The 46,796-nt window shown below is 69.5% G+C and carries 38 protein-coding genes, 1 tRNA gene and 1 pseudogene; 19 read left to right on the top strand and 21 right to left on the bottom strand.

Features of this window, described 5'->3' with window-relative positions:
• Positions 1-212 precede the first annotated feature (212 nt).
• From ASD47_RS17900 to ASD47_RS17890, 3 genes are all read right to left on the bottom strand, one after another.
• A complete protein-coding gene (locus ASD47_RS17900; protein ID WP_082564673.1) occupies positions 213-1,304 on the bottom strand; it encodes a PepSY domain-containing protein in 1,092 nt (363 codons plus the stop codon).
• Entirely contained in the window at positions 1,304-3,478 is a 2,175-nt protein-coding gene (locus ASD47_RS17895; protein WP_056759432.1) for a TonB-dependent receptor, read from the bottom strand. Before ASD47_RS17895 ends, ASD47_RS17900 begins: the two co-directional genes overlap by 1 nt.
• Positions 3,479-3,560: 82 nt before the next feature.
• A complete protein-coding gene (locus ASD47_RS17890; RefSeq protein ID WP_056759431.1) occupies positions 3,561-5,162 on the bottom strand; it encodes an ABC-F family ATP-binding cassette domain-containing protein in 1,602 nt (533 codons plus the stop codon).
• 216 nt (positions 5,163-5,378) lie between these two features.
• On the opposite strand from ASD47_RS17890, the gene ASD47_RS17885 reads away from it, so the two are divergent.
• Together ASD47_RS17885 and ASD47_RS17880 are read left to right on the top strand one after the other, a co-directional pair.
• Positions 5,379-5,849: a DUF1203 domain-containing protein gene (locus tag ASD47_RS17885; protein WP_056759429.1), complete on the top strand. Its 471-nt coding sequence runs from the start codon at positions 5,379-5,381 to the stop codon at positions 5,847-5,849.
• A gap of 110 nt (positions 5,850-5,959) precedes the next feature.
• On the top strand, positions 5,960-7,738 hold the full coding sequence (locus ASD47_RS17880; RefSeq protein ID WP_056759426.1) for an ATP-binding protein: 1,779 nt from the start codon (positions 5,960-5,962) through the stop codon (positions 7,736-7,738).
• A 142-nt stretch (positions 7,739-7,880) separates the two neighbouring features.
• Here the strand turns inward: ASD47_RS17880 and ASD47_RS17875 are convergent, their stop codons facing one another.
• Positions 7,881-8,060, bottom strand: a complete 180-nt coding sequence (locus ASD47_RS17875; RefSeq protein ID WP_056759424.1) for a hypothetical protein — start codon at positions 8,058-8,060, stop codon at positions 7,881-7,883.
• 165 nt (positions 8,061-8,225) lie between these two features.
• On the opposite strand from ASD47_RS17875, the gene ASD47_RS17870 reads away from it, so the two are divergent.
• Positions 8,226-8,951: a thioredoxin family protein gene (locus ASD47_RS17870; RefSeq protein WP_056759421.1), complete on the top strand. Its 726-nt coding sequence runs from the start codon at positions 8,226-8,228 to the stop codon at positions 8,949-8,951.
• 164 nt (positions 8,952-9,115) lie between these two features.
• Positions 9,116-12,025 carry an excinuclease ABC subunit UvrA gene (gene uvrA / locus ASD47_RS17865; protein ID WP_056759419.1) on the top strand — a complete coding sequence of 970 codons (2,910 nt, stop codon included), beginning with the start codon at positions 9,116-9,118 and terminating at the stop codon, positions 12,023-12,025.
• 43 nt (positions 12,026-12,068) lie between these two features.
• Here the strand turns inward: uvrA and ASD47_RS17860 are convergent, their stop codons facing one another.
• From ASD47_RS17860 to ASD47_RS17845, 4 genes are all read right to left on the bottom strand, one after another.
• On the bottom strand, positions 12,069-13,007 hold the full coding sequence (locus ASD47_RS17860; RefSeq protein ID WP_056759417.1) for a hypothetical protein: 939 nt from the start codon (positions 13,005-13,007) through the stop codon (positions 12,069-12,071).
• Positions 13,008-13,098: 91 nt separating this feature from the next.
• The gene (locus tag ASD47_RS17855; RefSeq protein WP_056759415.1) at positions 13,099-13,956 is read right to left on the bottom strand and encodes a hypothetical protein; all 858 of its coding nucleotides are present in this window, start codon (positions 13,954-13,956) and stop codon (positions 13,099-13,101) included.
• An 8-nt stretch (positions 13,957-13,964) separates the two neighbouring features.
• A complete protein-coding gene (locus tag ASD47_RS17850) occupies positions 13,965-14,840 on the bottom strand; it encodes a hypothetical protein (protein ID WP_056759413.1) in 876 nt (291 codons plus the stop codon).
• A gap of 12 nt (positions 14,841-14,852) precedes the next feature.
• Complete coding sequence (locus ASD47_RS17845; protein ID WP_056759436.1) at positions 14,853-15,773, bottom strand: hypothetical protein; 921 nt, start codon at positions 15,771-15,773, stop codon at positions 14,853-14,855.
• Between the two features lie 144 nt (positions 15,774-15,917).
• On the opposite strand from ASD47_RS17845, the gene ASD47_RS17840 reads away from it, so the two are divergent.
• A complete protein-coding gene (locus tag ASD47_RS17840; protein ID WP_056759411.1) occupies positions 15,918-16,532 on the top strand; it encodes a glutathione S-transferase family protein in 615 nt (204 codons plus the stop codon).
• Here ASD47_RS17840 and ASD47_RS17835 read toward each other — a convergent pair.
• From ASD47_RS17835 to ASD47_RS17825, 3 genes are all read right to left on the bottom strand, one after another.
• Positions 16,529-17,398 carry a hypothetical protein gene (locus tag ASD47_RS17835; protein WP_056759409.1) on the bottom strand — a complete coding sequence of 290 codons (870 nt, stop codon included), beginning with the start codon at positions 17,396-17,398 and terminating at the stop codon, positions 16,529-16,531. The genes ASD47_RS17840 and ASD47_RS17835 overlap by 4 nt on opposite strands.
• Positions 17,395-18,183, bottom strand: a complete 789-nt coding sequence (locus ASD47_RS17830) for a hypothetical protein (protein WP_056759407.1) — start codon at positions 18,181-18,183, stop codon at positions 17,395-17,397. The genes ASD47_RS17835 and ASD47_RS17830 overlap by 4 nt, the downstream gene beginning before the upstream one ends.
• 148 nt (positions 18,184-18,331) lie before the next feature.
• Positions 18,332-19,285: a hypothetical protein gene (locus tag ASD47_RS17825; protein WP_056759404.1), complete on the bottom strand. Its 954-nt coding sequence runs from the start codon at positions 19,283-19,285 to the stop codon at positions 18,332-18,334.
• A gap of 80 nt (positions 19,286-19,365) precedes the next feature.
• Between ASD47_RS17825 and trmFO the strand changes: the two genes are divergently transcribed.
• Positions 19,366-20,841 (top strand): methylenetetrahydrofolate--tRNA-(uracil(54)-C(5))-methyltransferase (FADH(2)-oxidizing) TrmFO, encoded by a 1,476-nt coding sequence (gene trmFO, locus ASD47_RS17820; protein WP_056759402.1) that lies wholly within the window; start codon positions 19,366-19,368, stop codon positions 20,839-20,841.
• A gap of 136 nt (positions 20,842-20,977) precedes the next feature.
• Entirely contained in the window at positions 20,978-22,069 is a 1,092-nt protein-coding gene (locus ASD47_RS17815) for a mechanosensitive ion channel family protein (protein WP_056759400.1), read from the top strand.
• Here the strand turns inward: ASD47_RS17815 and ASD47_RS17810 are convergent.
• Entirely contained in the window at positions 22,059-22,925 is an 867-nt protein-coding gene (locus ASD47_RS17810) for a DUF1206 domain-containing protein (protein ID WP_056759398.1), read from the bottom strand. The two genes, ASD47_RS17815 and ASD47_RS17810, sit on opposite strands and share 11 nt — an antisense overlap.
• A 280-nt stretch (positions 22,926-23,205) precedes the next feature.
• Here ASD47_RS17810 and ASD47_RS17805 point away from each other — a divergent pair, with 280 nt between their 5' ends.
• The 6 genes from ASD47_RS17805 (at position 23,206) to ASD47_RS17780 (ending at position 29,471) form a co-directional block, all read left to right on the top strand.
• Complete coding sequence (locus tag ASD47_RS17805; RefSeq protein WP_056759396.1) at positions 23,206-24,510, top strand: allantoate amidohydrolase; 1,305 nt, start codon at positions 23,206-23,208, stop codon at positions 24,508-24,510.
• A 31-nt stretch (positions 24,511-24,541) separates the two neighbouring features.
• Positions 24,542-25,837: an alanine--glyoxylate aminotransferase family protein gene (locus ASD47_RS17800; RefSeq protein WP_369800319.1), complete on the top strand. Its 1,296-nt coding sequence runs from the start codon at positions 24,542-24,544 to the stop codon at positions 25,835-25,837.
• Positions 25,838-25,970: 133 nt separating this feature from the next.
• Positions 25,971-26,885: an allantoinase PuuE gene (gene puuE, locus ASD47_RS17795; RefSeq protein ID WP_056759392.1), complete on the top strand. Its 915-nt coding sequence runs from the start codon at positions 25,971-25,973 to the stop codon at positions 26,883-26,885.
• A complete protein-coding gene (uraD, locus tag ASD47_RS17790; RefSeq protein ID WP_056759389.1) occupies positions 26,882-27,403 on the top strand; it encodes a 2-oxo-4-hydroxy-4-carboxy-5-ureidoimidazoline decarboxylase in 522 nt (173 codons plus the stop codon). The genes puuE and uraD overlap by 4 nt, the downstream gene beginning before the upstream one ends.
• A gap of 212 nt (positions 27,404-27,615) precedes the next feature.
• Positions 27,616-28,800 (top strand): urate hydroxylase PuuD, encoded by a 1,185-nt coding sequence (locus ASD47_RS17785; RefSeq protein WP_056759387.1) that lies wholly within the window; start codon positions 27,616-27,618, stop codon positions 28,798-28,800.
• Positions 28,797-29,471: a TetR/AcrR family transcriptional regulator gene (locus ASD47_RS17780; protein ID WP_156402305.1), complete on the top strand. Its 675-nt coding sequence runs from the start codon at positions 28,797-28,799 to the stop codon at positions 29,469-29,471. Before ASD47_RS17785 ends, ASD47_RS17780 begins: the two co-directional genes overlap by 4 nt.
• Before the next feature lie 149 nt (positions 29,472-29,620).
• On the opposite strand, the gene ASD47_RS17775 is transcribed toward ASD47_RS17780, so the two are convergent.
• Positions 29,621-30,568: an acetamidase/formamidase family protein gene (locus ASD47_RS17775; protein ID WP_056759384.1), complete on the bottom strand. Its 948-nt coding sequence runs from the start codon at positions 30,566-30,568 to the stop codon at positions 29,621-29,623.
• Between the two features lie 226 nt (positions 30,569-30,794).
• Between ASD47_RS17775 and ASD47_RS17770 the strand changes: the two genes are divergently transcribed.
• The 5 genes from ASD47_RS17770 (at position 30,795) to ASD47_RS17750 (ending at position 36,329) form a co-directional block, all read left to right on the top strand.
• On the top strand, positions 30,795-31,013 hold the full coding sequence (locus ASD47_RS17770) for an AtzG-like protein (protein WP_235525947.1): 219 nt from the start codon (positions 30,795-30,797) through the stop codon (positions 31,011-31,013).
• The gene (locus ASD47_RS17765) at positions 31,010-32,422 is read left to right on the top strand and encodes an AtzE family amidohydrolase (protein WP_056759381.1); all 1,413 of its coding nucleotides are present in this window, start codon (positions 31,010-31,012) and stop codon (positions 32,420-32,422) included. The genes ASD47_RS17770 and ASD47_RS17765 overlap by 4 nt, the downstream gene beginning before the upstream one ends.
• Positions 32,419-32,823: an oxalurate catabolism protein HpxZ gene (gene hpxZ, locus ASD47_RS17760; RefSeq protein ID WP_056759379.1), complete on the top strand. Its 405-nt coding sequence runs from the start codon at positions 32,419-32,421 to the stop codon at positions 32,821-32,823. The genes ASD47_RS17765 and hpxZ overlap by 4 nt, the downstream gene beginning before the upstream one ends.
• A gap of 215 nt (positions 32,824-33,038) precedes the next feature.
• Positions 33,039-35,219, top strand: a complete 2,181-nt coding sequence (locus tag ASD47_RS17755; RefSeq protein WP_056759377.1) for a TonB-dependent receptor — start codon at positions 33,039-33,041, stop codon at positions 35,217-35,219.
• 138 nt (positions 35,220-35,357) lie between these two features.
• A complete protein-coding gene (locus tag ASD47_RS17750) occupies positions 35,358-36,329 on the top strand; it encodes a nucleoside hydrolase (RefSeq protein WP_056759375.1) in 972 nt (323 codons plus the stop codon).
• A 146-nt stretch (positions 36,330-36,475) separates the two neighbouring features.
• Here ASD47_RS17750 and guaD read toward each other — a convergent pair whose 3' ends face one another.
• The 5 genes from guaD to uraH all read right to left on the bottom strand — a co-directional run bounded on the left by guaD (position 36,476) and on the right by uraH (position 43,084).
• The gene (gene guaD / locus ASD47_RS17745; protein WP_056759373.1) at positions 36,476-37,762 is read right to left on the bottom strand and encodes a guanine deaminase; all 1,287 of its coding nucleotides are present in this window, start codon (positions 37,760-37,762) and stop codon (positions 36,476-36,478) included.
• Positions 37,749-38,762: a xanthine dehydrogenase accessory protein XdhC gene (gene xdhC, locus ASD47_RS17740; protein WP_056759371.1), complete on the bottom strand. Its 1,014-nt coding sequence runs from the start codon at positions 38,760-38,762 to the stop codon at positions 37,749-37,751. Before xdhC ends, guaD begins: the two co-directional genes overlap by 14 nt.
• A 183-nt stretch (positions 38,763-38,945) precedes the next feature.
• Positions 38,946-41,285 carry a xanthine dehydrogenase molybdopterin binding subunit gene (gene xdhB, locus ASD47_RS17735; RefSeq protein ID WP_056759370.1) on the bottom strand — a complete coding sequence of 780 codons (2,340 nt, stop codon included), beginning with the start codon at positions 41,283-41,285 and terminating at the stop codon, positions 38,946-38,948.
• Complete coding sequence (gene xdhA, locus ASD47_RS17730) at positions 41,278-42,735, bottom strand: xanthine dehydrogenase small subunit (RefSeq protein WP_056759368.1); 1,458 nt, start codon at positions 42,733-42,735, stop codon at positions 41,278-41,280. Before xdhA ends, xdhB begins: the two co-directional genes overlap by 8 nt.
• Position 42,736: 1 nt before the next feature.
• On the bottom strand, positions 42,737-43,084 hold the full coding sequence (uraH, locus tag ASD47_RS17725; protein ID WP_056759366.1) for a hydroxyisourate hydrolase: 348 nt from the start codon (positions 43,082-43,084) through the stop codon (positions 42,737-42,739).
• Positions 43,085-43,457: 373 nt separating this feature from the next.
• Here uraH and ASD47_RS17720 point away from each other — a divergent pair, with 373 nt between their 5' ends.
• Positions 43,458-45,770: an NADP-dependent malic enzyme gene (locus tag ASD47_RS17720; protein ID WP_056759364.1), complete on the top strand. Its 2,313-nt coding sequence runs from the start codon at positions 43,458-43,460 to the stop codon at positions 45,768-45,770.
• Positions 45,771-45,925: 155 nt separating this feature from the next.
• Here the strand turns inward: ASD47_RS17720 and ASD47_RS27715 are convergent, their stop codons facing one another.
• The 3 genes and pseudogenes from ASD47_RS27715 to ASD47_RS17710 all read right to left on the bottom strand — a co-directional run bounded on the left by ASD47_RS27715 (position 45,926) and on the right by ASD47_RS17710 (position 46,778).
• Entirely contained in the window at positions 45,926-46,123 is a 198-nt protein-coding gene (locus tag ASD47_RS27715) for a cold-shock protein (RefSeq protein WP_026171987.1), read from the bottom strand.
• A gap of 144 nt (positions 46,124-46,267) precedes the next feature.
• A pseudogene (locus tag ASD47_RS27710) lies at positions 46,268-46,471 on the bottom strand (cold-shock protein); the annotation flags it as partial.
• Positions 46,472-46,701: 230 nt separating this feature from the next.
• A tRNA-Met gene (locus tag ASD47_RS17710) sits at positions 46,702-46,778 on the bottom strand.
• Positions 46,779-46,796: the final 18 nt, after the last annotated feature.

The raw sequence follows: 46,796 nt of genomic DNA, 5'->3' as shown, positions 1-46,796 counted from the left end.
TTATCGGTCCCTCCGCCGGCGGTCCGCCTGGTGCTGAGAACACCAGGCGGACGTCCCGGAAGACACCAGCAGCTTACCGCTTCTCCAACAGACAAGGGGTCGAAGAACGCAAACGCCGCGACAAGCCGAGAGGCCGGTCGCGGCGTTTTCCATTTGAGAGACCCCTCATCCGTCGACTTCGTCGACACCTTCTCCCGCAAGGGGAGAAGGATTCAGGCCCCCTTTGCCTTCGCTCGCTTCCGCCGCTTCAGGCTCCCCGTCGGGTTGCCCCAGAACGTCACCACCGCCAGCGTGCCCAGCAGGGTCAGGGTGAGGCCCGACACGGTCATCACCAGCCGGTACGGCAGGCCGCCGACCTTGGCTGCGTGAAGGGGATAGTCGAGGTTGGCGATCCGCGACCCCAGGGGCAAGGCTTGGGCGTCGCGGTCGGCGACCATCTTGCCGGTGGCCGGGTCGAACCAGGCCATGGTGCGGCCGTTGGGCAGCCACTCGGCCTGCTGGCGCAGGCGCACAGAAATCAGCCCGCCCGGCTTGGCCGGCAGGCCAATCGTGCGGACCTCGGCGCCGGGATAGCGGGCCTGGGCCTGGGCGATCACCGCGGTCCAGTCCAGGTCCTTGGCCAGCTTGCCGCCCTTGATCTTCGGCGGGGCCGAGGCGGCCTTCATCGTCGCCGCCGATGAGAACGGCGCCCGGATCGCGTCGGAGAACCACTTCAGGTTCATCGCCGCCCCGGTGGTCAGGGACAGGATCAACAGCGGCGCCACCAGCGCGCCCAGGTCGCGATGGTGATGGACGATGGCCGCCCGCTTCATCATCCGCGGCCAGGGCCGGAGATGGAACATCCGCCGGGTCGGCCACCACAGCCACAGGCCCGTGCCCACGAAGCCCAGCCCGGCCAGGCCGGCGATCCCGCCGACGATCTCGCCCGCGTCGCCGTTGAACAGGTGATGGTGGAAGTCGAACAGCCAGACCTCCGGCCGGGCCCAGTTCGAGGTCCAGCTCTGGACGATCGCGCCGTCCTGGTCGGCATAGGCCCCGTGCTCGTTCTTGTACGCCAGCTTGTGCAGGCCCAGGCGCTGGCTGGCCAGCACGATCGACCGCGGGTGGTCCTTGGCCGCGAAGACCCGCGTCACGGCCGCGCCCAGGGTGGCGGCGTCCTGGCGCTGGGCGTCGGCGGCGTGCGGCACGGTGGCGCGCAGGAAGGCGTCCTCGTGCACCAGCAGCGCGCCGGACAGGCCCATCAGAGCCAGCAGCAGGCCGATCAGCCCGCCGGTCCACCGATGGATGAGCCGGACGATCTTCATCAGAAGCGCGCTTCCCAGCCCAGCGTCGCCGTCCGGCCGCGCCCGGCGAAGTAGCGGTCCACCGCCGGCGCCGTGGTGTCGGAATTGTAGGAGATGTACTGGCTGTTGAAGAGGTTCTGAACGCCCAGCGACAGCGCGCCCATCGGCAGCTTGTAGCGGACGAAGGCGTCGGCCAGGGTGTAGCCGGTGAAGTTGTCCTTCACCAGGGCGTCCTGCATGTCGCGCCTGATGTAGGACTGGATCTGGACGCGCAGGCCCCACGTCTCGCCCTGGTAGTCGGCGGCCAGGTTCAGGCGGTCGGGCGAGATGTTGGCGCCGTCCAGGTCGGTGTCGACTTGGTTGTCCTTGTTCGTGTCGGTCCGGCCCTTCAGGTGGGCGTAGCCGGCCGAGACGACCAGGCCCGGCACCGGCGTGCGGGCCTTGACGTTGGCCTCCAGCCCCTCGATCTCGACCCGCTGGCGCTGGACGTCAAAGATGCCGCCGCTGTTCTTGACCAGCAGCTGGCCCAGCTTCGAGGTCGACCAGAAGTAGCTGAGGCTGGCGTCGAACGGCCCGCGCTTCAGCTCAGCGCCGAGCTCGCGGTTGTTCGACACGATCGGCTCGATGTTCAGGTAGGAGTCGACGTCGACGCCGTCGATATTGATGCCGCGCAGGATCCGGCCGACGTCCGGCACTGTGTAGCCCTCGGCGTAGCTGCCATAGAAGCGCAGTCCATGGACCGGCTCGACCACGATGCCGCCGTTGACCAGGGTCGCCTTGAAGTCGGGATTGCCGCCCGCCACCTTGCGCGAACCGTAGAAGGCCAGGGTGGTGAAGTCGTCGACCTTCAGCTCGACGTTCTCGAAGCGCACGCCGCCGGCCAGGTGCACCTTGTCGTCCAGCAGCGAAAGGTTGCCCTGCACGAACGGCGCGACGCTCTGGAACTTGGTCGGCGGCACCCAGGCGCGGCCGGTCTCGATCAGCACCTGTTCGGTGCGGTCATTGATGGCGTCCACGCCCACCGTGCCGGTCAGGCCCTCGATCCCTGGAACCGCCCGCTCGTAGCTGACCCGCGCGCCCAGCTTGCGCGAGCGGTTCGACGACTGGTCGAACAGCGTGCCCTTGGGCGCGATGGCCACGTCCTGGAAGGTGTCGTTGACGTCGCCGCCGAAGGTGTCGCGCGAGCGGTTGAAGAACAGCTGGGCGATCAGGTTGCCGCCCAGGAGGTCGGTGTTGGTCAGCGAGGCCGAGACGGTCTCGACCCGATTGGCCGCCGGTTCGCCCGGCTGGACGCTGCGAAAGCTGGTGGTCGGCAGGTGGGCGACACGGTTGCCGTTGGTCGCCGGGACGGGGTTGCGGGCCGAGATGGTGGTGGTGACGTAGTCGCCGTCGCCCTTCAGCTCGAAACGGTTGGCCACCACGTCCAGACGGGTGTTGTCGCCCAACTGCCAGCCCAGGCGGGTGAAGAACGACAGGGCCTTGGAATCCTGGACGTCGCCCTGGGTGTTGTCCATGCCCAGACGCCGGCCGTCGGCGTCGTAATAGGCGCCGCGCGCGTGGTAGGCGACGCCGGCCGTGGCGTCCAACGCACCGCCGCGCCAGGCGACCAGGCCGGCGACCTTGCCGCCGACGCTGTCGCCCAGGTCGTGGCCGGCCGTGACCTGGGTCAGGACCTTGCCGCTGACGCCGTCCGCGCGGGGCGGGCCGACCGTGACCTGGTTGACCACGCCGCCGGTGGCGCCGATGCCTTGCAAGGCGTTGGAGCCGTAGATCACTTCGACGCGGTCGATGAAGAACGGATCGATCGTATAGCCGTCGCGCGAACCGTCGCGGATCGGGGTCGACTGCGGGATGCCGTTGATGGCGTACAGCGGCGAGCGGCCGCGCAGGGTCTCGCCGGCTCCCGACAGCTTCTGGCGGGTGGGCGAGAACGACGGCGACAGGGTCGAGACGGCGTCGACGATCGAGCCGCTGACGCCGACCTGCTGCGTCAGGGCCTCGGAATCGATGACGTCGACGGTGAGCGGCAGGGCGCTGGCCGGCAGGATGGTGCGGGCGGCGGTGACCACCAGTTGGTCCACGTCCGTCGCCTCTGCCTTGTCCTCGGCATGGACGGCGGTCGCGGCGGCCAGGGCCAGCAGACTGAGGCCCGCCAGGGCGGCGGCGCGAAGGCCCTTGGCTGAGATGGTCCGCATGATGATCGACGCCCGACAGTTCCAACTGAGGCGCCGTATAGCTGCTGTTGAGAGTGATTAGCAATAAGTCAGAGCGCGTACGTCATCCGGGCCGCAGCGTGATCCGCCGTTCCACGCCCACCGCGTCGAGGAAGTCCTCGTCATGGCTGGCGATCAGCAGGGCGCCGTCATAGTCGGCCAGGGCGTCCTCCACCGCCTCGACGGAGTCGAGGTCCAGGTGGTTGGTCGGCTCGTCCAGGATCAGCAGTTGCGGCGGATCAGCGGCCATCAGCACGCAGGCCAGGGCCGCGCGCAGGCGCTCGCCGCCGCTGAGGGCGCCCACCGCCTGGTGGGCCGCGACGTTGCGGAACAGGAACCGGGCCAGGGCGGCGTGGGCCTCGTTGGCCCCGACGGCCGGGTTCAGGCGGCGGAAGTTCTCCAGGATGGTCCGGGTCTCGTCCAGCACCGCCGCTCGCTGATCCAGCAGGGCCGCCCGGACGCCGCGCGTCACCGTCCCCGTCGTGGGCTCCAGGCCGCCGGCCGCCAGGCGGATCAGGGTCGACTTGCCCGCGCCGTTGCCGCCGACCAGCGCCATGCGCTCGGGTCCCGCCAGGCGGAAGCTCAGATCCGCCAGCACCGGCGGCCCGCCCGGATAGGAGAAGCCGACGGCGTCGAAGTCCAGCACGACCCGCCCGGCGGGCAGACCGCAGGACGGCAGATCGAAGGCCAGGCGGCGCAGGCGCTCGACCCGGGCGTCGGCGGCTTCGCGGGCCTGGACGGCGTCCTGGGCGGCGCGGTCGGCCAGCCGCCCTTCGCGCGCGCCGCTGTTCTCAGCCCGCTCGGCCTGGGCGCCCAGCAGGATCTTCGGCTCGCTGCCCTTGGCCGCGAACCGGCGGCCGGCGGCGTCGCGGCGCGCCTTGCGCTCTCGGCCGATCTGGGCCTCGCGCGCCGCCTGGCGCACCTGGCGTTCGGCCGCCTCCAGGTCGTGCTCGGCGGCGGCCACGGCCTGGGCCTTGCGCTCGGCATAGAGGTCATAGCCGCCGCCATAGCTGGTCGCGCCAAGGCTGGACAGCTCGACGATGCGGTCCACGCCGCGCAGCAGGGCGCGGTCGTGACTGACCACCACCGCTCCGCCCTTCCAGCGCCGCAACACGTCGGCCAGCAGGCTGCGGCCGGCCGCGTCGAGGTTGTTGGTCGGTTCGTCCAGCAGGATCACGTCGGGGGCCGCGATCAGCAGGCCGGCCAGGGCCGCGCGGGTCATCTGGCCGCCGCTAAGGCTGGCCGCGGGAGCGGACGCGTCCCGGCGCGACAGCCCGACCTCGCCCAGGGCGGCGGCGACGCGGCCCGGCAGGGTCCAGTCGGCCTCAATGAGATCCTCTTCGAGGGTTTCCGGGGTCCCCTCCTCCGCCTCGATGCGGCACAGCCGGTCCCAGGCGGGGCCGACGCCCAGCAGGTCGGCCAGGCGCGCGCCCGGCGGCGGGGCGTGCAGCTGGGGCAGGACCCCGATCACGCCGGCGCGGCTGACCGTGCCCGAAACGGGGGCGGAGGTCCCGGCGATCAGCGACAGCAGCGTGGACTTGCCCACGCCGTTGCGGCCGACCAGGCCGATGCGCTCGGCCCCGATCGCGAGGTTCAGATTGTCGAAGAGAACGCGGCCGTCAGGCGTGTCGGCGCGAACGGAATCCAGGGTGATGAAGGCGGGCATGGGCAACCATGGTCAGGTCTGCGGAAAGGGCGAAACGGTCGTCCATCGCAATGTCCATGGCAGCCTCCATCGGTCGGCCCGGGATTTCGAGCACGGACCTTCTAGGCGATCGACCGATGTTCGGCAAGTTCGATGCAACCGCAAGGATCGGCGCAAGGATCGGGTGTCGGCCTCCCCGAGAAGGGGTCACAACAGGCTCCAGACCAGGAGAGCCCCATGTCCTTCACCGTTTCCAGCCTGCCGATCGAGCCGTTCGCGCCGCTGTTCGCCCTCGACGACGCGGCCCTGGCCGAGCGCGGCATGCTGCGCGTGGTCGCCGACGCGCCGTTCGCCTTCCCCTGCCGTGTCACCCTGGACGACGCCGCGCCAGGCGAGAGCCTGATCCTGCTGAACCACGAGCACCAGGCCGCCGACACCCCGTTCCGCTCCCTCTACGCCATCTATGTGCGCGAGGCCGCGCAGGCGCCGGCCTCGACCACCGACGTCCTTCCGCCCGCCCTGCGCCGCCGGCTGCTGTCGCTGCGCGGCTTCGACGCATCCGGCATGCTGCGCGACGCCGACGTCGTCGAGGGCTCGGCGGCCGAGCCGGTGATCGAGCGGATGCTGGCCGATCCGGGCGTGGCCTATCTGCACGCCCACTACGCCAAGCCCGGCTGCTACGCCGCGCGGATTGATCGCGCCGCCTAGGTTTCTTCGGCTCGAGCTTGGTCCAGGAACGGTAGCGTTCTCAATGGCGACTTAACCTGGATCGCCTAGCGTCCATCAAGGTCAGCGGTGGAAACCACGGGCGGGGGCTCATGAAGCAGGCGATTGGCAAGCCGGAACCGATTCCGACTCGGGAGATCGTCGGCCCGTGCGTGCCGATCCTGCGCGGCTATCTGCTGGCGGCCGCCACCTACTATAGCCTGATCAGCGTTTCTCATCCCTTCTACGAGCGGGGCGTAGCCCTGCTGGTGCTGGAGAGCCTGGCGCTGGCGACCGCCGCGACCGGCTTCTGGCTCTGGCGTCGGCTGAAGGCTCGGCCGCCCGAAATGCCGGGCCTGGAAACGGCCGCCCTGGCGATGAACGCCCTGTTCATGGCCAATGTCGTCGCCTACCAGATCCTGCATTTCGAGCCTGCCAAGCTGGTCTATTTCGTGCTGATGGCTCTGGCCTTCGCCACCTCGGCCCCGACCTGGCGCGTGGCCCTGGCCAGCGTAGGCGCGGCGATCATCGGCCTGCTGGCGATGGCCCGCAACGCGCCCGGCGACCTGGTCGGCCAGTACGGCTTCATCGGCGTGGCCGGCGCCTTCGCCGCCCTGGGCATGTCCGCCCTGATGCGGGGCGCGATGATGCGGGAACTGCGGGCCCGCCTGGCGTCGGACGCTCTCAACCGCAAGCTCGAGGCCGAGCTGGAGGAGAACCGCCGCCTGCGCACCGAGGCCCAGGATCTGGCCGTCGCCGCCGAGACCGCCAGCCGCGCGAAGACCGAGTTCCTCGAAACCATGAGCCACGAGATCCGCACGCCCCTGAATGGCGTGCTGGGCATGGCCCAGGCCATGGAGCGCGACACCCTGTCGGCCCGGCAGCGCGCCCGCCTGGCCCTGATCGGTCAGTCCGGCGCCGCCCTGCTGGCGGTGATCAACGCCGTGCTCGACATCTCGCGGATCGAGGCGGGCAAGATGGAGGTCGTCCGCGCCCCCTTCGACCTGGACGCCCTGGCCGACACCCTGCGCCAGCTCTATGGCGGCCTGGCCCGCGACAAGGGCCTGGACTTCACCCTGGAGATCGCGCCCCGGGCCGGCGGCTGGCGCGATGGCGACGCCGCGCGGCTGCGCCAGGTGATGAGCAACCTGATCTCCAACGCCATCAAGTTCACCGATGCGGGCGGCGTGGTCGTGCTGCTCGGCGGGGACGCCGCCACCCTGACCTGCGCCGTCACCGACACCGGGATGGGCGTGCCCGAAACACGCCGCGCCCAGATCTTCGACAAGTTCGTCCAGGTCGACGGCTCGAGCACCCGCCGCTCGGGCGGCAGCGGCCTGGGCTTGGCCATCTGCCGCGAGCTGGTGACCCTGATGGGCGGCGAGATCGGCTTCGAGAGTCCGGCGGGCGGCGGTGCGCGCTTCACCTTCGCGGTCCCCTGCCCGGCGTTGGGCTCTCTCGTTCAGCCGCCTTCCGTCGAGGCGGCTGGCGCCGCCCCTGCCCTGGACGGCGCGCTGAAGATGCTGGTCGTCGACGACAACGCGGTCAACCGCACCGTCCTCCAGGCCATGCTGGGCCACCTGGGCGTCGCCTGCGACGTCGCCTGCGACGGGCACGAGGCGGTGGCCCTGTGGGAGACCGGGTCCTGGGACGCCATCCTGATGGACATCCACATGCCCGGCATGGACGGGCTGGAAGCCGGCCGGGTCATCCGCGCGCGCGAGAGCGCCGAAGGCCGAGCCCGCACCCCGATCCTGGCCGTCACCGCCAGCGTGCTGGCCCACGAGACCGACCGTTACCTGGCCGCCGGCATGGACGGTTTCGTGGCCAAGCCGATCGCGGCCCAGCGGCTGGCGGCGGCGCTGGACGCGGCGCTGGGCGGCGCGTCGTAGCTTCGCGAACACCCTACGGTTCGAACACGCCGAAATGGCCGTTGCCGCCTTGAAAACATCCCCGCCGCACGACGGTCCTTCCCCAGGGCGGATTGATCGTCGCGCGCCAAACCTTGCGGTGACGCGCGGCTTTGACCAACCGTCAGAAGCTCAGGACGCCCAGGTCGACGATGATCTTGAAGGCCCAGATCGTGCAGGCGACGCAGACGGCCAGGGTGATGACGTCGTCGATCTCTGAGCGCTGGCGAGCGGCCTTGGCGGCCTTGCCGGACTTGCTCTTGGCCGGCGCCTTCGCATCGTTTTTCGCCGCCGTCTTGGCCACGCCCGTCGTCCCCCTTCGGCGCGCCCGACGCGCGATCCGTCCGGACATAGACGCCATGGGTGCTGAAGGTCGCCCTTCCAAAGGCGGTTTATTGTTCGTGAACGCCGTAACCTTCGGCCGCCCCGACGCGAACTGAACCCTCGAGATCAACGAGGAACGCGGCCAATGACCCGGACAATGATGCGCAGGACGGCCTGGGCCAGCCTGGCGGCCGGCGCGGCCCTGGCGGCCGCCGTGGGCGCCTGGTCGATGTCCGGCGCGGGCGGCACGGCCCAGCGGCCGGTGGTGCTGGAACTGTTCCAGAGCCAGGGCTGCTCGTCCTGCCCGCCGGCCAACGCCAACCTCAACGCCATCGTCGACCGGCCGGACGTGCTGGCCCTGAGTTTCGGCGTCACCTACTGGGACCAACTCGGTTGGAAGGACACCTTCGCCAAGCCGGCCTACACCGACCGACAAAAGGCCTACGCACGCGGTTTGGGCGCCCAGCTGGGCACGCCGCAGATGGTGATCGAAGGTCGCGAGGACCTGATCGGCACGAACGCCCGCGACCTGGACCTGGCCCTTCGCCGGGCCCGCCCGACGATGGACGCCACCGTGGCCCTGTCGCGTGGCCGGGTCGAGATCGGGGCGGGCCAGGCGCCCAAGGCCGGCGCCGACGTTTGGCTGGTGCGCTACGATCCCCGCGTGCGGCAGGTGGCCATCCAGCGCGGGGAGAACAACGGCAAGACCCTGCCCCACCGCGACGTGGTCGTGGAGCTGACCCGCCTGGGCGGCTGGACCGGCGCTCCGGTCGGCTTCGCCGCCAAGCCGCCCGCCGACCCCGTCCTTCGCACGGCGGTGCTGGTCCAGGCCAGGAACGGCGGCCCGATCCTGGCGGCGGCGCGGCTCTGAGGCGTCGCTGAACCCCTGCTGACATCTGATGTCAGCAGTCTGCCGCCACGTGCCGCCATCGCGACATTTGTTCGCACCTTGTTCTTGTGTTAATCGGCGTTCCGGGCCCTACATATAGCCGTCTCGCCGTGGCTCCCCTCACGGCCTCACGCGTTCCGGAAAACATGGCTGAACAACTGAACTTCATCCGCGTGCGCGGCGCGCGGGAGCACAATCTCAAGGACGTCAGCGTCGACATCCCGCGGGGCGAGCTCGTCGTGCTGACCGGCCTCTCCGGCTCGGGCAAGAGTTCGCTGGCGTTCGACACCATCTACGCCGAGGGCCAGCGCCGCTATGTCGAGAGCCTCTCGGCTTACGCACGCCAGTTCCTGGAACTGATGAGCAAGCCGGACGTGGACCTGATCGAGGGCCTGTCGCCGGCCATCTCGATCGAGCAGAAGACCACCTCGCGCAACCCGCGCTCGACGGTGGGCACGGTCACCGAGATCCACGACTACATGCGCCTGTTGTGGGCGCGGGTCGGGGTGCCCTATTCGCCGGCCACCGGCCTGCCGATCGAGAGCCAGACCATCAGCCAGATGGTCGACAAGATCACCGCCCTGCCCGAAGGCACGCGCCTCTACCTGCTGGCCCCCGTGGTCCGCGACCGCAAGGGCGAATACCGCAAGGAGATCGCCGAGTGGCAGAAGGCCGGCTTCCAGCGGCTGAAGATCGACGGCGAGTTCTATCCGATCGAGGACGCCCCGGTCCTGGACAAGAAGTTCAAGCACGACATCGACGTGGTCGTGGACCGCATCGTCACCAAGGCCGGCATGGAGCAGCGGCTGGCCGACTCGATCGAGCAGGCCCTGCGCCTGGCCGACGGCCTCGCGGTCGCCGAATGGGCCAATGTCGAGGAAGGCGAGAAGGAGCCGCGCCGGCTGCTGTTCTCCGAACGCTTCGCCTGCCCGGTCAGCGGCTTCACGATCGCCGAGATCGAGCCGCGCCTGTTCTCGTTCAACAACCCGGCGGGCGCCTGCCCGGCCTGCGACGGCCTGGGCGCCAAGCTCGCCTTCGACGCCGACCTCGTGGTGCCAGATAAGGATAAGTCGCTTCACAAGGGCGCGGTGGCGCCGTGGGCCAAGGGGCCTTCGCCGCTCTACACCCAGACCCTGCAGGCCCTGGCCCGCCACTACGGCTTCTCGATGGACGAGCCCTGGCACAAGCTGCCGGAGAGCGCGCGGCAGGTGGTGCTGCAGGGCTCCAAGGGCGAGAAGATCAAGTTCACTTATGACGACAACGCCCGCAAGTACGAGGTGGCCAAGCCTTTCGAGGGCGTGCTGCCGAACCTGGAGCGCCGCTGGCGCGAGACCGACAGCAGCTGGGTGCGCGAGGAACTGGGCCGCTACCAGTCCGACACCCCCTGCGAGGTCTGCCACGGCAAGCGCCTGAAGCCCGAGGCCCTGGCGGTCAAGATTCACGGCCAGGACATCGCCGCCGTCTCGAACCTGGCCATCCGTCCGGCCCGCGACTGGTTCACGGCGCTGGAGGGCCACCTCTCCGACAAGCAGATGGAGATCGCCCGGCGGATCCTGAAGGAGATCAACGACCGCCTGCGGTTCCTGGTCGACGTGGGACTGGACTACCTGAACCTGTCGCGCGGCTCGGGCACCCTGTCGGGCGGCGAGAGCCAGCGCATCCGCCTGGCCAGCCAGATCGGCTCGGGCCTGACCGGCGTGCTCTATGTGCTGGACGAGCCGTCGATCGGCCTGCACCAGCGCGACAACACCCGCCTGCTGCAGTCGCTGCAGGGCCTGCGCGACCTGGGCAATTCAGTCCTCGTCGTCGAGCACGACGAGGAGGCCATCCTCACCGCCGACTATGTGATCGACATGGGTCCGGCCGCCGGCGTGCACGGCGGCGAGATCGTCGCCGAGGGCAAGCCGGCCGACATCATGGCCAACCCCAGAAGCGTCACCGGCCAGTACCTGACCGGCGTGCGCGAGATCGAGGTGCCCGAACAACGCCGCCCGATCAGCAAGAAGAAGATGCTGAGGGTCGTCGGCGCCAAGGGCAACAATCTGAAGGACGTCACCGGCGAGATCCCCGTCGGCACCTTCACCTGCATCACCGGCGTGTCGGGCGGCGGCAAGTCGACCTTCACGATCGAGACCCTGTACAAGGCCGCCGCGCGTCGCCTGAACAACGCCAGCGACGCCCCGGCCACGCACGAGCGGATCGAGGGGCTGGAGAACTTCGACAAGGTTATCGACATCGATCAGTCGCCGATCGGCCGCACCCCGCGCTCGAACCCGGCCACCTATACCGGCGCCTTCGGCCCGATCCGCGACTGGTTCGCCCAGCTGCCGGAGAGCAAGGCTCGTGGCTACGGCCCCGGCCGCTTCAGCTTCAACGTCAAGGGCGGCCGCTGCGAGGCCTGCCAGGGCGACGGCTTGATCAAGATCGAGATGCACTTCCTGCCCGACGTCTACGTCACCTGCGACGTCTGCAAGGGCCAGCGCTACAACCGCGAGACCCTGGACATCCTGTTCAAGGGCAAGACCATCGCCGACGTGCTGGACATGACGGTCGAGGAGGCCGCCGACTTCTTCAAGGCCGTGCCGCCGATCCGCGACAAGATGGAGACGCTCAAGCGGGTGGGCCTCAGCTACATCAAGGTCGGCCAGCAGGCCACGACCCTGTCCGGTGGTGAAGCGCAACGGGTGAAGCTGTCGAAAGAGCTCAGCAAGCGCGCCACCGGCCGCACGCTGTACATCCTCGACGAGCCGACCACCGGCCTGCACTTCGAGGACACCAAGAAGCTGCTGGAAGTGCTGCATGAGCTGGTCGACCAGGGCAACACCGTGGTGGTCATCGAGCATAACCTCGACGTCGTGAAGACCGCCGACTGGCTGCTGGACTTCGGTCCGGAGGGCGGCGACGGCGGCGGCGAGATCGTCGCCGTGGGCTCGCCCCAGGACGTGGCCAAGGTCGAGGCCAGCTGGACCGGCCGCTATCTGAAGGACGTGCTGGCTCGCCACGAGGAGCGGCGGCTGGAACGCGTGGCGGCCCTGAAGGCGGCCAAGCGGGCCTGAGCCCGTCGGGGCGAGGCGGCTAACCGCTTCGCTCCGGCCAGGACTAGCTGAACACCTCGGCCTGGTTTTCCGGCCGGGTCTCGGCGATTTCCCGATAAACGGCGGCGGCGGGGGCGTACATCACCGCGTTCAGCACCCCGCCCATGGCGCCGGCCAACACCAGATAGACGATCCGCGCCGGATTGAAATAGGCCGCCACCGAGGTCATGTCGGGCTGGGCGATCTCGCCCATCGCCCGGCCGACATCGCCCCCGGAAAAGGCGAAGGTGACGGCGAAGTACAGCGTCATCATCACCATGTAGATCGGCAGCATCAGCACCACGGCCAGGCCGTAGCAGCCCAGCAACCGCCAGAAGCGTCCCTTGGTCAGCCGCCAGGACTCGAACACTCGCAGGCGGCGTTCGGCGAAGGTCATGACGCCGGCCAGCGAGAGCCGGACCGCGAAGAACACCAGGCCGGCGATGACCAGCATATAACCGAGCAGCACCACCAGGACGATGCCGACCATGGCTCCGGCGTTGGGCTCGGCCCCGGCTTGCCCCAGGCTGGCGCCGACGCCGATCGCCACGCCCAACAGGCCCACGGGGATGGCCAGGGCGATGGTCAGGACCGTGAACACCACCCCCATGATCACCGACAACAGCACCAGCCGCAACTCGTCGCCGCCCAGCCGCAGCCGGGTCAGCGGCGACTCCGCCGGCCGTAGGATCGCCCGGTAGACGCCCGCGCCCATGATCGAGGCGATCAGGATCGCCCCGCCGATCGCGATCACCTCACCGACGAGGAAGCCCGTCAGCGCCTCCGTCGTCATGGTCCCCTGGGTCGACGCGCCCATGAAGCGGCCAAAGCCGGACGCGATCATCGCCGCTGTCAACGCCACGCCGGCGGCCAGGCTGAAGACCGCCCAAATCGCGATCGTCCTGGGCTCGCGTCGGATCAGCCGGAAGCCCTCGAACGCGGCTTCCGTCACCTTGAACTGCATCTAAACCCCCTCGAAACCTGAGACGCATCCTTGCGTTGCGCGCGCCGGATGGCAAGCGTTCGAGCCCAGGGTGAGCGACTTGGCCTTGGGCTCAATCAAATACCGCGCCCTGGTCGACGGGATCGCCTTTCAGGCAGCGGTAGGCATGGCCGATCGGCGCTACCAGCACCGCGACCGCCAGGGCATGGACCATCGCGCCCAGCGCCCTGGCCGCCATCGCCGCGGGTCCGAACGCCGCATTCAAGGCCGCTGACAGGGAGGGCGACTTCAACACCGGCGGCGAGGCGGTCCCCATCGCGCCGATCAGCAGGTCGCGAGCCCACGCGCCCGCCCCTTCGATCGCCATGGAGATCAGCAGGGCCGCAAGAAAGATCACCGCCAAGCCGACGTGGCGGCCATGGCTCAGCGTGAGGGCGCTTCCGAGGCGCAGGCGTCGATCAGCGACCGTCATCGGCGCGGCCAGGGCCAGACGCCCGCCCAGCAGCGTCAGGACCACCGCAGTCGATCCGGTCGTGTAAGGCAAGACGGACGGGCTGGCTGCATGGGTCGCCAGCAGCAGGTAGCTCAAGGCGCCGACTGCCGAGGAGAGCAGCAGCCACACCAGGGTCAGCGGCAAGACGAGCCCAAGCAGACGCAACTCGACGCCGCCGAACCTCGGCCAGGCGGCGTGGCGGTCCTTGGGATGGATCGTCGCACGAAGGATCGCGGCGCAGGTCACGGTGGTCATCACTATGTTCAAGGCGAAGCCGGCGAGCCCGAGCCGCACGGCGACGATCGTCAGGCCGCGCCCCGAATCGACCGCCTGCCAGGCCCAGACCTGGAAACCGGCCATGATCGTTCCGCCAACGGCGAACACGAACGCCCATGACAGCGCCGCCGCAGGTCGGCCGGCGACAAGCCGGAGCCCTGACAGAATGGCGGCGCGCCAAGGCAGTTTCGCCGGGGTCATGACCGCTCCTAGTCGAACACGGCGGCTTGGTCGTCGGATCGGTGACTGCCAAGGTCGCGATAGATGGCCGCCGCTGGCGCGTAGAGGACCGCGGCCGCGACGGCGCCCAGGGCGGCGGTGACGATCGTGAAACCCAACCGAACGGGCGAGAACACGTCCGCCAGCGAACGGTTGTGTAGCAGAACGGCAGGCGAGACGTCGGCCCGCGCTACGCCGAGGACCAGGCCATACAGCGTGTTCGAGGCGCTGAACGCCAACGCGGCGCCCAGCAGGAGGGGTAGGTGGACCGCGAGGATCTTCCAGAAATGGCCCCGGCTCATGCCCAAGGCGGCGCGAACGCTCCATCGTCCCTCCGCCAAGGCCATCGGCGCGGCCAGGGACAGACGCACCAGCACGAACAGCCAGGCGACCAGGATGCTCAGGGCGCTGATCGTCCCAACGAGCCCGGAGGTCAGCGCCTGGTGCTTGGGCATCAAGGTCGAAAGCAGGAAGGACGGGATGACCGCCAGGATGCTCAGCGGCAACAGCAGCGTCCACTGCGCCAGCCAGACCAGGGTCAGCCGGATTTCGTCGGCCCCGAAGCGCATGCGGCTCCGCGCCTCGCCTTGCGGCCGCAACACGGCGCGATAGACCGCGGCCGAGAAGATCGCCATGGCGACGGTGGCGAGAACGGCTCGGACCAGGCCGGTGATCGGCGCGATCCAGGTCCCGAAATAACCCGCCGCGCGAAGGCCTTCGGCGCGCACGTCGAGCATCTGGTCGGCTAGGCCGAACACCAGTCCGACCAGGCTCCAGACCAGCAGCAAGCCCGGCTCGCGGCGCAGGACGCCGAAACCCGCCAGCGCGGCGGCCGACCAGGAAAACTCCGCCTCCGTGCCCCTCAAGGTTTTGTCGCCCTAGCCGAACGTTTCGCCGACGTCGCGCCCCTTCAGCTGGGCGTAGATGGTCGGGGCCGGGGCGAAGACGATCAGCGAGACCAGCACCGACATCAGGCCCGACAGCAGCGAACGGACGACGCCGGACACCGAGAACAGCTCGGCCAGGGTGGTGGCCTCGCCATGCAGGGCGTCGCCGGCCGCCGCCAGGCCGCCGCCCGTGGCCATGCCGGCGATCGCGCCAACGGCGGCGATCATCACGAACAGCAGCAGATAGACCACCACCGCCAGGACGGTGGCGATCAGATAGGTTCCGAACAGCTGCCAGAACCGGCCGCGGGTCATGTCCCACGAGGCGCGCAAATCGATGCGGCGGGTGTCGAACGCCAGGGTGCTGACGAACGACAGGCGCACCGACAGCAAGACCAGGCCGGCCAGCAGAGCCACGCCCGACAGCAGGCCCAGGAGCACGCCCAGGCCCGCCCCGCCGATCGCGCCGCCGATCGTCCCCAGCAGCGCCACGATGACCACGCCAACGAAATAGGCGCCGAACAGCACCAGGTAGAGCAGCACCTGAACCGCGGCTTGCCGCAGTTCGTCCCCGCCCAGGCGCAGATAGGCTCCCGCGCCGTCCTGCGGCCGCAGAATCAGGCGGTTGACCGCCGCCATCAGCACCGAATTGGTCACCAGCACGTAGAGCATCGAGCCGACGAACAGGGGCCACAGGCCGCTCATCGCCGCCAGGGTGGTTTGCGGGTCCGGGTCGCCTTCCACGGCCGTGGTCAGGGCGGTCAGCTTGTCGCCGAAGGTCGAGACCGCGAAGATCGCGACGATGAAGGACAGGATCGCCATGATGCCGGCCCAGACGGCCACCGCCCTGGGCTTCTCGCGCGCCGCCCGAAAGCCGGCCAGAGCCGCGTCCGTGGCCGAAAACTGATCCATCGCCATGCCCCGTTTTATCTCGACCACGCCTAACAAGGTTCGCGGCCGGGCGACAGCCCCGCCAGCTGTTTCCGCTGTCCAAACGCCGCGGCCAATTCTAACGTTCGTTTGAAGCGCCGGAACAGGCCGTACCAGGAGGATGTCGTGAAGCTGTATGGCGAGGCCAATCCCGCGCCCAATCCGCGTAGGGTGCGCATCTTCGCGGCGGAGAAGGGACTGGACCTGCCGGAGATTCGCATCGGCCTGCGCCAGGGCGGCCACAAGTCGCCCGAGCACAAGGCGCGCAACAGCTTGGGCCAGGTTCCGGTGCTGGAGCTGGAGGACGGCCAGACGATCAGCGAGAGCGTCGCCATCTGCCGCTACCTGGAAGCCCTGCACCCGACGCCGCCGCTGTTCGGGACCTGCGCCCTGAGCCAGGCGCGCACCGACATGTGGGTCCGTCGCATCGAGTTCCAGCTGATGATCCCGGTCGCCATGTACTGGCGCCACGCCCATCCGCTGACCGCCTCGCTGCTGGTCCAGAACCGCGCGTTCGGCGAGTCCAACCGGCCGGTCGCGGCCAAGGCCATGGGCTGGCTGGACCGCGAACTGGCCGACGGCCGCCAGTGGATCGCCGGCGACACGTTCGGCATGGCCGACATCGTCGCCCTGACCACGATCGACTTCGCCGGCTTCATCGGCCTGGATGTCCCCGACGAGGCCGAGCGGCTGAAGGGCTGGCGGGAACGGGCGTCGGCCCGCCCCAGCGCGGCGGCCTAGGCCGCCGCCGGCGCCAGCTCGCTTTCGTGCAGGTCGTAATAGGCCCGCGCCGGGGCGGCCGTCAGGATCACCATCTGGACGGTGAAGAAGAACGGCGCCAGCAGCATGGTGGCCAGGCCGGACAGGGCCAGCATGATCGTGTTGGTGATGCCGCCGGAGAAGGTCAGGATCAGTCCCGAAACCAGGGTCTGCGCCACGCTGACCAGAATGGTCAGCACCACCGCCAGGAAGTACATGCCCAGCAGCCGCCAGAAATGGTGGTCGGTCAGGGCCCACGTCCGACGCAGCGACAGCTTGCCCTCGGCGAAGGTGATGATCGACAGCAGGGACAGGCGAATGCCGAACCAGATCGACAGGCCCGCCACGGCGATGGCCCCCAGCACCTCGACCCAGCGGTTGGTCTCGACCGCGCCCAGGCTGATCAGGCCGGCGCCGATCAGCACCAGCACGGCGCTGGGCAGGGCGGTGACGACCAGGGCCACGATCCAGCCGACCAGGGCGACGACGAACTGGCGCGCCTCCTCGCGGCCCACGCGCAGATAGGCCAGCCGTCGTTCCTGCGGCCGCACCACGGCTCGCATGATCGCCACGCTGATCACCGACTGCAGGGCCACGGCGAAGGCGATCAGCGGCAGCAGCGTGCCCTTGCGCCGGGCGACGATGTCGATCAGCTCGCGCAGGTCGTTGGTCCGGGCCAGCAGCGCCAGGTCGGTCCGCACCGTGCCGCCGAAGGCGAAGGCGACCACCAGGCCCAGCAAGATCAGCATGGCGAAGTAGCAGGCGGCCCAGGCCAGCACGACCAGCGGCTTGCGCTGGGTGATGCGAACGCCCTCGAGCGCGGCTTGGACGGGCGAGAAGGTGGTCATGTCCGGAGGGTTCCAGGAGGCGGGGCGGGCTGCACGCGATAGACGTCGACCAGGGCCGCGGTCCAGACGGGGATGAGATAGAAGAACACCAGGGCGACGCTGACCAGCTCGGGAACCAGCGTGCCCTCCGCGAAACCGGCGATGGCCCGCAGATAGCCGATCAGCACCACCAGGATGATCGCCGGCGCGGCCAGCACGGCCCCGGCCGCCGCCAGCACCAGCACCGCGCCGCGCGAGCGCCCGAAGGCGCTGAGCACCTGGATGCGGCCCAGATCCACGGTGGCGGCGGGGGCCAGGGACAGCCTCAGGAACAGCCAGACCATGATGGCCATCGACAGCAACGGCGGCAGGCTGGCGGCCAGGGTCCCCGGACCGCCGAGCGCGGCCCGCCAGGCGTCGACCGAGGTGATGTCCAGGCCCGGCGCGTTGCTCTTGGCCACGCCCACCACCACCGCGCCGACCAGCACCAACAGCACGGCCATGACGACGGTCAGGATCACGGTGACCAGGACCTGGACCGCCAGCAGCCGCCATTCCACGGCGCCCCAGCGCAAGCCCTGGAAGCCGGCGGGCCCGTCGAACGCGTGTCGGTACAGGGCGCCGTAGGCGACGGTCGTCGCCGCCAGCTCCAGCGGCAGGCCGAGGAAGGCCACGCCCGGGGCGCGGGGCAGCAGGCCCAGGACCGCGCCCGCGACCAGCGCCGCCCAGCAGGTCCGCAGAGCCGGCGCCCATCCCGCCATTCCGGCGCGAACGGTCCGCCCGATCGCCGCCGATCCCTCAGCCATGAAACCCTCGCTCGACCGCGCCCCGCGCGAACCCCTCGAATCCAAGGAGTCATAAGCGGTTCGCCCCCGCCTTGGCGACGAGTCGCAACGGGTGTCACGCTGAATTTCGCCGCCCGTGGCTCTGGCGCCGCGCGGAGGCGTCGCCGTGTCAGGCTTTGCCCGCGCCGGAGGCCGCCAGCTCCTGATAGGCCTTGGCCCACGGTGCGTAGACCAGGGCCATGGCGAAGGCGCCCAGAAACGACAGCACGACGGTCCCAATCGCGGCGATCCCCCAGAACGCGTGCAGCCAGGCCTGCGGCGGCTGGCCCTGCAAGCTCTCGACCGTGGCCTTGATCCCCGCCCAGGACCCGAAGGCCGCCAGGCCGAGCACCGCGTAGAGCACCAGTTCCAGCCCGATCAGGATCAGCAGCAGCAGGGCCGCCATGCCCAGCAGCCGGCCGTTTTGGCCGCGGGTGAAGCGCCACGATTCGAACAGCAGGAACTTGTTCTCGACGAAGCTCATCGGCCCCGCCATCGACAGGCGCAGGAGACCCCAGACCAGCACCGCGATCCCGGCCAGGATCACCAGGGCGATCAGCAGGCCGGCGACCAGCTTGCCGGCGTCTCCCGCCGCCGAACCGACCAGGAACAGGATCAGACCCAGGATCAGGCCAATGAACACCACGGCGAAATAGGCCATCATGAACAGCACGCCCTGGACCAGGGTCACCAGCCCCAGCCACAGCTCCGGCATGCCCAGGCGCAGATAGGCCCAGCGCTTCTGGTCCGGCTGGAGCACGGCGCGGAACACCGCTCCGGCCACCACCCCCTTGACCAGCGCGCCGCCGACCCAGCTGATCACGTTCACGCCCATCATGCTGCCCTGCAGCTGCATCATCCGCGCCATCATCGCGGACTCGTCCGCGGCCGAAGGCGACGACGCCGGAGCCGGCATCGTCTTGATCATTTCGATGAACTGCGGCGCCAGCGTCCACATCAAGGCGACCATCGGCCCGACCAGCGTCACCAGGATCACCAGCCCCCAGGCCAGCACCGCCAGGGGCGCCCGCCCGATCACCCCGAACCCGGCCGCCGCCGCGCCCGTCGCCGAAAACCTCGCCATGCCCGTCCCCGCAACCTTGAGTCTCGGCCCAACCTACACGCAGGTTTCGCCGGCTGGCCAGCGGAGGTATGAGGGCGGCCATGAGCACCTCCCCTTCTTCTTCGTCTTCTTCTCCGTCTTCCGCCGCCCCCGTCCATGTCGTCGGCGGCGGCCTGGCTGGATCCGAGGCCGCCTGGCAGATCGCCCAGGCCGGCGTGCCCGTCGTCCTGCATGAAATGCGGCGCGACCTGCCCGACCCGTCCTCAAGCAGCGAAGCGGTAGGGCAAGTAAAAATCCGCACCGACGCCCACCAGACCGACGGCCTGGCCGAGATGGTCTGCTCCAACTCCTTCCGCTCCGACGACTGGCAGTTCAACGCCGTGGGCCTGCTGCACGCCGAGATGCGCAGGCTGGACTCGCTGATCCTCTCGGCCGCCGACCAGCACCAGGTGCCGGCCGGCGGGGCCCTGGCGGTCGACCGCGACGGCTTCTCGGCCGAGGTCACCCGCCGCATTGAGGCTCATCCGCTGATCACCATCGTCCGCGAGGAGGTCGCCGGCCTGCCGCCGGCCGATTGGGACAACGTCGTGGTGGCCACCGGTCCCCTCACCTCGCCGGCCCTGGCCGACGCCATCCTCGAGCTCAGCGGCGAAGGCCAGCTCAGCTTTTTCGACGCTATCGCCCCGATCATCCACGTCGAGTCGATCGACATGGACATCGCCTGGCGCCAGTCGCGCTACGACAAGGAAGGCCCCGGCGGTGACGCGGCGGCCTACATCAACTGCCCGATGGACAAGGCCCAGTACGAGGCCTTCATCGACGCCTTGCTCGAAGGCCCCAAGGCCGAGTTCAAGGACTGGGAGCACGTGCCCTATTTCGACGGCTGCCTGCCGATCGAGGTGATGGCCGAGCGCGGCCGCGAGACGCTGCGCCACGGTCCCATGAAGCCGGTCGGCCTGACCAACCCGCGCGACCCCACGGTCAAGGCCTACGCCATCGTCCAGTTGCGCCAGGACAACGCCCTGGGCACGCTGTGGAACATGGTGGGCTTCCAGACCAAGCTGAAGCACGGCGCCCAGGCCGAGGTGTTCCGGATGATCCCGGGTCTGCAGAACGCCCAGTTCGCCCGGCTGGGCGGCCTGCACCGGAACACCTTCATCAACAGCCCGCGCCTGCTGGATCGCAGCCTGCGGATGAAGGCGGCCCCGCGCCTGCGCTTCGCCGGCCAGATGACCGGGGTCGAGGGCTATGTCGAAAGCGCCGCCACCGGCCTGCTGGCGGGGCGCTTCGCCGCCGCCGAGCGCCTGGGCCGGACGCTGGACGCCCCGCCGCCGACCACCGCGCTCGGCGCCCTGGTCGACCACGTGACCGGCGGCCACCTGGAGGGCGGTCCCGAGGGCAAGGCCAGCTTCCAGCCGATGAACATCAACTACGGCCTGCTGCCGCCGCTGGAGGCGCCCAAGGTTGACGAGAACGGCGTCAAGATCCCACTGAAGGAACGCGGCCGCGCCAAGAAGCGGCTGATGAGCCTGCGGGCGCTGGCGGATCTGGACGCGTGGGTGAGCGGGGCGGCCTAGGCCCCCTCAGTCGCTCCGCGACAGCTCCCCCAGAGGGGGGAGCATCTACTCGGATTAGATCCTCCCGCTCTGGGGCGGCCCGGAGGGCCGGAGGGGCTCTTTGGAGCCCTCTGCGTTCCCGCACGTTCAAAGGCCCATGTCCGCCTCCCCTCCCTGGCTCACGGACCTGGCGCTGCGCCTGGCCTGGGCGCCGCCGTGGGCGATCAGCCTGGCCCTGGTCGCTGTCGCCGTGCTGCTGGCGCTGGCCGCGCACTTTGTCCTGGTCCGGATCGTCCGCCGCTCGCTGTCCAGGGACGCCTTCTGGTCGGCCCTGGCCGTGCGCACGCGACGGCCGACCCGGATGGCGTTCATCGTCGCCGCCCTCAGCCTGGCCGCCTCGATCGCGCCCCTGACCACCGGCCAGGCCGCCGGCGCCAAGCACCTGCTGCTGATCCTGTTCATCGTGCTGGTGGGCTGGATCGTGCTGACCGCCCTGGACATCGGCGCGGCGCTCTACATGCGGCGCTTCAACGTCGACGTCGAAGACAACCTGCTGGCGCGGAAGCACCTGACCCAGGTCAAGATCCTGCGCCGAGCCTGCGCCGTGGTCATCGGCCTGGTCACGGTCGGTCTGGCCCTGATGACCATTCCGGGCGTGCGCCAGTGGGGCGTCAGCCTGCTGGCGGCCGGCGGCGCGGCCTCGCTGATCGTCGGCCTGGCCCTGCAGCCGCTGCTGACCAACCTGATCGCCGGCATCCAGATCGCCATCACCCAGCCGATCCGCATCGACGACGCCGTGATCGTCGACAAGGAGTGGGGCAATGTCGAGGAGATCAACGCCACCTATGTGGTGGTGCGGCTGTGGGACTGGCGGCGGATGGTGCTGCCGCTCAGCTACTTCATCCAGACGCCGTTCCAGAACTGGACGCGGGAATCGGCGGCCCTGATCGGCACGGCCATGCTCTATGTCGATCACGCCGCCCCGATCGACCGCCTGCGCGCCAAGCTGGAGGAGATCGCCAGGGGCTCGGCGCTGTGGGACGGCAAGGTGGTCAACCTGCAGGTTACCGACGTCACCGCCCAGGTGCTGGAGGTGCGCTGCCTGGTCAGCGCCCGCAGCGCGCCCAGAACCTTCGACCTGCGCTGCGAGGTCCGCGAGAAGATGATGGCCTTCCTGCGCGACGAGATCCCCGAGGCCCTGCCGAGGCAGCGTCTGGGCCTGGTGGAGACCCAACCGGTCACGGCGTAACCTCGGGCGGCGGGCGTATGCGCCGATATCGCGCCTCGACCAGGCCGAACAGTCCGAAGGCGATCAGGCCGGCGGCGACCAGGCACAAGGCCGCGTTGCCGAACGGCTGCCCTTCCAGCGCCTGCAGCGCGCCGCCCCAGCTGCGCGCCTCGCCGGCCCGGGCCTCGACGCCCGCGGTCACCAGGAAGACGCCCAGCGGCAGGCTGGCCAGGCCTCGCGCGCCGTAGCCGACCTTCGCCAGGGGCGCGACCCGCCGGCAGGTCCGTTCATCGCAGTTCAGGCGCTTGCCGAAATCCTGGACCAGGCCCTGGACGACATTGCCGATCCCGAACGCGATGACCACGAGGCCCGCGGCGATCAGCAAGGTGTCCCCATAGGGCAGGTCGAGAATGGTCCCGGCGGTGTGATGGGCCCTCTGCTCCTCGTCGAGCTCCCCGGCGTCCTCGAGTTCGTCCAACAGCTCGAAGGCCGACAGCGCCAGGCCGCCATAGACCAGGCCGCTGACCGCCTGGCCGATCCGCACCGCCCAGGCCTTGGGCGAACGCCCGTGGCGGTCGGCGTCGAACACCGCCTGCAGCACCCGCCAGGCCGCGAATCCCGCCAGGCCCGCGCCGATCCCGCCGATCAGCACGCCGCCTAACGGCCAGTCGGCCCAGGCGCGCATCAGGGCCTTGGCGCCCTTGGCCCTCGGCGTGAGGTCCAGCGCCGCCAACAGAACGATGGAGCCGAGCCCCAGATAGACCAGGCCCCGCGCGGCATAGCCGAGCCGCGACGCCAGCTCGATCGCCTTGGCCGCGTCGAGTCGCCGGACGCGCTTGGCCAGCTTTCGCGGCAGGACTCCCGGCGATGTCGACATGACTGCTGCCCCGCATGGTCAAACCTGGATGACCAACGGCGCGGCGAATGCTGGCGTTCCCCCTCGCGCGATCGGGCGGCTATTCTCCGCCAAGCCTGTCTTTCAGTAAGTAAGTGATTTATGACTTAGCTTCAGGCGCCGCCGGTTCGGTCTGGCGCTTGTCGAGGCATGTGCGCGGGAAGCCGTTCCGCGGCGCCGATCATCGCGGGCTTGGCGGCCCGTCGATGTTAAGGCCAGGATGTCACGAATGGCGTGGAACGGCAAAGGGGAGCCCCGCAGGGTGGCGGAAGCCTTCGAGATCGGCGACTTCGTGCCTGGCGCACGGGCCAAGACCCGGTGCGACCTGATGGGCGCGGCGCCCTATAGCGAAGCCGACGACATGCTGGTGCGCCGGTTCCTGACGCCGGCCCATGACGAGGCGCTCAAGACCTTGGCCTTCTGGATGGAGCAGGCCGGCATGACCGCCCGTCGCGACCGCGCCGGCAACCTGGTCGGCCGCTACGAGGGCGAGACGCCGGACGCCCCGGCCCTGCTGACCGGCTCGCACATCGACAGCGTCCGCAACGGCGGCCGCTACGACGGCGCGCTGGGCGTCATGCTGGGGATCGACGTGGTCGAGGTCCTGGCCCGCGCCGGCCGCCGCCTGCCGTTCGCGGTCGAGGTGATCGCGTTCGGCGACGAGGAAGGCTCGCGCTTTCCCGCCTCGATGACCTGCAGCCGCGCCGTCGCCGGAACCGTCAGCCCCAGCGTCATGGAGATGGCCGACGCCGACGGCGTCAGCCTGGCCGAGGCGTTCGCGGTCTTCGGCCTGGACCCCACGCGCCTGGAGGAGGCGGCCCGCGCGCCCGGCGAGATCTTCGCCTTCCTGGAAGCCCACATCGAGCAAGGCCCGGTGCTGGAGGCCGAGGGCCTGGCCCTGGGCGTGGTCACCGCCATCGCCGCCCAGAAGCGGCTGATGGTGCGGTTCACGGGCATGGCCGGCCACGCCGGCACGACGCCGATGAATTTGCGCAAGGATCCCGGCCCCGCCGCCGCCGAGGCGATCCTGGCCCTGGAGCGGATCTGCGGCGGCGGCGAGGACGGCCTGGTCGGCACCGTCGGCCGGATCACCGCCCTGCCTGGGGCCTTCAACGTCATTCCCGGTGCGATGGAATATTCGATGGACATCCGGGCCGAGGTCGCCGCCACGCGCGACGCCGCGGTCGAGGCCGTCACCGCCGAGATCGAGGCCATCGCCGCCCTGCGCGGGCTCGAAGCCTCGATCACCCTGATGCAGGACCTGGCCGCCAGCCCCTGCGATCCCGGACTGACCGCCCTGCTCGAAGACGCCGTCGCCGCCACCGGCCAGGCGCCGCGCCGCCTGCCCAGCGGGGCCGGCCACGACGCCATGGTCATCGCCGACCTCTGCCCCACCGCCATGCTGTTCATCCGCTGCGAGGGCGGGATCAGCCACAATCCGCGCGAGGCCGTGACCGAGGCCGACTGCGCCCTGGCCGCTCAGGCCATGCTGGGGTTCGTGGAGCGGCTCGCCGAAGATTTCGACGCCCTGCGTCCTTCGAGGCCGCTTCGCGGCGCCTCAGGATGAGGAGCGTTGTTGCTGATTTCCTCTTCCTGAGGTGCGAGCCGCAGGCGAGCCTCGAAGGACGCACGGCGTCCCCGAACCACCAATTGAAGCGCTCCAGATGACCACCACCCAGACCTTCGGCGAACTCGACCATCCCTCTCGGCTGCTGATGGGCCCCGGCCCGATCAACGTGCATCCGCGCGTGCTGCGGGCCATGTCGGTGCAGTTGCTGGGCCAGTTCGACCCGGAGTTCACCGGCTACATGAACGAGACCATGGCGCTGTACCGCCAGGTGTTCCAGACGCAGAACCGCTGGACCTTCCTGATCGACGGCACCTCGCGCGCCGCCATCGAGGCGGCCCTGGTCTCGGTGCTGGCGCCGGGCGACGACGTGGTGGTGGTCAACGCCGGACGCTTTGGCCTTCTGCTGTCGGAGATCGCCCAGCGCTGCGACGCCAAGGTGACCACGGTCGAGGGCGAATGGGGCAAGGTCGTCGATCCGCAGGCCGTGGAGGACGCGGTCAAGCGCGTGCGCCCGCGGCTGGTGGCTTGCGTGCACGGCGACACCTCCACCACCATGGCCCAGCCGATCGCGGCGATCGGCGAGATCTGCCAACGCTACGACGCCCTGCTCTATGTCGACGCCACCGCCACCATCGGCGGCATGAGCACGCCGGTCGACGCCTGGCGGGCCGACATCGTCACCGGCGGGCTGCAGAAGTGTCTGGGCGGGCCATCGGGCTCGGGCCCGATCACGATCTCGGACCGCGCCGCCGAGCACATCAACGGCCGCAAGCACGTCGAGGCCGGCATCGCCCCGGCCGGGACGGTCGCCGGCAACGGCCGCCGCATCGCCTCCAACTATTTCGACCTGGCGATGATCATGGACTACTGGTCCGACAAACGCCTGAACCACCACACCGAGGCCGCCTCGATGCTGTACGCGGCCCGCGAATGCGCCCGGGTGGTGCTGGAGGAGGGGCTGCAGGCCCGCTTCGCCCGCCACGCCCAGGCCGGGGCGGCGGTGGTGGCCGGGGTCGAGGCCATGGGCCTGAGCGTCTACGGCGACAAGGCCCACAAGATGACCAATGTCACCGCCGTGGTCATCCCGCCGGGCGTCGACGGCGACCGGGTGCGGACGCGCATGCGCACCGACTTCGAGATCGAGATCGGCACGGCCTTCGGGCCGCTGGCGGGCAAGGTCTGGCGGATCGGGGCGATGGGGGTGAACGCCCGCAAGCACGCTGTGCTGACGACCCTGGCGGCGCTGGAGGCGGTGCTGCGCGGTGAGGGTTATGGATTCACGGCCGGCGCCGGGGTGGATGCTGCACTGGGGATGTTCTCGTGAGCGCCCTGCCACTCCCCCCTCCGGCCCTCCGGGCCACCTCCCCCACGGGGGGAGGATCTACGCGGTGCGTCGGCCAACAGATGCTCCCCCTCTGGGGGAGCTGTCGCGGAGCGACTGAGGGGGCTTACGGCCGATGACCTACCCCCGCGACCTCATCGGCTACGGCGAAAACCCGCCCCATGCCCAGTGGCCGAACGGCGCCCGGATCGCCGTGCAGTTTGTCCTCAACTACGAGGAAGGCGCCGAGCGCTCCGTCCTGCACGGCGACTCGCAGGCCGAGCACTTCCTGTCGGAGATGGTCGGCGCCCAGCCGATCCCCGACGCTCGGCACATGGCGATGGAGAGCCTCTACGAATACGGCGCGCGGGCCGGTTTCTGGCGGATCCGCCGATTGTTCGAGGACTTCGGCCTACCGCTGACCGTCTTCGGCGTGGCCCAGGCCATGGCCCGCCACCCTGACGCCGTCGAAGCCATGCTGAAGTCCGGCTGGGAGGTCGCCACCCACGGCTATCGCTGGATCGACTACCAGCATTTCCCCGAGGCGCTGGAACGCGAGCACATCGCCCAGGCTATCGAGATCCACGAGGCCCTGACCGGCGAGCGACCGCTGGGCTGGTACCAGGGCCGCACCAGCCCCAACACCGCCCGGCTGATCGCCCAGGAAGGCGGCTTCGTCTACGACGCCGACAGCTACGCCGACGACCTGCCCTACTGGGACGACCAGCATGGCCGGCCGCAGCTGATCACGCCCTACACGCTGGACGCCAACGACATGCGCTTCGCCGCGCCCCAGGGCTTCAACAGCGGCGACCAGTTCTTCGCCTATCTGCGCGACACGTTCGACGCCCTCTACCTCGAAGGCGAGACCGCGCCGAAGATGATGAGCGTGGGCCTGCACTGCCGGATCGTCGGCAAGCCGGGCCGGATCATGGCCCTGCGCCGCTTCCTCGAGCACGTCACCGCCCACGACAAGGTCTGGGTGGCCAGGCGCATCGACATCGCGCGGCACTGGATCGCGACCCACCCCTACAAGGCATCCGCCCAATGAGCGCCCCGCCCCTGACCCTGGCCGACCTGAACCGGATGAACCGCACCGGCTTCGCCACCACGCTCGGCTTCGCCTTCGAGCTGTCGCCCTGGGTCGTCAAGCGCGCCTATGACGCCGCGCCATTCGACAGCGTCGAGGCCCTGCACGCCGCCACCATGGCCGTGCTGGACGCCGCGCCCGAGGACGAGCGCCTGGCCCTGATCCGCGCCCACCCCGAACTGGCCGGCAAGGCGGCGATCGCCAAGACCCTGACCGCCGAGAGCAACGCCGAACAGGCCAGCGCCGGCCTGAACCGACTGACGCCGGAGGAGTTCGAGCGCTTCCACGTCCTGAACGCCGCCTATCGCCAGCGCTTCGGCTTTCCGTTCATCATCGCCGTACGGCTGAACGACAAGACCGCGATCCTGGCGGCCATGCAGGCGCGGCTGGAGAACGACCAGGCCGCCGAGGTCGCCGAGGCGATCGCGCAGATCGGCCTGATCTCCAAGCTTCGGCTGCAAGACGCGGTGACCGGATGAGCCGCTCCGAACGACCATCGCCCCCAAAACGCTCGTCATCCCGGGCCTTGTGCCCGGGACCCCTGGTTCAGCTGACGGCGCAGCGCCTTGGCGCGCTGGCGCGCCACATCTCCGCACTTGCGGCGGACGGAGGGGTCCCGGGCACGGGGCCCGGGATGACGGTCGGGAGGGGGATGACGACGGTTGAAGTTTCGGCCTGGGGGACCTTGTAGTTGGAATACGATCTGACCACCTGGCTGAACCTGTCCCTGCGCTGGCTGCACGTGATCGCCGGCGTCGCCTGGATCGGCGCCTCGTTCTACTTCGTCTGGCTGGACAACAACCTGCGCCCGCCCGTCCCCGAGAAGGACGGCGTGAAGGGCGAGCTGTGGGCCGTGCACGGCGGCGGCTTCTACCATTCGCAGAAGTACATGACGGCCCCGGCGCACATGCCCGACCACCTGCACTGGTTCAAATGGGAGGCCTACACCACCTGGCTGTCGGGCTTCGCCCTGCTGATCGTGCTCTACTATGTCGGCGCCCCGGTCTACCTGATCGACGCCAGCAAGCACGCCTTCAGCCAGGCCGGCGCCATCGCCACGGGCCTGGCCTTCATCTTCGGCGGCTTGGCTGTCTACGAAGGCCTGTGCCGCTCGCCGCTGGGCGCCAGGCCGCGCCTGTTCGGCGTCGTCTGGTTCCTGACGCTGACGGCGGCGGCCTGGGCCCTGACCCGGCTCTTCTCCGACCGTGGTGCCTTCATCCATGTCGGCGCGATCATCGGCACCTGCATGGTCGGCAACGTGTTCCTGGTGATCATCCCCAACCAGCGCAAGATCGTCGCCGACATGCTGGCCGGCCGTCCCGTCGACCCGCGCCTGGGGGCCATGGGCAAGCAGCGCTCGGTGCACAACACCCATATGACCCTGCCGGTCATCTTCATCATGATCAGCAACCACTATCCGGCGGTCACCGGCCACCACCTGGCCTGGCTGCTGCTGGCCTTGATCAGCGCGGGCGGCGTGTCGATCCGCTACTTCTTCATCCTGCGCCACCATGGGGTCATCAAGCCCGACTACCTGATCCTGGGAGCGTTCCTGATCTTCAGCGTCAGCATGATCGCCAGCCTCAAGTCCAAGGCGCCCGAGACGGTTTCAAACGTGCCCTTCCCCGTGGCCCAGGCCATCGTCCAGAGGCATTGCGTGATGTGCCATTCGGCCACCCCGACCCACAAGGGCTTCACCGCCCCGCCCAACGGCGCGGCCTTCGACACCCCGGCCGGCATGGCGCGCTATGCGGGCAAGATCCGCGAGCGCGCGGTCGAGACGACCAGCATGCCGCTCGGAAACGAGACTCACATTACCGATGCCGAGCGCGCCCAGCTGGGCGCCTGGATCAAGGCGGGAGCGAAGACGCAGTGACCACCCTGGTAGAGACGCCATCGGCCGAACCGACCGACGACGCCGCTCCGGCGCCCCGCAAACGCAACGCCGAGCGGACGCGCAAGGCGATCCTGACCGCGGCGCTGCGGGAGTTCTCCCAGGCGGGCTACGCCGGCGCGCGGATCGAGAAGATCGTCAAGGCCGCCAAGTGCAACATCCGCATGCTCTACCACTACTTCGGCGACAAGAAGGGCTTGTACCTGGCGGTGCTGGAGGCCGCCTACGAGGACCTGCGTGGCCGCGAAGCCGAGCTGGAGATCGACTTCGACCGGCCGCTGGAGGGCTTCCTGGCCCTGCAGCGCTTCACCTCCGACTATTTCGAGAAGAACCCGCGCATCGACGGCCTGCTGCGCAACGAGAACCTGCTGCAGGGCAAGTTCGTGGCTCAGTCGCGCAAGGTCACCGAGACAGCCTTTCCGCTACGCCGGACCATCGAGCGGCTGATCGACAGCGGCCAGAAGCAGGGGATCTTTCGCGACAACCTCGACTGGGCCCAGATCTACGTGACCATCGCGGCCATGAGCCGCTTCCACCTGGCCAACGGCTACTCGCTGTCGGTGACGCTGGACACCGACATGAGCAAGCCGGAATGGCGACGGGCCCGGCTGGCGCATGCGCTGGAACTGCTGGAGGGGTATCTGCGGAAGTAGGTGCGGCGAATACTTGCCCCTACGGGTCGCTTCGCGACCGTCTTCCCCCACAGGGGGAAGAGGATCGGTGCGCGAGCGTCCTCCGCCCCCTATGGGGGCGGGCAGACGGCGAAGCCGTCAGGTGGGGGCAAGTGGGTGAGCCTCTGAACTCAAAACAACACCCCCTTCTCCAGCATGCCATGCACGCCCTTCTCGCCGTTGACCGTCTGGGTCACGCGGAAGTCCACGGCCAGCGAGCAAAACTGATAGGCCTGCACGCGCGTCAGCGAAGACCGCGCGACGATCAGCTCGATCATGGCCCGCAGCGCCTGCTTCATCGCCAGGTCCAGGTCCTCGTTGAAGCCGAACGTCAGGTAGTGGGTCGGGCTCTGGGCGCTCGGCCAAGTCCGGACGCCGACGTCGGCGGCCTTGTGCAGGACGAAGGTGAAGGTCCCGGTCAGGCCCATCTCCAGCGCGTTGACGCAGACCTCGCCATCGCCCTGGCGGCCGTGGCCGTCGCCGGCCGAGAAGTTGGCGCCCGGAACCCAGACCGGCAGGAACAGGGTCGAGCCGGCGACCAGCTCCTTGCAGTCCATGTTGCCGCCGTGCTCGCGCGGCTCGCGGCTGGACAGGCGTCCGTAGCGGGGCGGCGGCGCGACGCCGGTGGTGCCGAAGAACGGGCGCAGCGGCAGGGTCGGGCCCCAGCTTGGCTTGCAGGTCCCCGCCGCGGCGTCGACCGCGATGTGGCTGACATAGCGCTCGGGAAACTCGTCCGGCAGGGTCCCGGCCAGCGGCCGGACGGCGCAATAGCCCCAGACGTTGTTCGGCTCGATGGCCTCGATCCGCACCTCCAGCGTGTCGCCCGGCTCGGCCCCCGCGATCGCCACCGGGCCGGTCAGGATGTGCGGGCCGATGCGCTCCAGTTTAGCGTCGTGGATCGCCTGCAGGGCGGGCGGGATCACCAGGCCGGAGTCCGGCGCCGGCATCACCTCGGGACCGCCCGACACGCAGTCGATCACCACCGTGTCGCCCGGCGCGACCGTCAGCACCGGGGCGAAGGCCGCGTCGAAGATCCCGAAGCGCACGGTGTCCGGGGTCGAGGCCAGGTGATGCCGCATGAAGTAAGTCCTCTATTACCAGAACCCAGTTGGCGCGCGGCCGGCCCGCCGCCCTAGCCTCGACCGCCGCATGGCCTGGCGAAGCGCGCCGGCGCCCATCCGGCGGGCAGCCCCGCCGTCGGCATGGCGCGGACATGGGCGTCGGCGCGTTCCGGGGTCCATGGCGCTGGCGGCCGCCGCCCATCCCCGCTATGAAGATTTTTCTTACTTGTGGAGCTCGTCCCGCATGGCGACCGATCCGGCGCTCGCAGCGTTCCTGGCCCTGGACGACCAGGTGGTCGCCGCCTATGCGGACGCCCGGGCCGAGGCCTTGGGCCTGGCCCTGCCGCCGGAGACCCGCGCCGGCGTGCTCGACAACCTGGCCCTGCTGCGCCGCCAGGCCGCGACGTTCGTGGCCGCCGTCGGCCTGGACGACACCGTCCCGCTCGAGCCGTTCGAGCCATGAGCACGGCCGACTTCCGCTCCGCCCAGGCCGTCGCCGCCGACGTCCGCGAGGGTCGGACCACCGCCCGGGCCGAGATCGAGGCCGCCCTGGCCCGCGCGCGCGACGACCGATTCAACGCCTATACCGCCGTCTTCGCCGAGCGCGCCCTGGCCCAGGCCGAGGCGATCGACGCCGACCTCGCCGTCGGCCGCCCCGTCGGCCCGCTGGCCGGCGCGCCGTTCGCGGTCAAGAACCTGTTCGACGTCGAAGGCGCGACCACGATCGCCGGCTCGCGCATCCGTCGGGATGCGCCGCGCGCCGCCCGCGACGCCACCGCCGTCCAGCGGCTGACCGCCGCGGGGGCGGTGCTGGTCGGCGCGCTGAACATGGACGAGTTCGCCTACGGTTTCGTCACCGAGAACGCCCACGACGGCCCAACCCGCAATCCGCATGACCCGGCCCGCATCGCCGGCGGCTCGTCCGGCGGTTCGGCCGCGGCGGTCAGCGGCGGCCTCGTGCCCCTGACCCTGGGCTCGGACACCAACGGCTCGATCCGCATCCCCGCCAGCCTGTGCGGGGTGTTCGGCCTCAAGCCCACCCTGGGCCGCCTGTCGCGCCAGGGCGCCTTTCCCTTTGTCGAGAGCCTGGACCATGTCGGGCCGTTCGCCCGTTCGGTCGCCGACCTGGCCCTCGCCTATGACCTGATGCAGGGCCCCGATCCGCTAGATCCGCTCTGCCGTCGGCCCGCCGAACCGGTCGCCCCCCGCCTGCAAGCCCCCCATTTGCAAGAAGGGGCCGACGCGCCCCTTCGCGTCGGCGTGCTGGGCGGCTGGTTCGCGCAGGGCGCCTTTCCGCAGGTGCTGGAGGCGCTGGAGATCGTCGCCGACGCCCTGCAGGCCCGGCGCGGCGTCGAACTTCCGGGCGCCGAACTGGCCCGCGCCGCCGCCTTCTGCCTGACGCCGATCGAGGCCGCGCACCTGCACTGGCCCGACCTGAAGGTCCGGCCCCTCGACTACGACCCCGCCGTCCGCGACCGCCTGCTGGCCGGGGCCCTGGCGCCCGACGCCGTCGCCGAGGTCGCGCGCCGCTACCGCCCGGTGTTCCGCGACGCCGTGCGGGCGGTGTTCGAGGATTTCGACGTGCTGCTGGCCCCCGCCTCGGTCTGCCCCGCGCCCGGCATCGGCCAGGCGACCATGGAGATGGGCGGCCAACAGGTCTCGGTCCGCAAGAACCTGGGCGCCTACACCCAACCGATCAGCTATGTCGGCTTGCCGGTGGTGGCCGCGCCCGTGAACCGCCCCGGCAAGCTGCCGATCGGCGTGCAGATCATCGCCCCGGCCTGGCGCGAGGACCTGGCCCTGGCCGCCGCCCTGCGCCTGGAACGGGCCGGCGTCGTGGCCGCTCACCGTCCGCCGGAACCCGCGCAATGACCTCCGTCAACGACCCCGACGTCCTGGCCGAGGTGACCGCCGCCGTCGACGCCTACGAGACGGCGCTGATGACCAACGACGTCGAGGCGCTGGACGGCTTCTTCCGCGATGCGCCCGAGACGGTGCGCTACGGCGTGGCCGAGAACCTCTACGGCTTCGAGGCGATCGCGGCCTTTCGAATCGGCCGCTCGGGCGGCTCGCCGCAGAGGTCACGCCTGAGGACGGAAATCACCACGTTTGGGCGAGACTTCGCCGTCGCCAACGTCGAATTCCAGCGCGAAGGGGCAAAACGCACCGGACGCCAGAGCCAGACCTGGATCCGCACCGAAACCGGCTGGAAAATCGTCTCGGCCCACGTTTCGCTTCTGCAGGACGGCGTCGACCAACGCCTTGCTCCATAAGCGCCGGATCGTCTGTCCGATGATCATAAGTAATAAACCTATGACTTATGATCTGCTTTTGGGCAGTCCTGTCGCGGCGTGGTCAAATAGTGACATCCAGGGCAAAAACTTCACCAAACGTGGTCTGGGACGTCATCAAAGCTTTGGATTCGCCTCCGGCATTGTGCATTGCACCCTCAAGCGTCGGGCCGCCGGCGCATGAAGGGGATACTTCAATGACCACCGCCAACACGCTGCGCAGCCGCCTCCACCGCGGCGCCGCCCTCACCGCCCTGGTCCTGGCCGTCGGCGCCGCCGCGCCCGCCTTCGCCCAGGACACCGGCTCCGTCACCCTGGACGACGTGATCGTCACCGCCCAGAAGCGCTCGGAAAATATCCAGGAAGTGCCGGTCTCGGTCGCCACCATGGGCGGCGAGAAGCTGGACGCGCTGTTCGCCGGCGGCGAGGACGTCCTGGCCCTGTCCAGCCGGGTGCCCGGCCTGTTCGTCGAAAGCTCCAACGGCCGCGCCGCCCCGCGCTTCTACATCCGCGGCCTGGGCAACACCGACTTCGACCTGGCCGCCTCGCAGCCGGTGTCGGTGATCATGGACGACGTGGTCATGGAAAACGTCGTGCTGAAGAGCACGCCGATCTTCGACGTCGAGCAGGTGGAAGTGCTGCGCGGCCCGCAGGGCACGCTGTTCGGCCGCAACACCACCGCCGGCATCGTCAAGTTCGACAGCGTCAAGCCGAGCCAGGTCTTCAAGGCCAACGGCACGGTGACCTACGGCTCGTACGGCTCGTGGACGGCCGAAGGCGGCGTCGGCGGCCCGCTGGTCGAAGGCAAGCTGGCCGGCCGCATCGCCATCCTGGGCCAGCACCGCGACAACTATATCGACAACACCTTCACCAACGTGAAGGACGCGATGGGCGGCTATGACGAATACGCCATCCGCGGCCAGTTGCTGTGGACCCCGACCGAGAACCTCAGCGTCCTGCTGAACGCCCACAACCGCACCTTGGACGGCACGGCCGCGATCTTCCGGGCCAATATCCTCACCAAGGGCAGCAACAAGATCAACGGCAACTTCCACCGTGATTCGGTCTTCTACAACGGCGGAGCCAGCAACCCGCAGAAGTACGACGGCAACGGAGAGTCGATTAAGGTCGACTACGATTTCGGCGGCGTGACCCTGACCTCGATCAGCGCCTACGAGACCACCAATGGCTACAGCCGCGGCGACATCGACGGCGGCGTGGCTGGCACGGGTCCGGGCTTCATCCCGTTCGACTCCGACACCCGGGACGGCATTGACGACCTGGACCAGTACACCCAGGAAGTACGCCTGGCCTCGGACACCGAAGGCCCGCTCAGCTGGCAGTTCGGCGGCTACTACTTCAAGTCGGACTTCCTGGTCACCACCGACGCCGGATTCAACAAAGCGACGCTGAACCACAAGAACACCGCCTGGGCCGGCTTCGGCCAGGTCGCCTATCAGGTCAACGACAAGTTGAAGCTGACCGGCGGTGCCCGCTACACCGACGACAAGAAGACCATGACCGTCGTCGGTTCGACCGCGCCGGAAGTGTCGGTGTCGGACAGCAAGGTCTCGTGGGACTTGTCGGCCTTCTACGACGTGACCGACGACTTCAGCCTGTACGCCCGCGCCGCCCACGGCTTCCGCGGCCCGACCATCCAGGGCCGCGACATCGTCTTCTTCAGCCCCGCCTCGGTGGCCAAGTCGGAAACGATCCAGTCGTACGAAGTCGGCTTCAAGAGCGAACTGCTGGACCGCCGCATCCGCTTCAATGGCGCGGCCTTTACCTATGAAGAGAAGAACCCGCAGTTCAGCGCCATCGGCGGCGCCACCAACGGCACCCTGCTGATCAACGCCGACAAGGGCCAGGCCTATGGCGTCGAGTTCGACGGCGAGTTCAAGGTCACCGAGAACCTGCTGCTGACCGCCGGCTACAGCTACAACCACACCAAGATCAAGGACAAGGATCTGGCCGTGGCGGTCTGCGCCCAGTGCACGGTCACCGACCCTCTGAACGCCTCGGGCCAGGCCCTGGTCGACGGCAACCCGTTCCCGAACGCGCCGAAGTACGTGCTGAACTTCACGGCCCGCTACAGCTATCCGATCGGCGACGGCGAACTGTTCGCCTACACCGACTGGTTCCGCCAGGGCTACACGAACGTCTTCCTCTACCAGAGCAAGGAGTTCTACTCGAAGGGCGACTTCGAGGGCGGCCTGAAGCTGGGCTACGCCAAGCGCGACGGCGCCTATGAGATCGCCGCGTTCGCCCGCAACATCACCAACGAGGTGAACCTGCGCGGCGCGATCGACTTCAACAACCTGACCGGTTTCGTCAACGAGCCTCGGATCGTCGGCATCTCGATCAGCGCCAAGCGGTAATCCTGGAGACCCGCCCGGCCACGGCCGGGCGGAGGCCGAAGGATCGCCATCGTCCCGCCATGCTCCCGGTTCGCGCCGGGAGCATGGTTCGTTTCGGAGGGTCTCCCCCTCCCTTCCGCGATGAGATAAGTCCTTCGGATGACGACCCAGAACTCTGTCCAGAAGATCATCTTCGACACCGATCCCGGCATCGACGACGCCATGGCGCTGCTGTTCATCGAAGCCAGCCCGGCGCTCGACCTGGTGGCGGTGACCACGGTGTTCGGCAACGCCGACATCGACACCACCACCCGCAACGCGCTCTATCTGAAGGACCGCTTCGGCCTGAAGGCCCCGGTCTTCAAGGGAACCGACAAGCCGCTGGTCCGGCCGCGCAACCCTTCGCCGACCTTCGTGCACGGCGAGAACGGCCTGGGCGACGTCGAGCTGACCGGCCTGAAGCCCTCCCGGCCCGAGGCCAAGCCCGCCTACCAGGCGATCATCGACCTGGCGCGCGAGCATCCCGGCGAGATCACCCTGGTCGCGGTCGGTCCGCTGACCAACCTGGCCCTGGCGCTCAACGCCGATCCGCAGGTCGCCACCCTGCTGAAGGCCGTGGTGATCATGGGCGGCGCGTTCGGCGTGGCCGGCAAGCCGGGCAACGTCACCCCGGTCGCCGAGGCCAATATCTGGAACGACCCGGAGGCCGCCGACCAGGTGTTCACCGCGCCCTGGCCAGTCACCGCCGTCAGCCTGGACGTCACCACCCAGGTGGTGATGACCCCCGCCTACATGGACGCTTTGGAAGCCAAGGCCGGTCCGGCCGGCGCGTTCCTCAACGCCATTTCCAAGCCCTATGCGGCGTTCTACGGCGGCCGCGACGGCATCATCGGCTGCTGCGTGCACGACGCCGCGGCCGTGGCGTTCGTGATCGACCCGTCGCTCTTCGAGGTTCGCCGCGGATCGATCCGGGTGATCACCGACGGCATCGCCCTGGGCCAGACCTGCCAGAAGGTCGAGGGGGAACTGTTCGGGCCGTCGGCCTGGGACGATCAACCGATCCAGGCGATCACGGTGGGGGTGAAGGCCGAGGGGCTGCTGAAGCTGTATGCGGAGACGATGGGGGTCTGAGCCTAGGGTCCCTCCCCCGGTGGGGGAGGCGATCGCGCAGCGATCGGTGGGGGGAGTTATTGGGTCGAAGGTCCGGGTTGTGGCCGTCGGCTGATCACTCCCCCCTCCGTCGGCTTCGCCGACACCTCCCCCACAGGGGGAGGATCTTATCGCCGATGCCGCTCCACCCCTGCCACATAGGTCCGCTCCACCACCCGATCATCCCCCAGCACGGTCAGCGCGAACAGCCGGTCCTCCAGGCTCCGCGCCGCCGGCATCCGCCGGGCCAGCAGGGGCGTGGCGGCCAGGTCCAGGACCAGGAAGTCGGCGATCTTGTCGGCTTCCAGGCTTCCGATCTCATCCTCCAGCCCCAGGGCCCGCGCCCCGCCCAGGGTGGCCAGGTACAGGGCGTGGAACGGATCCAGCGCCTCGCCGCGCAGCTGGCCCACCTTGTAGGCCTCGCCCAGGGTGTGGAGGATCGAAAAGGTCGTCCCCGCCCCCACGTCCGTGCCGATCCCCACCTTCACCCCGTGGGCGCAGGCGGTCTCCAGCGGGAACAGGCCCGAGCCCAGGAAGAGGTTCGAGGTCGGGCAAAAGGCGACTGACGCCCCTGCCTGCGCGAGACGCTGGAAAGCGTCTCCCTGAAGATGGACGCAGTGGGCGAAGACCGAGCGCTTTCCGACCAGGCCGAAACGCTCATAGACATCCAGATAGTCCTTCGCGTCCGGGAACAGTTTGGCGGTGTCGACGATCTCGCGGATGTTCTCCGACAGGTGGGTCTGCATCCACACGGTCGGGTGCTCGGCCAGCACTTCACCGGCCATGGCCAGCTGTTCGTCGCTGCAGCTGATCGCGAAGCGCGGGGTGACGGCATAGCCCAGCCGCCCCTTGCCGTGCCAGTTGGCGATCAGGCTTTGCATGTCGGCCCGGCTGCCCTCGACCGTGTCGGTCAGGCCGGGCGGGGCGTTGCGGTCCATCAGCGACTTGCCGGCGATCAGCCGCATGTCGCGCTTCAAAGCGGCGGCGAACAGCGCCTCCACCGAGGCCTTGTGCACCGAGCCGAACACCAGGGCGCTGGTCGTGCCGTTGCGCAGCAGCTCCTCGACGAAGAACTCGGCGGCCGCCTCGGCATGGCCCTTGTCGGCGAACGCGGCCTCGGCCGGGAAGGTGTGGCGCTCCAGCCAGTCCAGCAGTTGCTCGCCATGGGCGGCGATGATGTCGACCTGGGGGAAGTGGATGTGGGTGTCGACGAAGCCGGGGACGATCAGCTTGCCGGTCAGGTCCTCCACCGGCGTGTCGCCCAGCTCGTCGGCCAGCTTGGCGTAGTCGCCACAGGCCACGACGCGGCCCTCCGCGACCAGCAGCAGGCCGTCCTCGTGGAAGGCGTGCGCCTCGCCATCGGTGGTGCTCGGGTCGGCCTCCAGGTGGAGGATCGACGCCCTATAGGCTTGCAAGCTGGAAATCCTTCAAACGTTCGCGGCGGGCGGCCTCGAGCCGCATCAGCAGGTCGGCGGCCACCGAGACGGCGATCACCTCGGGGGCCTTGTTCTTCAGGTGCGGCAGGCCGATCGGGCAGGTCACGCGGGCGGTGCTTCCATCGCCGAAGCCATCCTTGCGCAGCCGGCTCAGGAACCGCGCCTTCTTGGTGTCCGACCCGATCAGGCCCAGATAGCTGACCCCCCCGCCGGCCAGGGCCGCCGAGGTCAGGGCGTAGTCCAGATTATGATCGTGGGTCATGACAAGGATGTAGGCGTCCGCCCCCGCGCCCATGGCGGCGGCGGCCAGCTCGGCGGGCGCGCCCACCGTGACGCCGGGAATCTCGGCGGTCTCCGGTCGGGTATCGTACCAGGCCAGCCGGAACGGCAACGGCTCCAGGGCCCGGGCCACGGCCTGGCCCACGTGGCCGGCCCCGAACAGCAGCACCGGCGGCCGCGGCAGGTCCTGCGGCTCGACCAGCACGTCGCCCAGGGTCGGCCGGGCGCCCCGCGCCGTCGCGGGCTCGCCCGCCAGGGTGATCATCGCGCCGTCCGGGGTGGAGGCCGCGACCGGGGCGATGGTCTTGGTCAGGGCGCCGGGGTTGAAGCGGGTGCGGACCTCGAACGGCTGGTCGGCGTCCAGGCGGCGCGCCGCGTCGGTCAGCCAGTCGATGGCGGTCTTGTCCAGGCGCTCGATCAGCAGCCGCACCCGGCCGCCACAGCACTGGGCCAGCAGCGGGCCCAGTGGGTAGTCCTGTAGGGCGAAATGGACGGGGGTCAGCAGCATCTTCCGGGCCTGCTCGGCGACCTGGTGCTCTAGATTACCGCCGCCGATCGTGCCGGCCTGGCCCTCGGCCCAGACCACCATCTTGGTCCCGGCGTCGCGCGGCGCGGAGCCCTCGATGGCGAGGATGGTGACTAAGGCGAGGGGTTGGTTTTCGGCTAGTCGCGCCAAGGATTGTCGAGCCCAGTTGCTCATGTCCCCTCTCCCATGGGGAGAGGGCGGGGCCCGCGCGAAGCGTGGGAGGGTGAGGGGGTAAGACATCGGACGGCGCGCCGGGACGTTCGTGAGAAAGCGGTGAGAGCGTAAGCCCTCACCCTCCCACGCTCTTCGAGCGCGGGTCCCTCCCTCTCCCTCTGGGAGAGGGCGACGTTGGGCGCCCTAACCAAGACCAGCCCTCCGCTTCACGTCCTCGACCGCCATCAGGATCCGCTCCGGCGTCGCCGGCGCGTCAAGGTCGGGGAACACCTTGTGGTCGGCGACCGACGCCACCGCCCGGCTCACCGCCGACAGCACCGACAGGGCCAGCATCAGGGGCGGCTCGCCCACGGCCTTGGAGCGGTGCACCGTCTCCTCGACGTTTCGGCCCGGCTCCCACAACGCGATGTTCAGCACCGCTGGCCGGTCGCCACAGGTCGGGATCTTGTAGGTCGAGGGGGCGTGGGTCAGCAGGCGGCCGTCGGCGCTGAACACCAGTTCCTCGGTGGTCAGCCAGCCCATGCCCTGGATGAAGCCGCCCTCGATCTGGCCCAGGTCGATGGCCGGGTTCAGCGAGCGGCCGGCGTCGTGCAGGATGTCGGCCCGCGTGACCTTCATCTCGCCGGTCAGGGTGTCGATCAGCACCTCGCTGCAGGCCGCACCATAGGCGAAATAGTAGAACGGCCGCCCCGTGTGGGTCGCGCGGTCGTAGTGGATCTTGGGCGTGGCGTAGAAGCCGGTCGACGACAGCGACACCCGGGCCAGGTGGGCCTGGCGGCACAGCACCTCGAATGGGACCAGCTCGGCTCCCGCCCGCAGGCCTTCGGGCGTGAACGCGACCTCGGCCTCGTCGCAGCCCCACTTCTTCGCCGCGAACGCCACCAGCCGCGCCTTGATGGCGTTCGCGGCGTTTAGCGCCGCCATGCCGTTCAGGTCCGTGCCCGACGAGGCGGCGGTGGCCGAGGTGTTGGGCACCTTGTCGGTGACGGTCGAGGTCACCTTCACCCTGGACACGTCGACCTTGAAGGCCTCGGCGACGATCTGAGCGACCTTGACGAACAGCCCCTGCCCCATCTCGGTGCCGCCGTGGTTCAGCAGGATCGAACCGTCGGCATAGAGGTGGATCAGCGCCCCGGCCTGGTTCAGATGGGTGGTGGTGAACGAGATGCCGAACTTCACCGGCGTCAGGGCCAGACCCTTCTTGATCACCGGACTGCGGGCGTTGTAGGCGTCGATATCGCGCTGGCGGGCCTCGTAGTCGCAGGCGGCGGCCAGCTCGGCCAGCAGCTGCGGCGCGACATTGTCCTCGACGGTCTGGTGGTAGGGCGTGAGGTTCCGCCCCTCGCCGCCATAGAGGTTGCGGCGGCGCACCTCCAGCGGATCCAGGCCCGTGGCCTGGGCGACCGCGTCCATCACCCGCTCGATGGCCGCCATGCCCTGCGGACCGCCGAACCCTCGGAAGGCGGTGTTCGACACCGTATGGGTCTTGAAGCGGTGCGAGACGATCTCGACCGCCGGCAGGAAGTAGCAGTTGTCGGCGTGGAACATCGCCCGGTCGTTGATGGCCAGCGACAGGTCGGTGGTCGAGCCGCAGCGCGAGGCCAACTCCAGGGCTAGACCCGTCAGCCGGCCCTCGTCGTCGAAGCCGACGTCGTAGGCGACCTCGAAGTCATGCCGCTTGCCGGTCATGACCATGTCCTCGTCGCGGTCGGGGCGAGCCTTGGCCGGGCGGCCGGTCTTGACCGCCACCAGGGCGGCGGCGGCGGCGAACAACGAGGCCTGCGTCTCCTTGCCGCCGAACCCGCCGCCCATGCGGCGCACCTCGACGGTGACGCTGGTGTGCGGCACGTCCAGCACGCGAGCGATCAGGTGCTGAACCTCGCTGGGGTGCTGGGTCGACGACCAGACGTGGACGTCGCCACCTTCGCGGGGCGTAGCTAGGGCGACCTGGCCCTCAAGATAGAAGTGGTCCTGGCCGCCGACGGCGAACGCGCCTTGCAGCCGCCGGGGCGAAGCCGCCAGGGCGGCGGCCGCGTCGCCGCGCGCCATGCGCTGGCTGGCCTCGATCTTCAGGTCGGCCGCGCGGGCCTTCCCGATCGTGATCGCCGCCGGCAGGTCCTCGTAGACGACCACGGCCCTGGCGGCGGCGGCGCGGGCGGCGGCGATCGAGGTGGCGGCCACCGCGAACAGGCTCTGGCCGACGCACACCACCTCGCCGTCGGCGAACAGCCTGTCGTCGTGGATCACCGGGCTGACGTCGTTCTCGCCGGGGATGTCCTGCGCCGTCAGCACCGCCACCACGCCCGGCGAGGCGCGGACGGCCGACAGGTCCATCGAGACGATCCGCGCGTGGGCGCGCTGGCTCATGCCTAGATGGACATGGAGCATGCCGGCCGGCTCGGGAATGTCGTCGACATAGATCGCTGCGCCGCTGACATGGCGCAGGGCGCTGTCATGCGGCAGCGAGGCGTGGACGCCCTGGAAGACGACCGGCTCGACCAGCTTGGCGCCAGAGTCAGCCATGAGCCGCCTCCGGGACGCGAGTCTCCAGGTCCGGCCGGGCGGACTCGATGAACATCTTGCGCAGCATGTTGCCGGCGGTCAGGGCGCGGTAGGCGGCCGAGGCGCGGGCGTCGGTCAGGGGCGTGAAGTCGTCGGCCAGGGCCTCGACGGCGGCGTGGATCGTCGTGCGGTTCCAGAGCTGGCCGACCAGGGCGGCCTCGCAGGCGGCGGCGCGCTTGGGGGTGCCGGCCATGCCGCCATAGGCGATGCGGGCGGCGGTCACGACCTCGTCCACGATCGTGATGTTGAACGCGCCGCACACCGCCGAGATGTCCTGGTCGAAACGCTTGGACAGCTTGAAGACCTTGAACATCGCCCCGTCCAGGTCGGTCGGGACGCGCACGGCCTCGACGAACTCGCCGGGCGCGCGGTCCTGCCGGCCATAGGCGATGAAGAAGTCCTCCAGCGGAAGCGTCCGCCGGACATCGCCCTTGCGCAGCACCAGCTCGGCGCCCAGGGCGATCAGGGCCGGCGGCATGTCGCCGATCGGCGAGCCGTTGGCGATGTTGCCGCCGATCGTGCCGCTGTTGCGCACCTGGGTCGACCCCAGCCGTCGCATCATCGCGCCAAGGTCGGGATAGAGTTCGCCCAGCGTGTCCAGGGCGTCGACATAGCGCACGCCCGCCCCGATCCGCAGCCAGCCGTCCTCGCGGGTGATCGCCTTGAGCTCGCCCACTCGGCCAATATCGATCAGCGTGCCGAGCGGCTTGCGTAGCTTGGTGACCCACAGGCCGATGTCGGTGGCGCCGGCCACGATCACCGCGTCCGGATGCTGTTCACAGGTCCTGGCCAGGTCGTCGGCGCTCAGCGGCGCGAACCAACGGCGGGTGACGCCGGCGACCGGGTCGGCATAGTCCAGGTTAAACGCCTCGTCCCGCCGTAGCGTCGCCAGCTTGTCGGCCACGTCCGGCGCGGCCTCAGGCGCGATCGCCTCAGCCGCGGCGATGATCGGGCCATAGCCGGTGCAGCGACACAGGTTGCCGGCCAGCACCTCGTCGATCGGCGCGGCCGTTCCTTTCGCGGCCATGGCCCGCCCGTACAGCGACATCACGATGCCGGGCGTGCAGAAGCCGCATTGCGAGCCATGGTGCTCGACCATGGCCGCCTGCACTGGGTGCGGCTCGTCCTTGCCCAGCCCCTCGACGGTGATCACCGCCTTGCCGTCCAGCATCGGCACGAACTGGATGCAGCTGTTGACCGCCCGCCAGGCTGTCCCGCCCTGCCCGTCCAGCTCGCCGACCAGCACGGTGCACGACCCGCAGTCGCCCTCGGCGCAGCCTTCCTTAGTCCCGGTGCGCCGCAGGTCGCCGCGCAGATGCTCCAGCAGCGTCCGGGTGGGATCGATGGCCCCAGTCTCGACTACCTCGCCGTTCAGCAGGAAGCGCACCCCGGCCTGTACCTTCGCCGCCATGTCAGCTGCCCCGATAGGTGGAATAGCCGAACGGCGAGACCAGCAGCGGCACGTGGTGATGCTGGGCCGGATCGGCCACCGCGAAGTCGATCACCACCACGTCCAGAAACGGCGGATCAGACGCGGCCGCGCCCGAGGCCGTGAAATAGTCGGCGACGGCGAACTCCAGCCTATAGCCGCCCACCGCCAGATCGTCGCCTTCGACCAGCCGCGCCCGGCCGTCGGCGTCGGTACGGGTCTCGCCCAGCAGCGCGACGACGCCATCGCGCCGGCTCGACACCCGCACGGCGACCCCGGCCGCCGGGCGCCCGGCGGCGGTGTCGAGGATATGGGTCGTCAAGCCGCTCATGCGTTCCAATCCATGGCCGGGCGTCGCCGCCCAGTCTAAACCCTTGCTCCCGAAACGGAGCATCTTACAGCGATGCTGGAACCGCCGCCCCGGCAAGTCCAGCCGCCAGACCGGCGGGGGCTTTCTTGGCGGCAAACCGCCTCGCGGAGCAGCGACCGGCGCCCGTCGAATGGGCTTATATAAGTCTTTTATTACTTATGCGGCCAGCCGCGATCGCCCACCCGGCGCCCCGGACCGCAAAAAACGCGCTCTGACGCTGCGTAAGGTTGGAAAAGCCGCGCCAACACCGGTAGCTAGGCCCTGACGGATCGCACCGAGCCCATACCAGACGATCCGCGCCGACAAACCTTGCGCAGCCACCGAGGAACGACCGATGGACGAGGATTTCCGTAAAGCCGCCCTGGACTATCACCGTCTGCCGCGGCCCGGAAAGCTGGCGATCGAAGCCACCAAGCGCATGGCCACCCAGCGCGACCTCGGCCTGGCCTATTCCCCCGGCGTCGCCGCGCCGTGCGAGGCTATCGCCGCCGATCCCGACACCGCCCGCGACTACACCGCCCGCGGCAACCTGGTGGCCGTGATCTCCAACGGCACCGCCGTGCTGGGCCTGGGCAATATCGGTCCGCTGGCCTCCAAGCCGGTGATGGAGGGCAAGGCGGTCCTGTTCAAGAAATTCGCCGGCATCGACGTGTTCGACCTCGAGGTCGACGCCGAGGATCCCGACAAGTTCATCGAGGTGGTCGCCGCCCTGGAGCCGACCTTCGGCGGCATCAATCTGGAGGACATCAAGGCCCCGGAATGCTTCGTCATCGAGCGCAAGCTGCGCGAGCGGATGAACATTCCGGTCTTCCACGACGACCAGCACGGCACCGCCATCGTCTGCGCCGCCGCCGTCCGCAACGCCCTGGTGGTCCAGGGCAAGACCCTCAAGGACGTCAAGCTGGTGACCTCGGGGGCCGGCGCGGCCGCCCTGGCCTGCGTCGACCTGCTGGTCTCGATGGGCCTGCCGGTCGAGAACGTCACCCTGACCGACATCAAGGGCGTGGTCTATGCCGGGCGCGAACCCGACATGCCCGAGAACATGGCCCGCTACGCCCGGCCGACCGACGCCCGCTCGCTGCCCGACGTCCTGCCCGGCGCCGACATCTTCCTGGGCCTGTCCGCGCCCCGCGTGTTCAAGGCCGAGTGGCTGCCGCTGCTGGCGCCCAATCCGCTGATCCTGGCCATGGCCAATCCCGAGCCGGAGATCCTGCCCGAGATCGTCGCCGTCCAGCGCCCCGACGCGATCATGGCCACCGGCCGCAGCGACTACCCCAACCAGGTCAACAACGTCCTGTGCTTCCCGTTCATCTTCCGCGGCGCGCTGGACGTCGGCGCCTCGGAGATCAACGAGGCCATGAAGGTGGCGGCCGTCGAGGCGATCGCCGAACTGGCTCGCGCCGAGGCGTCCGAAGTCGTGGCCAGCGCCTATGGCGGCGTCGCCCCGATGTTCGGCGGCCAGTACATCATCCCCAAGCCGTTCGATCCGCGCCTGATCCTGCAGATCGCCCCGGCCGTGGCCCGGGCGGCCATGGACAGCGGCGTCGCCACCCGGCCGATCGCCGACTTCGACGCCTATCGCGCCGAGTTGGAGCTGTTCGTCTACCGTTCGGGCCAGCTGATGCGCCCGGTGTTCGAGCGCGCGCGCAAGGCCACCAAGGCGGCCGCCGAGACCGGCGGCGTCCGCGTCGCCTATGCCGAGGGCGACGACGAGCGCGTGCTGCGCGCGGTCCAGACCGTCGTCGACGAAGGCCTCTGCAAGCCCGTGCTGATCGGTAAGCGCGAGACCATCACGGCCAAGGCCGCCGAGATGGGCCTGCGGCTGGACTTCGACAACCGCGTCGAGATCCTCGACCCGTCCGCCGACACGGCGCTGTTCGCCCCTCTGGTCGAGCGCTACCAGGGCCTGGTCAGCCGTCGCGGCGTGCCGCCCCTGGCCGCCGAACGCCGGGTGACCAACCGCCGGACCGTCTCGGCCTCGATGCTGCTGCAGGCCGGCCATGTCGACGCCGCCCTGGTGGGCGGGGCCGGCGACTGGTGGCAGCATATGACCTATGTGCTGCCGATCATCCCCAAGCGCGAGAATGTCGGCCGGATCTACGCCCTGTCGGCCCTGATCATCGACAACGGCACGCTGTTCTTCTGCGACACCCATGTGAACGTCGATCCGACCGCCGAACAGGTGGCCGAGATGACGCTGCTGGCCGCCGAATCCGTGCGCCGCTTCGGCCTGACGCCCAAGGCGGCCCTGCTGTCGCATTCCAGCTTCGGGGCGTCGAACTCGCCGACCGCCCGCAAGATGCGCGAGGCCCTGGCCCTGGTCCGCGAGCGCGCCCCCGAACTCGAGGTCGATGGCGAGATGCACGCGGACGCCGCCCTGTCCCAGGCCCTGCGCGACCGGCTGGTGCACGACAGCGCCCTGAAGGGCTCGGCCAACCTGCTGGTCATGCCGACCCTGGACGCCGCCAATATCTCGCTGACCTTGCTCAGCGCCGCCACCGAGGGGCTGCTGGTCGGTCCGCTGCTGCTGGGCATGAGCCGGCCGCTGCACGTGCTGACGCCCAGCGTCACCGCGCGCGGCATCGCCAACGTCACCGCCCTGGCGGTGAACCAGGCGGCGGCCGAGCGTGAGCACCGGCTAATCTGAACCGGCGGGGCCCCAGCCCTTCCCCGCAGCCAAAAGAAAAGGCCCCGCAGAAGCCCTCCCACCGTCTCAGCGACGAGGAGGGGCTCCCGCGGGGCCCGATTCGGGGATCGAAGAGCCGGCCGAACGCTCCGCGCCCGACCGGATTTTTCGGATCCTTAGAGGATGCGCAGGTTGCCGGCCGAGGTCTTGCCCGAACGACGGTCCTGTTCCAGTTCGTAGCCGACTTGCTGGCCTTCGTTCAGGCCGCGCAGGCCGGCGCGTTCGACGGCCGAGATGTGCACGAAGATGTCGCCGCCGCCGTTGTCCGGCTGGATGAAGCCGAAGCCCTTGGTGCTGTTGAACCACTTCACCACGCCCGTGCCGGCTTCGCCCGCACCGCCGCCGCCACCGCCGCCGCCGTAGCCGCCGCCGCGCGGAGCGTCATAGCCGCCGCCGCGCGGAGCGCCGAAATCGCGAGCCGGACGACGAGGAGCCGACGGCGCCGCGCCCTGGCCGGTTACGCGCAGATTGCCGGCCGAGGTCTTGCCCGAGCGACGATCTTCTTCCAGCTCGTAAGCCACCTGGTCACCTTCGTTCAGGCCCGACAGGCCCGAGCGTTCAACTGCGGCGATGTGGACGAACACGTCCTGGCCGCCGTCCTCGGGCTGAATGAAACCAAAGCCCTTGGCCGGGTTGAACCACTTAACGACACCGTTCGCCATCTTATCCTCAAAACCTCATTCAGCGGGCCAGTTGCCGACCCGCGTCCTTCCATCCTGCTCTCATGACGCAAATCCGCGGAACGCGCTACGGGGTTTGATGGCAGAATCTCAAGCCGAGCCCGGTCCGAGCGATAAATTTTCGAGTGACGCGGGTCGATGGCTGCTGAAACCTGGGCGAACGTGGCGCGAAAGCCACACTCAGGCGGTCTGAAAGCTTGGCCTTTAAGTTTTGGGTGCGGGGACAGGATTTGAACCTGTGACCTTCAGGTTATGAGCCTGACGAGCTACCGGGCTGCTCCACCCCGCGGCGAAGGAGGTAGTGGTG

This window comes from Caulobacter sp. Root1472 (assembly GCF_001426985.1).
Lineage (GTDB): Bacteria > Pseudomonadota > Alphaproteobacteria > Caulobacterales > Caulobacteraceae > Caulobacter > Caulobacter rhizosphaerae.
This window is presented reverse-complemented; position numbering and strand designations above follow the sequence as displayed.

Bases quoted from the DNA above. Each gene is read 5' to 3' on its own strand.
- ASD47_RS17900 (WP_082564673.1), bottom strand. From the start codon at position 1,304: ATGAAGATCGTCCGGCTCATCCATCGGTGGACCGGCGGGCTGATCGGC.
- ASD47_RS17895 (WP_056759432.1), bottom strand. From the start codon at position 3,478: ATGCGGACCATCTCAGCCAAGGGCCTTCGCGCCGCCGCCCTGGCGGGC.
- ASD47_RS17890 (WP_056759431.1), bottom strand. From the start codon at position 5,162: ATGCCCGCCTTCATCACCCTGGATTCCGTTCGCGCCGACACGCCTGAC.
- ASD47_RS17885 (WP_056759429.1), top strand. From the start codon at position 5,379: ATGTCCTTCACCGTTTCCAGCCTGCCGATCGAGCCGTTCGCGCCGCTG.
- ASD47_RS17880 (WP_056759426.1), top strand. From the start codon at position 5,960: ATGAAGCAGGCGATTGGCAAGCCGGAACCGATTCCGACTCGGGAGATC.
- ASD47_RS17870 (WP_056759421.1), top strand. From the start codon at position 8,226: ATGACCCGGACAATGATGCGCAGGACGGCCTGGGCCAGCCTGGCGGCC.
- uvrA (WP_056759419.1), top strand. From the start codon at position 9,116: ATGGCTGAACAACTGAACTTCATCCGCGTGCGCGGCGCGCGGGAGCAC.
- ASD47_RS17860 (WP_056759417.1), bottom strand. From the start codon at position 13,007: ATGCAGTTCAAGGTGACGGAAGCCGCGTTCGAGGGCTTCCGGCTGATC.
- ASD47_RS17855 (WP_056759415.1), bottom strand. From the start codon at position 13,956: ATGACCCCGGCGAAACTGCCTTGGCGCGCCGCCATTCTGTCAGGGCTC.
- ASD47_RS17845 (WP_056759436.1), bottom strand. From the start codon at position 15,773: ATGGATCAGTTTTCGGCCACGGACGCGGCTCTGGCCGGCTTTCGGGCG.
- ASD47_RS17835 (WP_056759409.1), bottom strand. From the start codon at position 17,398: ATGACCACCTTCTCGCCCGTCCAAGCCGCGCTCGAGGGCGTTCGCATC.
- ASD47_RS17830 (WP_056759407.1), bottom strand. From the start codon at position 18,183: ATGGCTGAGGGATCGGCGGCGATCGGGCGGACCGTTCGCGCCGGAATG.
- ASD47_RS17825 (WP_056759404.1), bottom strand. From the start codon at position 19,285: ATGGCGAGGTTTTCGGCGACGGGCGCGGCGGCGGCCGGGTTCGGGGTG.
- trmFO (WP_056759402.1), top strand. From the start codon at position 19,366: ATGAGCACCTCCCCTTCTTCTTCGTCTTCTTCTCCGTCTTCCGCCGCC.
- ASD47_RS17815 (WP_056759400.1), top strand. From the start codon at position 20,978: ATGTCCGCCTCCCCTCCCTGGCTCACGGACCTGGCGCTGCGCCTGGCC.
- ASD47_RS17810 (WP_056759398.1), bottom strand. From the start codon at position 22,925: ATGTCGACATCGCCGGGAGTCCTGCCGCGAAAGCTGGCCAAGCGCGTC.
- puuE (WP_056759392.1), top strand. From the start codon at position 25,971: ATGACCTACCCCCGCGACCTCATCGGCTACGGCGAAAACCCGCCCCAT.
- uraD (WP_056759389.1), top strand. From the start codon at position 26,882: ATGAGCGCCCCGCCCCTGACCCTGGCCGACCTGAACCGGATGAACCGC.
- ASD47_RS17775 (WP_056759384.1), bottom strand. From the start codon at position 30,568: ATGCGGCATCACCTGGCCTCGACCCCGGACACCGTGCGCTTCGGGATC.
- ASD47_RS17770 (WP_235525947.1), top strand. From the start codon at position 30,795: ATGGCGACCGATCCGGCGCTCGCAGCGTTCCTGGCCCTGGACGACCAG.
- ASD47_RS17765 (WP_056759381.1), top strand. From the start codon at position 31,010: ATGAGCACGGCCGACTTCCGCTCCGCCCAGGCCGTCGCCGCCGACGTC.
- hpxZ (WP_056759379.1), top strand. From the start codon at position 32,419: ATGACCTCCGTCAACGACCCCGACGTCCTGGCCGAGGTGACCGCCGCC.
- ASD47_RS17755 (WP_056759377.1), top strand. From the start codon at position 33,039: ATGACCACCGCCAACACGCTGCGCAGCCGCCTCCACCGCGGCGCCGCC.
- ASD47_RS17750 (WP_056759375.1), top strand. From the start codon at position 35,358: ATGACGACCCAGAACTCTGTCCAGAAGATCATCTTCGACACCGATCCC.
- xdhC (WP_056759371.1), bottom strand. From the start codon at position 38,762: ATGAGCAACTGGGCTCGACAATCCTTGGCGCGACTAGCCGAAAACCAA.
- xdhB (WP_056759370.1), bottom strand. From the start codon at position 41,285: ATGGCTGACTCTGGCGCCAAGCTGGTCGAGCCGGTCGTCTTCCAGGGC.
- xdhA (WP_056759368.1), bottom strand. From the start codon at position 42,735: ATGGCGGCGAAGGTACAGGCCGGGGTGCGCTTCCTGCTGAACGGCGAG.
- uraH (WP_056759366.1), bottom strand. From the start codon at position 43,084: ATGAGCGGCTTGACGACCCATATCCTCGACACCGCCGCCGGGCGCCCG.
- ASD47_RS17720 (WP_056759364.1), top strand. From the start codon at position 43,458: ATGGACGAGGATTTCCGTAAAGCCGCCCTGGACTATCACCGTCTGCCG.